55 protein-coding genes (1 of these 55 only partly in view) are annotated in these 55,970 nt (G+C 61.1%); 35 read left to right on the top strand and 20 right to left on the bottom strand.

The genetic code is table 11. The annotated features are described in order from the left end of the window. On the top strand, nt 1-623 hold the 3' portion of the coding sequence (locus CKW21_RS08525; RefSeq protein ID WP_095193534.1) for an FMN-dependent NADH-azoreductase. It extends 10 nt beyond the left edge of the window; the window shows 623 of its 633 coding nt (coding positions 11-633); its start codon lies off the left edge, out of view; it ends in the stop codon at nt 621-623. A gap of 25 nt (nt 624-648) precedes the next feature. Then, nucleotides 649-1,254: a TIGR00730 family Rossman fold protein gene (locus CKW21_RS08520; RefSeq protein ID WP_095193533.1), complete on the top strand. Its 606-nt coding sequence runs from the start codon at nt 649-651 to the stop codon at nt 1,252-1,254. 91 nt (nt 1,255-1,345) lie between these two features. Here the strand turns inward: CKW21_RS08520 and CKW21_RS08515 are convergent, their stop codons facing one another. The 3 genes from CKW21_RS08515 to CKW21_RS08505 all read right to left on the bottom strand — a co-directional run bounded on the left by CKW21_RS08515 (nt 1,346) and on the right by CKW21_RS08505 (nt 4,141). After that, a complete protein-coding gene (locus CKW21_RS08515) occupies nt 1,346-2,002 on the bottom strand; it encodes a hypothetical protein (protein ID WP_095193532.1) in 657 nt (218 codons plus the stop codon). A 722-nt stretch (nt 2,003-2,724) separates the two neighbouring features. Beyond that, nucleotides 2,725-3,141 (bottom strand): organic hydroperoxide resistance protein, encoded by a 417-nt coding sequence (locus CKW21_RS08510; RefSeq protein WP_095193531.1) that lies wholly within the window; start codon nt 3,139-3,141, stop codon nt 2,725-2,727. Nucleotides 3,142-3,811: 670 nt separating this feature from the next. Then, nucleotides 3,812-4,141 carry a hypothetical protein gene (locus CKW21_RS08505; protein ID WP_095193530.1) on the bottom strand — a complete coding sequence of 110 codons (330 nt, stop codon included), beginning with the start codon at nt 4,139-4,141 and terminating at the stop codon, nt 3,812-3,814. A gap of 185 nt (nt 4,142-4,326) precedes the next feature. Here CKW21_RS08505 and potE point away from each other — a divergent pair, with 185 nt between their 5' ends. The 10 genes from potE to CKW21_RS08450 all read left to right on the top strand — a co-directional run bounded on the left by potE (nt 4,327) and on the right by CKW21_RS08450 (nt 16,489). Further along, entirely contained in the window at nt 4,327-5,736 is a 1,410-nt protein-coding gene (potE, locus tag CKW21_RS08500) for a putrescine-ornithine antiporter (protein WP_095193529.1), read from the top strand. Then, nucleotides 5,733-8,018 (top strand): Orn/Lys/Arg decarboxylase N-terminal domain-containing protein, encoded by a 2,286-nt coding sequence (locus CKW21_RS08495; RefSeq protein ID WP_095193528.1) that lies wholly within the window; start codon nt 5,733-5,735, stop codon nt 8,016-8,018. The genes potE and CKW21_RS08495 overlap by 4 nt, the downstream gene beginning before the upstream one ends. 190 nt (nt 8,019-8,208) lie before the next feature. After that, the gene (locus CKW21_RS08490; RefSeq protein WP_095193527.1) at nt 8,209-8,610 is read left to right on the top strand and encodes a hypothetical protein; all 402 of its coding nucleotides are present in this window, start codon (nt 8,209-8,211) and stop codon (nt 8,608-8,610) included. Continuing rightward, nucleotides 8,610-9,149: a phosphohydrolase gene (locus CKW21_RS08485; protein WP_095193526.1), complete on the top strand. Its 540-nt coding sequence runs from the start codon at nt 8,610-8,612 to the stop codon at nt 9,147-9,149. Before CKW21_RS08490 ends, CKW21_RS08485 begins: the two co-directional genes overlap by 1 nt. A gap of 205 nt (nt 9,150-9,354) precedes the next feature. Next, nucleotides 9,355-9,633, top strand: a complete 279-nt coding sequence (locus CKW21_RS08480; RefSeq protein WP_095193525.1) for a DUF3303 domain-containing protein — start codon at nt 9,355-9,357, stop codon at nt 9,631-9,633. A gap of 131 nt (nt 9,634-9,764) precedes the next feature. Continuing rightward, nucleotides 9,765-10,304: an RNA polymerase sigma factor gene (locus CKW21_RS08475; RefSeq protein ID WP_095193524.1), complete on the top strand. Its 540-nt coding sequence runs from the start codon at nt 9,765-9,767 to the stop codon at nt 10,302-10,304. 83 nt (nt 10,305-10,387) lie between these two features. Further along, nucleotides 10,388-11,137 carry a FecR family protein gene (locus tag CKW21_RS08470; RefSeq protein WP_095193698.1) on the top strand — a complete coding sequence of 250 codons (750 nt, stop codon included), beginning with the start codon at nt 10,388-10,390 and terminating at the stop codon, nt 11,135-11,137. Between the two features lie 791 nt (nt 11,138-11,928). After that, the gene (locus CKW21_RS08460; protein ID WP_141232920.1) at nt 11,929-14,268 is read left to right on the top strand and encodes a TonB-dependent receptor; all 2,340 of its coding nucleotides are present in this window, start codon (nt 11,929-11,931) and stop codon (nt 14,266-14,268) included. Between the two features lie 233 nt (nt 14,269-14,501). After that, the gene (locus tag CKW21_RS08455; protein WP_095193523.1) at nt 14,502-15,770 is read left to right on the top strand and encodes an OmpP1/FadL family transporter; all 1,269 of its coding nucleotides are present in this window, start codon (nt 14,502-14,504) and stop codon (nt 15,768-15,770) included. 44 nt (nt 15,771-15,814) lie between these two features. After that, nucleotides 15,815-16,489, top strand: a complete 675-nt coding sequence (locus CKW21_RS08450) for a DUF3313 domain-containing protein (protein ID WP_095193522.1) — start codon at nt 15,815-15,817, stop codon at nt 16,487-16,489. Nucleotides 16,490-16,635: 146 nt separating this feature from the next. Here the strand turns inward: CKW21_RS08450 and ligD are convergent, their stop codons facing one another. Further along, nucleotides 16,636-19,233, bottom strand: a complete 2,598-nt coding sequence (gene ligD, locus CKW21_RS08445; RefSeq protein WP_095193521.1) for a DNA ligase D — start codon at nt 19,231-19,233, stop codon at nt 16,636-16,638. A gap of 182 nt (nt 19,234-19,415) precedes the next feature. On the opposite strand from ligD, the gene CKW21_RS08440 reads away from it, so the two are divergent. Further along, nucleotides 19,416-19,856 carry a cupin domain-containing protein gene (locus CKW21_RS08440; protein ID WP_095193520.1) on the top strand — a complete coding sequence of 147 codons (441 nt, stop codon included), beginning with the start codon at nt 19,416-19,418 and terminating at the stop codon, nt 19,854-19,856. A 302-nt stretch (nt 19,857-20,158) separates the two neighbouring features. Here CKW21_RS08440 and CKW21_RS08435 read toward each other — a convergent pair whose 3' ends face one another. Continuing rightward, entirely contained in the window at nt 20,159-20,908 is a 750-nt protein-coding gene (locus CKW21_RS08435) for a tellurite resistance TerB family protein (protein ID WP_095193519.1), read from the bottom strand. 110 nt (nt 20,909-21,018) lie between these two features. Next, on the bottom strand, nt 21,019-21,756 hold the full coding sequence (locus tag CKW21_RS08430) for a GntR family transcriptional regulator (RefSeq protein ID WP_095193518.1): 738 nt from the start codon (nt 21,754-21,756) through the stop codon (nt 21,019-21,021). Nucleotides 21,757-21,872: 116 nt separating this feature from the next. On the opposite strand from CKW21_RS08430, the gene CKW21_RS08425 reads away from it, so the two are divergent. The 5 genes from CKW21_RS08425 (at nt 21,873) to CKW21_RS08405 (ending at nt 27,055) form a co-directional block, all read left to right on the top strand. Beyond that, nucleotides 21,873-23,228, top strand: coding sequence for an adenylosuccinate lyase family protein (locus tag CKW21_RS08425; protein ID WP_095193517.1), 1,356 nt, complete (start codon nt 21,873-21,875; stop codon nt 23,226-23,228). Between the two features lie 71 nt (nt 23,229-23,299). Further along, nucleotides 23,300-24,601 (top strand): C4-dicarboxylate transporter DctA, encoded by a 1,302-nt coding sequence (dctA, locus tag CKW21_RS08420; RefSeq protein WP_095193516.1) that lies wholly within the window; start codon nt 23,300-23,302, stop codon nt 24,599-24,601. 200 nt (nt 24,602-24,801) lie between these two features. After that, entirely contained in the window at nt 24,802-25,524 is a 723-nt protein-coding gene (gene pcsA / locus CKW21_RS08415; protein ID WP_095193515.1) for a phosphatidylcholine synthase, read from the top strand. Nucleotides 25,525-25,528: 4 nt separating this feature from the next. Continuing rightward, on the top strand, nt 25,529-25,924 hold the full coding sequence (locus CKW21_RS08410) for a DUF488 domain-containing protein (RefSeq protein WP_095193514.1): 396 nt from the start codon (nt 25,529-25,531) through the stop codon (nt 25,922-25,924). 204 nt (nt 25,925-26,128) lie between these two features. Next, nucleotides 26,129-27,055, top strand: coding sequence for a universal stress protein (locus tag CKW21_RS08405; protein WP_095193513.1), 927 nt, complete (start codon nt 26,129-26,131; stop codon nt 27,053-27,055). A gap of 67 nt (nt 27,056-27,122) precedes the next feature. On the opposite strand, the gene CKW21_RS08400 is transcribed toward CKW21_RS08405, so the two are convergent. Together CKW21_RS08400 and CKW21_RS08395 are read right to left on the bottom strand one after the other, a co-directional pair. After that, nucleotides 27,123-27,935, bottom strand: a complete 813-nt coding sequence (locus CKW21_RS08400; RefSeq protein WP_095193512.1) for a class I SAM-dependent methyltransferase — start codon at nt 27,933-27,935, stop codon at nt 27,123-27,125. A 37-nt stretch (nt 27,936-27,972) separates the two neighbouring features. Continuing rightward, entirely contained in the window at nt 27,973-28,242 is a 270-nt protein-coding gene (locus CKW21_RS08395) for a DUF4242 domain-containing protein (RefSeq protein WP_095193511.1), read from the bottom strand. 196 nt (nt 28,243-28,438) lie between these two features. On the opposite strand from CKW21_RS08395, the gene CKW21_RS08390 reads away from it, so the two are divergent. Continuing rightward, nucleotides 28,439-29,428: an AraC family transcriptional regulator gene (locus CKW21_RS08390; protein ID WP_095193510.1), complete on the top strand. Its 990-nt coding sequence runs from the start codon at nt 28,439-28,441 to the stop codon at nt 29,426-29,428. An 11-nt stretch (nt 29,429-29,439) separates the two neighbouring features. Here CKW21_RS08390 and CKW21_RS08385 read toward each other — a convergent pair whose 3' ends face one another. The 3 genes from CKW21_RS08385 to CKW21_RS08375 form a co-directional block, all read right to left on the bottom strand. Further along, nucleotides 29,440-30,666, bottom strand: coding sequence for a cytochrome c biogenesis protein DipZ (locus tag CKW21_RS08385; protein WP_095193509.1), 1,227 nt, complete (start codon nt 30,664-30,666; stop codon nt 29,440-29,442). Nucleotides 30,667-30,821: 155 nt separating this feature from the next. Continuing rightward, nucleotides 30,822-31,076 (bottom strand): hypothetical protein, encoded by a 255-nt coding sequence (locus CKW21_RS08380; protein WP_095193508.1) that lies wholly within the window; start codon nt 31,074-31,076, stop codon nt 30,822-30,824. 48 nt (nt 31,077-31,124) lie between these two features. Continuing rightward, nucleotides 31,125-31,388: a DUF2790 domain-containing protein gene (locus CKW21_RS08375; protein WP_095193507.1), complete on the bottom strand. Its 264-nt coding sequence runs from the start codon at nt 31,386-31,388 to the stop codon at nt 31,125-31,127. A 307-nt stretch (nt 31,389-31,695) separates the two neighbouring features. On the opposite strand from CKW21_RS08375, the gene CKW21_RS08370 reads away from it, so the two are divergent. The 5 genes from CKW21_RS08370 to CKW21_RS08350 all read left to right on the top strand — a co-directional run bounded on the left by CKW21_RS08370 (nt 31,696) and on the right by CKW21_RS08350 (nt 36,108). Then, complete coding sequence (locus CKW21_RS08370) at nt 31,696-32,436, top strand: response regulator (protein WP_095193506.1); 741 nt, start codon at nt 31,696-31,698, stop codon at nt 32,434-32,436. Further along, nucleotides 32,433-33,743: an ATP-binding protein gene (locus CKW21_RS08365; RefSeq protein WP_095193505.1), complete on the top strand. Its 1,311-nt coding sequence runs from the start codon at nt 32,433-32,435 to the stop codon at nt 33,741-33,743. The genes CKW21_RS08370 and CKW21_RS08365 overlap by 4 nt, the downstream gene beginning before the upstream one ends. Nucleotides 33,744-33,948: 205 nt before the next feature. Further along, nucleotides 33,949-34,581 (top strand): CDP-alcohol phosphatidyltransferase family protein, encoded by a 633-nt coding sequence (locus CKW21_RS08360; protein WP_095193504.1) that lies wholly within the window; start codon nt 33,949-33,951, stop codon nt 34,579-34,581. Then, nucleotides 34,568-35,167, top strand: coding sequence for a 1-acyl-sn-glycerol-3-phosphate acyltransferase (locus tag CKW21_RS08355; RefSeq protein WP_095193503.1), 600 nt, complete (start codon nt 34,568-34,570; stop codon nt 35,165-35,167). Before CKW21_RS08360 ends, CKW21_RS08355 begins: the two co-directional genes overlap by 14 nt. Then, nucleotides 35,164-36,108, top strand: a complete 945-nt coding sequence (locus tag CKW21_RS08350; RefSeq protein WP_095193502.1) for a phosphatidate cytidylyltransferase — start codon at nt 35,164-35,166, stop codon at nt 36,106-36,108. The genes CKW21_RS08355 and CKW21_RS08350 overlap by 4 nt, the downstream gene beginning before the upstream one ends. Nucleotides 36,109-36,233: 125 nt before the next feature. Here the strand turns inward: CKW21_RS08350 and CKW21_RS08345 are convergent, their stop codons facing one another. The 3 genes from CKW21_RS08345 to CKW21_RS08335 form a co-directional block, all read right to left on the bottom strand. Then, nucleotides 36,234-36,992, bottom strand: a complete 759-nt coding sequence (locus CKW21_RS08345) for a DUF2063 domain-containing protein (protein WP_095193501.1) — start codon at nt 36,990-36,992, stop codon at nt 36,234-36,236. Continuing rightward, on the bottom strand, nt 36,985-37,824 hold the full coding sequence (locus CKW21_RS08340) for a DUF692 domain-containing protein (RefSeq protein WP_095193500.1): 840 nt from the start codon (nt 37,822-37,824) through the stop codon (nt 36,985-36,987). Before CKW21_RS08340 ends, CKW21_RS08345 begins: the two co-directional genes overlap by 8 nt. Nucleotides 37,825-37,980: 156 nt before the next feature. After that, on the bottom strand, nt 37,981-39,315 hold the full coding sequence (locus CKW21_RS08335) for an acetamidase/formamidase family protein (protein WP_095193499.1): 1,335 nt from the start codon (nt 39,313-39,315) through the stop codon (nt 37,981-37,983). A 491-nt stretch (nt 39,316-39,806) separates the two neighbouring features. Between CKW21_RS08335 and CKW21_RS08330 the strand changes: the two genes are divergently transcribed. Continuing rightward, complete coding sequence (locus CKW21_RS08330) at nt 39,807-40,853, top strand: class I SAM-dependent methyltransferase (RefSeq protein ID WP_095193498.1); 1,047 nt, start codon at nt 39,807-39,809, stop codon at nt 40,851-40,853. A gap of 132 nt (nt 40,854-40,985) precedes the next feature. Further along, nucleotides 40,986-41,828, top strand: coding sequence for an NAD-dependent protein deacetylase (locus tag CKW21_RS08325; protein WP_095193497.1), 843 nt, complete (start codon nt 40,986-40,988; stop codon nt 41,826-41,828). 115 nt (nt 41,829-41,943) lie between these two features. Here the strand turns inward: CKW21_RS08325 and CKW21_RS08320 are convergent, their stop codons facing one another. Then, nucleotides 41,944-42,846, bottom strand: coding sequence for a LysR family transcriptional regulator (locus CKW21_RS08320; protein ID WP_095193496.1), 903 nt, complete (start codon nt 42,844-42,846; stop codon nt 41,944-41,946). A 175-nt stretch (nt 42,847-43,021) separates the two neighbouring features. Between CKW21_RS08320 and CKW21_RS08315 the strand changes: the two genes are divergently transcribed. Genes CKW21_RS08315 through CKW21_RS08305 form a run of 3 tightly spaced genes read left to right on the top strand, consistent with a single transcriptional unit; the run spans nt 43,022 to nt 45,615 of the window. Next, complete coding sequence (locus CKW21_RS08315) at nt 43,022-43,720, top strand: CoA transferase subunit A (protein ID WP_095193495.1); 699 nt, start codon at nt 43,022-43,024, stop codon at nt 43,718-43,720. Between the two features lie 36 nt (nt 43,721-43,756). Next, a complete protein-coding gene (locus CKW21_RS08310; protein WP_057399619.1) occupies nt 43,757-44,422 on the top strand; it encodes a CoA transferase subunit B in 666 nt (221 codons plus the stop codon). 11 nt (nt 44,423-44,433) lie between these two features. Continuing rightward, entirely contained in the window at nt 44,434-45,615 is a 1,182-nt protein-coding gene (locus CKW21_RS08305) for an acetyl-CoA C-acetyltransferase (protein ID WP_095193494.1), read from the top strand. A gap of 121 nt (nt 45,616-45,736) precedes the next feature. On the opposite strand, the gene CKW21_RS08300 is transcribed toward CKW21_RS08305, so the two are convergent. Further along, on the bottom strand, nt 45,737-46,486 hold the full coding sequence (locus CKW21_RS08300) for an SDR family NAD(P)-dependent oxidoreductase (RefSeq protein ID WP_095193493.1): 750 nt from the start codon (nt 46,484-46,486) through the stop codon (nt 45,737-45,739). A gap of 110 nt (nt 46,487-46,596) precedes the next feature. On the opposite strand from CKW21_RS08300, the gene CKW21_RS08295 reads away from it, so the two are divergent. Continuing rightward, nucleotides 46,597-47,490 carry a LysR family transcriptional regulator gene (locus CKW21_RS08295; protein WP_095193492.1) on the top strand — a complete coding sequence of 298 codons (894 nt, stop codon included), beginning with the start codon at nt 46,597-46,599 and terminating at the stop codon, nt 47,488-47,490. An 87-nt stretch (nt 47,491-47,577) separates the two neighbouring features. On the opposite strand, the gene CKW21_RS08290 is transcribed toward CKW21_RS08295, so the two are convergent. Beyond that, complete coding sequence (locus CKW21_RS08290) at nt 47,578-48,897, bottom strand: Nramp family divalent metal transporter (RefSeq protein ID WP_095193491.1); 1,320 nt, start codon at nt 48,895-48,897, stop codon at nt 47,578-47,580. Nucleotides 48,898-49,137: 240 nt separating this feature from the next. Between CKW21_RS08290 and CKW21_RS08285 the strand changes: the two genes are divergently transcribed. The 4 genes from CKW21_RS08285 (at nt 49,138) to CKW21_RS08265 (ending at nt 52,127) form a co-directional block, all read left to right on the top strand. Continuing rightward, nucleotides 49,138-49,935, top strand: a complete 798-nt coding sequence (locus CKW21_RS08285) for a hypothetical protein (RefSeq protein ID WP_095193490.1) — start codon at nt 49,138-49,140, stop codon at nt 49,933-49,935. A 56-nt stretch (nt 49,936-49,991) separates the two neighbouring features. Continuing rightward, a complete protein-coding gene (locus tag CKW21_RS08280) occupies nt 49,992-50,909 on the top strand; it encodes a DMT family transporter (protein WP_095193489.1) in 918 nt (305 codons plus the stop codon). A 237-nt stretch (nt 50,910-51,146) separates the two neighbouring features. Next, the gene (locus CKW21_RS08275) at nt 51,147-51,338 is read left to right on the top strand and encodes an antitoxin (protein ID WP_095193488.1); all 192 of its coding nucleotides are present in this window, start codon (nt 51,147-51,149) and stop codon (nt 51,336-51,338) included. A gap of 216 nt (nt 51,339-51,554) precedes the next feature. Next, nucleotides 51,555-52,127 carry a hypothetical protein gene (locus CKW21_RS08265; RefSeq protein ID WP_095193487.1) on the top strand — a complete coding sequence of 191 codons (573 nt, stop codon included), beginning with the start codon at nt 51,555-51,557 and terminating at the stop codon, nt 52,125-52,127. A gap of 3 nt (nt 52,128-52,130) precedes the next feature. Here the strand turns inward: CKW21_RS08265 and CKW21_RS08260 are convergent, their stop codons facing one another. From CKW21_RS08260 to CKW21_RS08250, 3 genes are all read right to left on the bottom strand, one after another. After that, nucleotides 52,131-52,847, bottom strand: coding sequence for an alpha/beta hydrolase (locus CKW21_RS08260; protein WP_095193486.1), 717 nt, complete (start codon nt 52,845-52,847; stop codon nt 52,131-52,133). Between the two features lie 181 nt (nt 52,848-53,028). Beyond that, complete coding sequence (locus CKW21_RS08255; RefSeq protein ID WP_095193485.1) at nt 53,029-54,141, bottom strand: succinylglutamate desuccinylase/aspartoacylase family protein; 1,113 nt, start codon at nt 54,139-54,141, stop codon at nt 53,029-53,031. Between the two features lie 182 nt (nt 54,142-54,323). Then, nucleotides 54,324-55,103, bottom strand: a complete 780-nt coding sequence (locus CKW21_RS08250; RefSeq protein WP_095193484.1) for an ABC transporter substrate-binding protein — start codon at nt 55,101-55,103, stop codon at nt 54,324-54,326. A gap of 213 nt (nt 55,104-55,316) precedes the next feature. On the opposite strand from CKW21_RS08250, the gene CKW21_RS08245 reads away from it, so the two are divergent. Beyond that, on the top strand, nt 55,317-55,958 hold the full coding sequence (locus CKW21_RS08245) for a type 1 glutamine amidotransferase (RefSeq protein WP_095193483.1): 642 nt from the start codon (nt 55,317-55,319) through the stop codon (nt 55,956-55,958). Nucleotides 55,959-55,970 lie beyond the last annotated feature (12 nt).

Genomic DNA, 55,970 nt, shown 5'->3' with positions numbered 1-55,970 from the left:
TGCGCGTGATTTGCAGCCCGCGAGGGACAGCCTCCGAGAGCTATCGGCTCTCGCAAACCCTCATCAAGCACCTGATCGACAGCCATCGCATCAGCGATTTCATGATCACCGAGCGTGGCGTCACCGGGCTTGCGCATATCGATGCCGACTATGCCGAAGCGGTGAGCAAACGCCGCGACCCGTCCAGCACCATGGCCACCCGCGGCGCCCTGTGGCAGTCCGAGCAATTGATTCGCGAGTTGGAAAACGCCGACTGCGTCGTGATTGCCACCCCCATGCACAACCTGATGGTGCCCTCGGCGTTGAAGGCCTGGCTCGACCATGTGATCCAGGCAGACCGAACCTTTCGCATCACCGCTGAAGGCAAGGTCGGCGCCCTGCGCGATCGGCCGGTGTTTATCGCTGTCGCCTCAGGCAGCACGTTCACCGGCGTCGACGCCCAGCAACCGGACTTCTTGCGGCCTTGGCTGACGACCGTACTGGCGAGCATCGGCTTGCGCGACCTGAGGTTTTTCACCGTGGAGGGGACCGGGCAAAAACCGGAAATCTTGAACGCCACCCGGGAAAAAACCGAGCGCGAAGTCGCGCGGCATTTCTCCAGTCCCGCGCCAGTACCGGCCTGAACCCGCCTCCACCAGGAAACATTCGATGACCAACGCTTCTGCCCTGCGCAGCATTGCCGTGTTCTGCGGCTCCAACGACGGCTTCAATCCCGATTATGTCGAAGGCGCCCGCGCCTTGGGCCGGGAGATCGCCCGGCGCAATTTGCGCCTGGTGTATGGCGGCACCCGCAAGGGCTTGATGGGTGTCATCGCCGATAGCGTGCTCGCCGAGGGCGGTCAGGTCATCGGCATCATCACGCGCCTGCTGTTCGAACTCGGGCATGTGCACGAAGGGCTGGCCCGCTTTGAAGTGACACAGGACATGCGCAGCCGCAAGGCGCGCATGAGCGAATGCGCCGATGCCTTTATTGCCTTGCCGGGCGGGCTGGGAACCTTTGAGGAATTGTTTGAAGCGGCGACGCTAACGCAACTGGGTGAACACCGAAAAGCTGTTGCGTGCCTGAACATCGGTGGATTTTTCAATCCGGTGCGCAGCCTGCTCGATCACGCGGTGAAGGAAGGCTTCATGAAAGCCGAACACAGCGAGATGCTGATGTTCGACACCGACCCTTCGGCCCTGATCGATGCGCTTGAAAGGTGGCAGGCACCGACCGTCACCAAATGGATCGGACCGGTGCCCGTCAACGATTGATGTGCAGCTTTCAGGTCCTGGCGACGCTGCTCCCGAAAATTGTCGCCAGGGCCTTTTTTACATCAGCGCCCACGAGGCAGGCGCTTGTGTCTTACCTGGCCTGGTGCGCGCCTGCACTTGCCCACTGCGGCGCAATGAACGTGTTATGGCGCTTGGCTCGCTGCGTCAGCGCCAGCATCGTCAGGAAGCCCAGCACGATCAGCAGCGGATACGCCATCAACAGTTCGGAGAGAGAATACTTCCAGGCCAGCGGACGCCCGACACCGAGCAAGGCGGCATACATCCAGGACACCGCCGACAGCGAACCACAAAACAGCGCCAGCATCCGCGCACTGAACCCGAGGTTGAGCAAGGAGCCTGCCTTTTGCAGCGCCGGCAATACCAGGCGGTGCAGCACAATACCGTTGTACGTCAGTAGCAGGACAATAATCACCTTGGCGTGAAGCTTGGGATTCATGAAGTACTCCATGCCTTTGCCCAGGTAATCGATGCCGATGATGGCGGTGCCTGTCACCCATAGACCGATCAATGCCATGACGACAGACCGCTGAAGACTCTCCATGTGGGCATGATCATGTTCAGTGAACGCCTTGCGTTTCAATATATCCCTGACCATCGCAATATCACTGGTCAGCACTAAGCCAATCGCCACACAACAGGCGAGCAAATGAGCGTAAAGGACACCCAACCGCAAAAACTCCATGAATTCTTTATGTTCGATCAGGCTCATAATTGTATTTATCGCCACGGGTATTTTTCTCCACCTTATTCGACAGTACAGATCGGCCAATCAACAGGGAATTTCTTTTGAACAACCCTGAACGACCTTGCTCATACAAGAAAACCAAACAACAGGTTTATTATCGAAATCCTATTGTTCCAGTTAAGGAATGGGTGACAGCTTAGTTAGCGCCTCTCAATTTTTTGGTAAAAAAATCCCCATTTGCATTCACTGCATTTGAGGTTCGGGTTCCACTGCTTTTCTGCGATTTCAAGAGCAGGCCATGGGATGACGTGCTGCAGAATCTGAGGGCCGCAGCCCAGGAATGTTCATTTTTTGATCTTGCCACCGACAAGCGGTCGCAGGCGGGAGGGCCAGTGGCAACGGTATTAACCCATCAACTTCCCCGTCGACGCCCATTCTAACTGAGCTGGTTAACTTACATGACAATCGACATAATTAATTGGATCCGCTAGTTGCTACACAAGCAAAAACGAAGAGCAACTGTCACTACGCCCTTGCCATTAAAACAGTCATACTATTTTTGAAAAGATTGGATCCCCAAGACAGACCGGCACGAGACAAGTGCATGTTTGCCTCACCCGACGAACCAACTTCGCACTTCAATATCTTGCGAAATAGTTTAAATCACAACCGCTCAACACACTTACATCCGTTCGCCATCGAATGTATTCAGGCCCTGGCGACACTGCTGCCGAATGTTGTCGCCAAGACCTTTTTATTTCAACTCAGACGAGCTTGACCACCACGTTGATGTTGTTGCGCGTGGCTTTCGAATACGGGCAGTACTTGTGCCCGGTATCGACGAGTTTCTGCGCGGTTTCACGATCCAGTCCCGGCAGGCTGACATTGAGCCGGGCTTGCAGCAGGTAGCCACCTTCATTGGTGCCCAGGTCAACTTCGGTATCGACGGCCACATCCTTGGGCAGCGCCACCTTCAACTCTTTGGCCGCCACACCCATCGCGCCGATAAAGCAGGCTGACCAACCGGCGGCGAACAGTTGCTCCGGATTGGTCCCCCCGCCATTGGTGCCCGGTGACGACAGTTTCACATCGAGAATGCCGTCGGAGCTCCTGGACGCGCCGTCCCGGCCGCCGGTGGTATGGGTTTTGGCGGTATACAGTACTTTGTCGAGCTGGGTCATGATGATCTCCTGATTGAAATGAGGTTTATGCACTTTCAGGTGAATCAGAAATTCGGTGTTCCGGGCTGATGCCGGTCATTCAATATAGACGTCGCTGGTCAACCGGGTGCTCGATCCGACAAAGATCATCCTGTGGGAGCAAGCCTGCTCGCGAAGGCTTTGTGTCAGGCGACGTGATTTTTGAAGGTGTACATATCCATTTCTTCGGTAACGGCCACTAATGGTTCCGCTCTTACATCTATGCCGGGTTGCCCACTGCGCAGAACCGGAACGAAGCCTCTCAAGGGGGTGAGCACCTCGCAAAGCCAAAACGAGGCGGCCTGACAGCCGACCTGACTTTGGCGGATGTGCAAATTCCACTGTGGGAGCGAGCCTGCTCGCGAAGACGGCCCGACTGCCAACCTGATTTCGCGGATGTATTCATTCTGCTTCAGGAGCGATGCTTGTCTCCGGGCGGCGTTCCGACGATGAACGTCCAGACAACGCAATCATCCAGACAGGGCGCGTTATCGTTGACGTCCTTCGCGAGCAGGCTCGCTCCCACAAGGGATCCGGCGCACCCGTCAACCCTGTGTCCGGTCCGTACAGGCTTTTCCAAAGTAACTCGCCGTAAGGGCGAAACCGCCAGCTGCCATTACCGAAGAAATGGATATATCCCCCACATCCCAAACTACTTACGCGCCAACTTATACCTCACACAATCCTCATAAAAACTCTCCCGAACCGCCGCAGGCTTGATCCTCGTCGGGCTGTCGTAAGTTTGCTCGGTAATCCCCATCGCCATCATCCGCATCCACGATTTGGAAAACTTGTAAGACTGAATTTTCTGCCGCGCCGCATACAAGGAAACCCCGGATAACTTGAGTTCCTGTGCTCTAGCCGCCGTCCCCGCCCCCCAACTGCACATATAACGATCATTGGGCTTCAGTTCTTTGGCCTGGGCAATCACTGCAAAACCCGCGACGCCAACCGAGATCAGCGCGATCCATATATTGCGCATTCACTTTCCACCCTAAGCGCCTGAAATTGCAGCGATTCTGGCGACAAGCGAGCAACCTGGGGGCCAGCATAATGCCTTATCGGGAAAACACTGATCCGGGTCATCAGACAAAAGTCATTTTCTTGCGACATTTCAATCCCTTGCTATAGCTATGAGTCTCTTCTGCCAACTAATGGGGCAATGGAATGTCAGTCGCGAAGAAAATGAGTGTGGGGCAACTGACAATGTTGACTGCCGTCAACATGTTGGGTTCAGGCATAGTGCTACTACCGTCAAAACTGGCGGAAGTCGGCGCCATTTCCATTCTTTCCTGGCTGGTGACAGCCACCGGATCCCTCGCACTGGCCTATGCCTTTGCCCGTTGCGGAATGCTCAGTCACAAAACAGGTGGCATGGGTGGTTATGCGGAGTACACCTTCGGCAAGGCTGGCAACTACCTCACCAACTACACCTATGGCCTATCGCTGTTGATTGCCAACGTGGCGATCAGCATCACGGCGGTCGGCTACATCCAGGAGCTGTTCCATATCGAGCTGGATTCCCTGCAGGTGGGTCTGGCGACTTTCGCGCTGCTGTGGATCACCACTTTTGCCAACTTTGGCGGCGCGCGCATTACCGGGCGGATCGGGTCCGTCACGGTGTGGGGAGTGATTGCGCCGGTGGTGTTGGTGTCCACCGTCGGCTGGTTCTGGTTCGACAGTAGTATCTATGCCGCCGGCTGGAATCCCCACGACAAGAGCTGGTTCGAAGCCGCGGGCGCCTCGGTGGCGATCACCCTGTGGGCGTTCCTTGGCCTGGAATCGGCCTGTGCCAACACCGACGCGGTGGAAAACCCCGAAAAGAACGTGCCGATCGCAGTCCTCGGCGGCACCCTCGGCGCGGCGGTGATCTACATCGTTTCCACCAACGTCATCGCCGGCATCGTCGACAACCCCGAACTCGCCGCCTCCACCGCCCCGTTCGGGCTGGTTTTCGCCAAGATGTTCACCCCGCTGGTCGGTGACATCGTGATGAGCCTGATGGTGCTGGCGTGTATCGGTTCGCTGCTGGGTTGGCAGTTCACCATCGCCCAGGTCTACAAAAGCTCGGCAGATACCGGCTACTTCCTGTCGATCTTTGCCAAGGTCAACAAGTCCGGCACACCGATTATCGGCATGCTGGTGCTGCTGGCCGCGCAGACGGCGTTGGGCCTGCTGACCATCAGCCCGGATCTGAGCAAGCAGTTCGACACCCTGGTCAACCTCGCGGTGGTCACCAATCTGGTGCCGTATATCCTGTCCATGGCCGCCCTGATGACCCTGCAAAAAGTGTCGAACGTGCCCGCCGGCAAAGCGCTGGTCACCAACATCGTGGCCTGGGTCGCGGCGGCCTACAGCTACCTGGCGCTCTACAGCTCCGGGGAGCAGGCGCTGATGCTGGGCGGCCTGGCAACTATCTTCGGCTACACGATATTCGGCTTCGTCAACAACCGCCTGATCCGGCTCGAAGCCATCAATAACAGCGTGCCGACGCAAACTGTCAGCGCACGGCACATCACTGGCGAACCGGTGCCGGTTCACCGCTTGAAAAAAGCAACGCTGGAGATTCAACCATGATGGAACATGCACACACCCTCGGCATGCTCGCGCTGCTGGTCAGCAACCCGGCAGACATTCGCACGGGCTTCGGGCGGGCGCTGAATCAGCTGGTCAATGATGTGGAGGAACGCTCGATCCGGGTACTGACCTCGGACAGCTTGAGTGACGCCACGTCGATCCTGCGCTCGGACCCGGCCATCCAGTGCGTGCTGCTCAGTTGGGAAATGGACAACAGCGAAGGCAATGACGAATGCATCAAACTGCTGACCAGCCTGCGCGAGCGCAATACCCGCGTACCGGTGTTTCTGGTCAGCAACCGTAGTACCGCGTCCGATATACCGCTGCGGGTCATGCAACACGCCGATGACTTCATGTCGCTGCCCGAAGACACCAGCCGTTTCCTCAGCGGCCGTATTCTGGCGGCCATCGAGCGCTATCGCCAAGCCGCGCTGCCACCGATGTTCGGCGCGCTGGTGAAGTTTTCCAACACCTATGAATACTCCTGGCACACCCCCGGCCACGCCGGTGGCACGGCGTTTTTGAAGAGCACCGCCGGGCGCGCGTTTTATGAATTCTTCGGCGAAAACCTGCTGCGCTCCGACCTGTCGATTTCCGTCGGCGAACTCGGTTCGCTGCTCGATCACAGCGGCCCCATCGGCCAGGGTGAGCGTTATGCCGCCAAGGTCTTCGGTGCACATCGCACCTATTACGTGACCAACGGCTCCTCGACTTCCAACCGCGTCATCCTGATGGCCAGCGTCACGCGCAATCAGATCGCCCTGTGCGACCGCAATTGCCACAAGTCCGCCGAACATGCGATGACCCTGTCCGGCGCCATCCCGACCTACCTGGTGCCGACCCGCAACCGCTACGGCATCATCGGCCCGATCCTGCCGCAAACCCTGAGCGCCGAAGGCGTGAAAACGGCTATCGCCAACAACCCGCTGGTCAAGTCCGGCATCGACCCAACGCCCGTGCACGCGATCGTCACCAACTCCACCTACGACGGTTTGACCTACAACGTCACCCGCGTCGAACAGCTGTTGGGCCAGAGCGTCGACCGCCTGCATTTCGATGAAGCCTGGTACGGTTATGCGCGGTTCAACCCGCTGTATCGCGAGCGTTTCGCCATGCATGGCAGCCCGGACGATCACGACGACTCCAGGCCCACCGTGTTTGCCACGCAATCGACCCACAAGCTGCTGGCGGCCCTGTCCCAAGCCTCGATGATTCATGTGCGCAACGGCCGCAATCCGATCAACCATGCACGTTTCAACGAGTCGTTCATGATGCACGCCTCGACCTCGCCGAACTACGCGATCATGGCCTCCTGCGACGTCAGTGCGGCGATGATGGAAGCACCCGGCGGGCAGATCCTGACCAGTGAATCCATCGAAGAAGCCGTCGCCTTTCGTCAGGTCATCTCACGCATGCACAACGAGATGGCGAGCAAGAACGACTGGTTCTTCACCTGCTGGCAGCCGCCCTCGGTGCAGGTGGGCAATGCCTCGGTGCCGTTCCACGAAGTAGACCCGTCGCGGCTGAAAACCGAACCCGATTGCTGGGTGCTGCACCCGAACGAGGTATGGCACGGCTTCGGCAACATCGAGGATGGCTACTGCATGCTGGACCCGATCAAGGTCTCGGTGCTCACCCCTGGCATGGGCGAGGACGGCAACCTGCTCGCCTCGGGTATCCCGGCCTGTGTACTCACGGCATACCTCGGGCGCCAGGGCATCGTTGTCGAGAAAACCACGGACTTCACCATCCTGTTCCTGTTCTCCATCGGCATCACCAAAGGCAAATGGGGCACGCTGGTCAATGCCCTGCTCGACTTCAAACGCGACTATGACGACAACGTTGAACTGGCGTTGAGCCTGCCGGACCTGCTGGCCGGCAACCAGACGCGTTACGCCGGCATGGGCCTCAAGGACCTGGCCGACGAAATCTTTGCCGCCATGAAGAAACACAAGACCACCGCCCACATGGCCCACGCCTTCGGCACACTGCCCAAGGCCGAATTCAGCCCGGTGGAGGCTTACGAGAAACTGGTACGCAACGACATCGAACGGGTTACTTTGGAAGAAGCCGCCGGTCGCATCGCCGCCACCGGCATCGTGCCGTACCCACCGGGCATTCCGTTGCTGATGCCGGGCGAGAACGCCGGGGCCGCAGATGGACCGTTGCTGGCCTATCTCAAGGCGCTGGAAGCCTTCGACAAATCCTTCCCCGGCTTCACCCATGACACTCATGGGATCGAAGTCGAGGCCGGGGTTTATCGGATGCTGGTCTTGAAATAGCGGGTTCACGCCTGCCCCATGTGGGAGCGAGCCTGCTCGCGAAGACGGACTTTCTGACACATCGATTTTGAATGTGCCACCGCCTTCGCGAGCAGGCTCGCTCCCACAAGGGACCTCATCCCACAATAGATTTCCATCAGTCCAAAACCCTATGGGCAAAGTCGATCACAGCGCTCTATGATTGAACCCCATGACCCTCTCTGCTCAGATCCGCCAACCCTGCCCGCCCGGTGCCTGCGATTGCGGGCGTGACCCGTTGCTGGAAACACCGGGGGCGGACGTGCGAATTCTGTTTTTGACCCGCACGGAAGAAAAACGCCTGATCGAGCGCCTGGAAAACCTTTCGAGCTTCCAGGACCTGGAACACCTGCAACGGCGGATGTTCGAGCAACTGGGTATCCGCGTCGACATCGTCCCCAGTTTCAACGAAGTGCGAACCATGCGCGGCATCGGCATCTACGTCGGCGATCTGCCGGGACTGTGCCGCAAAACCCGCGCTTCCATTCCGGCCGCGATCCGCCGCGCCATGGAAAAGCGCCCGGAAATCGCCTACGACGTGCTCAACGCCAACGACCTGTTGCGGGATGCGTGATGAACCCCATTCTCGAATTCCCCATCACCGACGAGATACTCACCTCGTTCGCGCTGGCGATCGGCCCTGACTTGCCGGGCTATCGCAATCACATCTATCGGGTGTTGAATTTCTATTGCGCGCTCAGCGGGACTGAAGGCCCGCCCGGTGACGCGGTGCAGATCGCCGCGGCGTTCCACGACCTGGGCATCTGGACCGACGACACCCTCGACTACCTGCCGCCGTCAGTTGGCCTGGCCATGCATTACCTCGAAACCCGGCACCGCACGGAGCTGGCCGGCGAAGTGAGCGCCTTGATTCTGGAACACCACAAGGTGCGCGCCTATCGGTCCTCCCACACGGCAACCGTCGAGCCTTTCAGGCAAGCCGACCTGATCGATGTGTCCTTGGGACTGGTGCACTTCGGCCTTCCCCGGGCGTTCATCAAAACCGTGCAATCGACGTTTGCTGATCACGGTTTCCACGCCATGCTGATCAGGCTGTCCGCCCGTCAATTCATCCGTTCCCCGCTGCGTCCACTGCCCATGTTTCGCTGGTGAAACAGACAGCTTTTTCCAACCTCGAAAATCCCCTGGAACAGGATCAGCGGTCGTACACGCGATGCGGCGCGCTGCTATGCCTTCACATGGGAGATTTCGCTGCACACCAGCCAGGACGGAACTGGAAACCGAGTGCAAACCTGGCCCCGGCGCCAGCCAGGTGCGCCAAGGAAATCAGGTGCCGATGCGCAACAGGAGGTGGCCGATGTTATTCATAGTCAATTGGACACTGAGTCCGGAAAATCGCAACCGTGCGATCGAGCGTTTCCTCAAGACCGGTGGCGCGCCCCCCGCAGGCGTCAAGCTGATCGGGCGCTGGTACGCCGTCGGCGGCGCGGCGGGCTTTGGCGTGGCCGAGGCCGGTGACCCGGCATTGATCCAGAAGTGGGTACTGGACTGGAGCGACCTCATGAAAATGGAAGTCCAGGTCGCGTTGACCGACGAACAGATGGCGCCGCTGCTGGCAGGCGTTTCCGGAAAATAACCGCCAGGCAGGCGGCGAGCGCCGTTCGCCGCCTCCCTGTTCCTATTCAAGACAGACTGTATTGCGCGGACTATGAATGAAAAGCTTTCTCATTTATATTGCCTGTCGCTCTGCCTCGCCTCAGGTCTGTCATGCCCTTCGATCCTGTCAAACCCTCGCTGATCAGCACCCTGGTGCGTCATTACGACGAACTGGTCGACCATGTTCGTCGGCGCTTCGGTGATCGGGGGTTTGCTCGCGAGGTGGTGCATGACGTTTGCGTGCAGTTGCTGGAGAAACGCGAAAAGGACAACGTCCATACGCCCCTGGCGCTGCTGCGCAAGATTTCCCACGATCAGGCGGTGAGTCGTTATCGCAGCGAGCGGCGCCACCAGGCCTGGGTGGTGGCCATGCCCGAGTTGCCCGAAGCGACTTGCCAGGCGCCGTTGCCCGCCCGGCAGTATGAAGCGGCCCGGGAGTTCGAGCGTCTGGCGCAGGCCATTGGCGAACTGCCGTCACGCTGCCAGATGGTGTTCGTCATGCATAAAATCCACGAATTGCCCCAGGCCGAAGTGGCGGCGCGGATGGGTATTTCCTTGAAGACCGTGGAAAAACACCTGCGTCTGGGCCTGGCCGCCTGTCGCGCCCACCTTGATCGTGCCATACCCGATGACACGGAGCGTGCCCAGTGAGCCAATCGCCAGCCCCAACGCCATTGTCCCGCGAAGAAGAAGCCCTGGCCCGCCACCGAGAAGAGTTGCGCAACCGCTTTCCGATGCCAACGCCTACCCCGCGCAAGCCACGCAAGGCACTCGGCGCAACGGTGTTGCTGGTGCTGCTGGGCGCGGGGTTGGCGTGGTTCGATCCGGCGTATCAGCGTGAGCAGTACCACACCGTGATCGGCGAGCGCCGGGTGGTGAAACTGGTCGACGGCAGCCGCATGACCCTCGACAGCGACAGCCGGGTCACGGTCGCCTGGCACCTGCGCTCACGGCGGGTGCAACTGCAAACCGGACAGGCGCTGTTCGAGGTGTCCAAAACGCTTGTCCGCCCCTTCCAGGTCGATGCCGGTGTCGCACAGGTCAATGTGTTGGGCACGCTGTTCAGCGTCAGCCATTTCGATGACGCGGTGCGGGTGACTCTGGTGCGCGGTGCCGTCAGCGTCAATGACACCACCGAAGCCGGGCACAGCGTGCAGCTAGTGCCAGGTCAGCAGGTCGACGTGCGCCAAAAGCTTCTGCAGTCACCGGTCACCGTCGACACCGACGCGGCCATTGCCTGGAAGGACAGCCGGCTGATCTTCGAGCGCACACCGCTGGCCGAAGCCCTTGCGCAGATCCAGCGTTACCGCAAGCCGGCGATTGTCCTTGATGACCCGAGCCTGGCCAGCCTGCCGATCAGCGGCGTATTCGATAACCGCAACGTCGAGGACCTGCTGAACCTGTTGCCGAGCATATTGCCGCTGAGCCTCAGCACCGAGTTCGATGGCACCCTGCATGTGCGGCGCAAGGCAACGAAGAAATAAACGCCGATAGAGATGTGAGGCTGTTCGCTCGCAAGAAATGGGATTGGGGGCATATCCGTTGCTGCGGTAACGGCTGCTGGCGGTTTCGCCCTTACGGCGAGTCACTTTCGAAAATCCGGAATGCCGGCCCAGACGAAAGTAACCAAAGCGCTCTTGCCCCACCACTCGGTGCCTCGCCCAGGCTCGGCATGCCCTCACTCCAGCATTGCTCCGTGGGCCGCCGCGATGGGCCATCGTGGTTTAACGGGGCGCCTGGATCAAAAGCAAAGCGAGGCGGCCTGACAGCCGACCTGGCTTCGGCAGATGTGCTCATTCCACTGTGGGAGCGAGCCTGCTCGCGAAGGACGTCAACGATAACGCGCCCTGTCTGGAGGATCGCGCTGTCTGGGCGTTCATCGCGAGCAAGCATTGCTCCACACCCGCTAAAATCAGGTTGGCTGCCGGACCGTCTTCGCGAGCAGGCTCGCTCCCACAAGAGGATCGCGGACAAGCATGCAATCAGGTCGGCTACTAGGCCGCCTCGCTTTTTGCTTTTGCGGTGGACGCCACCCCAAGCCCTGAGCCTGTCCGTCAACCTGTGACGACCTCCATCGGCGCTTCTCCAAGTGACTCGCCGTAAGGGCGAAACCCTAAGCGGCCGTTACCGAAGCATTGGATATACACCCGATCCAATCCATCTGCACACCCAAAGCACCCACCACAAGCAAAAAAACTTCAAAGACACAGGTAGGGTTTTCCCGCGCTCGTGGCGGCTAGTCAGTACAGCCCTCACTTTCCAAGGAACACCGTCCATGAAGCACCGCCGGCCTTTGCCACTGTCCGCCCTCGCCGCCAGCCTGTTGCTCGCCCTCGGGGCAACGGCTCACGCGCAGGAAAAGGTTGAACTTGACCTGCCGGGCACCCGCCTGGACAAGGCGCTCAATGCGCTGGCACGGCAATTGTCGGTGCAGATTATCTTTGCCAGCGACATCACGCTTGGCAAAACCACCAAGGCGCTCAAGGGCAGCTACACGCCACAGCAGGCCTTGGCGCGATTGCTCGACCACAGCGGCCTGAAAACCCAGGTGCGCGACGAGCACACCTTCGTCATCGTCCCGGCTCAAACACCGGAGCCCGTCGCCATCAAGCCCGCCGAAGTCGAGTACATCGCCCCCATGGTGATCCGTGGCGATGTGCTCGGCGGCGCGACCGACCCGGAAGTCCTCTCCTACGCCGGCAGCCGTTCGATGGTCAAGGAAGCCGACCTGCATAAAGCCAGCGTGCGTGGCGTGGACGATGCGCTGCAACGGGTACCGAGCGTAAAGATCTTCGATGAAACAGGCACCGGCGCCCTGCCGCAGATTTCCGTGCGCGGCCTGTATGAAAGCCGCAGCGGCCGGGTGCAGGCCTTGTCCGATGGCATTCCCCTGGCCCTGGCGCCTTATGGCCAGACCGGTTTGTCGCTGTTCCCGGTGACCCTGGCCACGGTCGACCGCATCGATGTCGTGCGCGGTGGTGCTGCCGTGCAATACGGCCCGAACAACGTCGGCGGGGTGATCAACTTCATCAGCAAGCCGATCCCCAAGGAGTGGGAAACCACCCTGCAGGAGCGCACCACCTTCAACGCCGGCGGCCACCAGCTGTGGGACACCTACCTCGGCACCGGCGGCTATCTGACCGACAATTTCGGCCTGCAACTGGACCTCAACACCCTCAACGGCGACACCGCCCGCGAACATTCCGACAGCGATATCCAGAACTATCGCCTGCGCGGCCAATGGAACATCGACGATGACCGCGACCTGAGCTTCGGCGTGCAGCGCTACCAGGCCGACATGGACCTGGCCGGTGCGCTGAGCGTCAAGGACTACAAGGACGATCCGCGCCAGTCGACCCGGCCGCTGGACCGTTTCGAAGGCGACACCGACCGGGTCTGGGGCACGTACACGCAACAGCTCGGCGCCATCGGCCCGTTCGACTCGGTGGAGTTCAGCTGGACGAATTTCGCCCACAACAGCTACCGCAATTTCGTGGTCGGCCTGCCCTTCACCCCGGACGGCGCGGCAGTGACCAGGCAGGACGGCCCGCGGGACTTCAAGGTCTGGGGCAGCGAACCGCGCCTGAGCATGAGCATCGACGGCGACCGACTCAGCCAGACCTGGTTGCTGGGGGCGCGTTACGTGCGTGAAGACATCGACTACAAGGTCAACCGGCAAAGCCTGGCCACGGGCAAGACCACGCCGTTCCGCGACTGGACCTTCGACGACGAGGCCAAGGCGTTTTACCTCAGCAACGCCATCGGCCTGTTCGACAACCGCCTGACCATCACCCCGGGCGTGCGTTATGAAAACGCGACCATGAACTACGACGACGGCATCACCGGTTTCCAACACGAGAACAAGTCCGAGGAATGGCTGCCGGGCCTGACCGTTGGCTTCCAGGCCAGCGATGACTGGTTCGTCTATGCCAACGCGCAAAAATCCCTGCGCCCGCCGCAGGTCACGCAGATCGTCAAGGAAGGCGACGTCGGCGCCGAACTGGCCTGGAACTATGAAACGGGCGTGCGTTACACGCCGTGGCAAGGTTTGCGCGTGGACTTCGGTGTGTACCGCATCGATTTCAGCGACCAGATCGTTTACAACGCCACCACCGACCGCTTCGTCAACCTCGGCAGCACCCGTCACCAGGGCATCGAAACCGAAGTGTTCTGGACCCCGTCGGCGCTGCCCGATCTGGACCTGCACGCCAGCTACGCCTACCTCGATGCCAGGCAGCGCAACGGCGATTTCAAGGACAACGAAGTACCGTACGCCTCGCGTAATCAATTCAATATCGATGGCCGTTACCGCTTCGCCGAACACTGGACCTACAGCCTCGACGGCCTGTTCGTCAGCAGCGCCTACACCGATGCCGCCAATTCCGGTGACGAAGACGCGACCGCATCCGTGGGCAAGCTCCCGGCCTATTGGGTGTGGAATACCGCGATAGAACGGGAATTCAAGCTGCAGGACCACAGCACCCTGACCGCCTCGGCCGGGGTCAGCAACCTGTTCAACCGCGAGTATTACTTCCGTGGCATCGACACCAGCCCATGGGGTCGCCAACCGGCGCCGGAACGCTCGTTGACCCTGGGCCTGAACTATCGGTTTTAATCACTCGACTGACAACATCCAACTGTGGGAGCGAGCCGGCTCCGGGCGGCGTTCCGACGAAAGCGGTGGGTCAGTCAACATGAATGCTGGATGGGATGACCTCTTCGCGAGCAGGCTCGCTCCCACAGGATGCACGGTGCTTACTGGCTTTTTATCGATTTGAACCTACGCTCTTTTCGCGGGGACACCACTTTTGCGGAGCCGTCGGGGGACGGTTTCCGGGTACCGACACCATGCAGAAAAAAGTATCTGCTCTGCCCGTCGTAGCCCTTCTCGCCTTGTGCTGTCAGCACGCCTGGGCTGGCGGCATCATGCTCTACGAAATCGGCACCGATAACGCCGGCCTGGCGAACGCCGGTGCCGCAGCACGCGCCCAGGGTCCATCCACCATTGCCAGCAATCCGGCCGGTATGAGTTACCTGGCGGGTACGCAGATCACTGGTGGCTTGCAGGTGCTCTACGGCAACCTCAAATTCGATCGCGACGATGACACCAACGTCGCGGGCAGCGGCAGTGGCAATGCCCTCGACCCGATGCCTGGCGGCAGTTTTTTCATCAGCCATGAACTGGATGATCACTGGAGCGTGGGCTTCGGCCAATACGGCGATTTCGGCCTGGCGGTCAATTACGACAACGAATGGTCCGGGCGTTACTTCGCGCAGAATTCCAGCCTGCTCGGACTGTCGTTGGTGCCGAGCGTGGCTTACCGCTTCAACGAGCAATGGTCGGTAGGCGTCGGCGTCAAGGCCATGTACGGCATGCTGCAAGCCCAGACCGCCATTGACCGCTCACCGTTCGGCTTCACCGACCGCAGCGACGGCCAGTTCAAATACAAGGACAAGGATTGGGGCTTCGGCGCGAACGTGGGGGTGATTTATGCCCCGCAGCCTGGCACCCGCATTGGCCTGGCCTACACCAGCAAGCTCGATCTGGAGTTCGAGGACGGTCTCGACGTCAAGGGCGACGGCCCGTTGTTACGACGCCTGGACGGCACCCAGACCCAACTCGACATGACAGTCCCGCAGACCCTCACCTTGAGCCTGTTCCAGCAACTGGACCAGCAATGGGCCTTGCTCGCCTCGGTCAACTGGCAGGACTGGTCAGAATTCGGCGAGATCGCCGTCCAGGTCGACACGTCGGCCAACGATGCCCGCTCGACCACCGTCGACGCCAACTACAAAGACACCTGGCACCTGTCGCTCGGTGCGCAATTGCAGGCCACCCCGCAATTGTTGTGGAACTTCGGCGTGGCTTACGACAGCAGTGCCGTGTCGGACGGCGACCGCACCTTCACCGTGCCCATGGCCGAATCCTGGCGGCTGGCGACAGGCGCCACCTATGCACTGAACAAGGACACTGACGTCAACGTCAGTTGGGCCATGGTCTGGCTCGGCGACATGCCGGTGGACCAGACCAAGTCTGCATCGGGCAATCGAACTTCCGGTCAGTTCGACAATGCCTGGATTCAAGCCGTGACCGGGAACATGACCTGGCGTTTCTGATAGCCCGCTAACGAAAACGACTGATCCAAGGAGCACACCGCATCATGAACCTGTCCCGAAATTTGCTCGTCGGCGCCGCACTGACCGGACTGCTGCTCAGTGGTTGTACCTCGAAAGTCACCGAACGGGAGCAGTACTCCGGCTTCCTGCCCAACTACAACAACCTGCAAGAAGTCACGACCCCCAGCGGCGGAACGGCGATGCGCTGGGTGAGCCCGTCGTGGAACCCCAATGCCTATGACACCGTGGTGTTCAACCGGCTGGAACTCTATCCGGCGCCCAAGCCCGATGAGCGCGTCAACCGGCAGACGCTCACGGATATTCAGAACTACATGACCAACAAGGCCAAAGCCACGCTGGGGCAGAAATACCGCGTGGTCACCAGCGCAAGCGCCGCACCGGCCGGTTCGAAAACCTTGATCATGCGCGCGGCCATCACCGGCGTCAGCGCCTCGAACGAAGGCATGAAATGGTATGAAGTGGTGCCCATCGCCGCCGTGGTCGGGGCGACACAAGCAGCCACCGGTCACCGGGACCAGGACACCGAGCTGTTCATCGAAGCCGAGTTCATCGACACGAAAAACAACCAGACCGTGGCCAAGGTCGTGCGCAAGGTATTCGGAAAGCAGCTCTCGAACGAAAGCCAGAAAATCACCGCGCAGGATTTCAAGGCAGCCATCGACAAGCTGGGGACTGACTTCCAGGCGTTTATCCACTAACACTGGCCGTAGATTGATGTGGCGAGCGAGCTTGCTCGCGTTGGGCTGCGCAGCAGCCCCAAAAAAACGGTTCGCAATGACCGGTTTTGGCGACTGCTACGCAGTCGAACGCGAGCAAGCTCGCTCGCCACGTTGGGGGTGTGTAATCAGGTCTTTTTCATCCCGACCCGCCGTCGCATCTCGGCGGTGATCGTCTGCCTCGTTTTCTTCATGTCCGCCCAAGGTCCGTCGCCCACTTCCGCCAGGCGTTCGTGCACGTTGTGCACGTTCCACTGGTTACCGCCCTTGAGCTCGGTCACCTCTTCACGAAAGATCGGCACCGACACCGGCAGTCCCTCCCGGGTGCGCACGGCGTAGGCGCAGATGGTGGTGGCGCCCAGCCCGTTGCGCAGGTAATCGATGAAGATCCGCCCGACCCGGTTCTTCGGCCCCGATACGGCGGAAAAGCGCTCCGGCAGCATCTTCGCCATATGGCTGACAATCCCGTGGCTGAAGTCCTTGACCTCATCCCAGCCGAGTTTGCGGGTCAGCGGCACCACCAGGTGAATGCCTTTGCCGCCGCTGGTCTTGAGAAACGCCTTGAGCCCCAGTTCATCGAGTACCGACAAGGTCAATTGGGTGGCCTCGATCATGCGCTTCCACGGCAGCGCCGGGTCCGGGTCCAGGTCAAGGACGAAGCGGTCGGGTTTGTCGAGCTTGTCCGAAGTAGCGTTCCAGGTGTGCAACTCCACGGTACTCATCTGGACCGCGCCAACCAGGGCTTCGGCATTGTTGATGACCATCATCGGCTGGCCCGTGAGCGCCTGGTCCAGGGTAGTGATGCCGGGGATGGCCAGGCGCTCGGCGTTTTTCTGGAAAAACAGCTCGCCGGCAATGCCATCCGGTGCACGCACCAATGCCACCGGTCGATCCTTGAGCTGCGGAAGAATCCACTCGGCGACGCTGGCGTAATATTCCGCCAGTTGCACTTTGGTGGTGCCGCTGCTGGCGTCGATGACCCGGTCCGGGTGAGTGATGCGTACCTTGCCTGCGGCCAGGCCGAGTTGCGACGGTGCAGGTTCGGCTTTCTTTTGCGTTGCGACAGGTGTGGATGCGGCGCGTTTTTTTGCAGGGGGAGTTTTCACGGCGGTCGGACGCTCCTCGGTAATATCTTTGGCAGGTTTGTCTTCGCGCAGGCCATGGAACACCGCATGACGCACCGAGCCCTCCTTGGTCATTTCGGCAAAGGCCACTTCCGCCAGCAGGCTGGGCTTGAGCCAATGCACACCTCTGACTTCAGCACCGTCGGGGGGATTGGCGACCGCCGGTTTCTTCGTCTGCAACGGTTTGAGTTGCTCATGAATGCTGCCCAGAGTGGCCTCGGTGAAGCCGGTGCCGACCTTGCCCGCGTAACGCAACTCGCCGCTGTCACGGTCGTGCAAGCCCAGCAGTAAGGCCCCGAAGGCACTGCGCGAGCCCTTGGGATCGGTGAAGCCGACGATGACGAATTCCTGCCGATGCTTGCACTTGAGCTTGATCCAGTCGCCGCTGCGCCGGGACACATAAGGCGAACCCAGGCGCTTGCCAATCAGCCCTTCCATGCGCATCTGGCAGGCACTGTTGAGCAAGGCCTGCGGGTCTTCGCCGAAGCTGTCGGAGAAGCGCAGCAACGGATCCTGACTGGCTTTAAGCACTGTCGCCAACGCCGCCCGGCGCTCTTCGACCGGAACCTCGCGCAGGTCCACGCCGTTGAGGTAGGGCAAGTCGAAGAGGTAATAGAGGATGCTGCCGCTGCGACCGGCATCGAAGGCATTTTGCAGTGCCTGGAAGTCGGGCACGCCCTGCTCGTCGGCCACCACCATTTCGCCGTCGAGCCAGCCCGACTCCAGCCCCAGCCCTGCCAGCGCCTTGGCCTGGCCGGGCAATTTGTGGGTCCAGTCGTGGCCGTTGCGGGTGAAGAGTCTGACCTCGTCGTGGTCGATGCGCGCCATGATCCGGTAGCCGTCGAACTTGACCTCATAACTCCACTGGCCGTCCGGGGCCTTTTCCACCAATGTCGCCAGTTCCGGCTTGATCTGAACCGGCAATCTGGCCTTGTGTGCACCCGTGAGTGGTGCAGACTTTTCGTTGCGTGCCGGGGCAACCGGCTTCTTCACCGCCTTGGGTCGGGTGGACTTGCCGGCCTTCGGTGCCTTGGCCACGATAGAACGATCGCTGAGCACGCTGTTCGGCTCGGCGGCGACCACGTCGTAGTCCTCTTCGGGTCGGGCGGCGCCGTCCTGATGCTTGATCAGGAACCATTGTTCCTGCTTGCCCGGCATGTGCGTGCGCACCAGATTCCACAAGCCGGCAAGTTTTTCGCCTTGCAGTTCGAACTTGAGCCGGCCTTTGGCGTAGGCCTTGGCCGGGTCGTCCTGGGGGATCCACACGCCACGGTCCCAGACAATTACGTCGCCGGCGCCGTAATGTCCTTCGGGAATGCTGCCTTCGAACGTGGCGTAGTCCATCGGATGGTCTTCGACATGCACCGCCAGGCGCTTGACCTTGGGGTCCAGCGACGGCCCCTTGGGCACCGCCCAGCTCTTGAGCGCGCCATCGAGTTCCAGGCGAAAGTCATAATGCAGGCGCGAAGCGTCGTGCTTCTGGATGCAAAATTGCAAGGCATGATCCTTGGCGTTTTTCCTGCCTGAGCGTTTGACGGCGGCCGGCTCTGACGTCGCCGAAAAATCGCGCATGCGGTTGTAGTCGTCCAGGTCCTTGTTCATGGCTCACCCTGATCGCTGCAGGACGCGCAATCAGCGCGTCTCTCCCTCAGCAGAGCGAGCCGTGTGCGTAAAAATTCCATTGACGGTGAAACCGCCCGGACAGACGGCCCCGGCGTGCGGCTTCCGGCGGACCTTCAAGGGCATACAATCAGCGGGTGCCGCTTCATCCCCGGAGAGCAATCATGCGCACGACTCACGTCATCGAAGTCCCCCCGGAACCCTATAGCGTCGTCGGCGAGGCAATTACGGTCCTGGCCGGCGGGGATCTGAGCAAACCCTTTGAAATGCATATTCAGGAAGGCGTGCAAGGGGGCGGCCCGCCACCGCACTTTCATCCGTGGGATGAAGCGTTTTACGTGGTGGACGGCCAGGTTCAAGTAACGGTCGAGGGCAAATCCACCACCGTCTCGGCCGGGGGTTATGTGCATATCCCTGCCGGGGCGATCCATGCCTACAAGAACATCAGCACCACCGCGAAGATGATCGGCGTGGTCTCCGATCCGCGTGGCGGGCAGTTTTTTGCGGCGATGGACCGGTTCAAGGTGCCTGAGGATCTGCCGAGGATATTCGAGGTCGCCGAGCGCTATGGCGTTACCTTCCTGGTACCGAAACCAGCAGGTTGACCGCGTTGTGGGAGCGGGCTTGCCCGCGATAGCGGACTGACCGTCGGCATTGATACCGGATGTGCCGGCCTCTTCGCGAGCAGGCTCGCTCCCACAGGGTTTTGCTCACACCACAGCCCCATTGTGGGAGCGGGCTTCCCGCGATAGCGGACTGACCGTCGGCATTGATACCGGATGTGCCGGCCTCTTCGCGAGCAGGCTCGCTCCCACAGGGTTTTGCTCACACCACAGCCCCATTGTGGGAGCGAGCCTGCTCGCGAAGGCGTCCTGTCAGCCGACCTGAATCCGGCGGTTTCACACCATCAGACAGCCCCACCCCTCGCCTGCTGCTCCAGATGCACTTGCAAATCCGGATCAATCTGCAACGCCGCCGCCAGCTCATCCAGATAATTGCGCTCGGCATCCTGCTGATCGTCCACCAGCATCACGCTGGCCAGGTACATCTCGGCGGCCATGCCGGGGTCGGTGGCCGATTGTGCCACCTCGGCAGGGTCCAGCGGCTTGGCGACTTCATCGTCGAGCCACTGCTGCAATTGCGGATCATCGGTATGACGGCCGATTTCGGTGCTGATCATCTGCTTCTCGGCCGGGTCGATCCGGCCGTCGGCCTTGGCTGCCGCGATCAGTGCCCGCAGGATCGCATGGCTATGCTCCTCGACTTCCGGGCCGGCCAACAGATCCACCGTGCGCAGCGCCTGTTGCGGTGCCTGTTGCTGCTGTGCGGCCTGGCTGCGCTGCCAGGCCTGATACGCCTGGAACGCCATCATCCCCAGCGAAGCCAGCGCGGCATAGTTGGTGCCACCGCCGGAACGGCCCTGAGGGGAACCGCCCATCGGCGAGCCACCGCCCAGCAGGCCACCGAGCAGTCCGCCCAGCCCGCCCATTCCACCCGCGCCGGCGCCGGCACCACCGCCACCGCCGCCACCCAGCAGGCCGCCGAGCAATCCGCCCAGGTCACCCAAACCGCCTTGAGCAGATGCCCCACCACCCTGTCGCGGCATCGCGCCCTGGCCGCCGCGCAGTAATTGTTCGAGCAGATCGCTGGTGTTCATGACGACATCCTCATCGAAGGGAGTGATCCGTCAGGCAACAATAGTCCTCGCCGGCAATTGTGCCAGCACCGTTCAGCCGACCCCCAACATCATGCCGGCTAGCGTTCGCGCTAGGCCGATGTGCGCTCGCGCCTCATCTGAGTGACCAGGGTAAAACGGTCCTCGGGATGGGTGGTTTCGGACACCACCATCAACCCGCCGTCCTCGTCGCGATATTGGCGAATGATGTTCAAACCGGGGGAGCCCGGCTCTGCATTCAGGCTCTTGGCGATTTCGGGCGTCAGCAGGACCGCTCGCACTTGTTGATCCACCACATCGATGGTTCGGGCGAAATGCTGCTCAATCAGCGCGGCAATCAGTTCGTCCGGGTGTTGCTCGGCCAACTCGATCACCTCAGCGTAAATGTCCTGAGCGTAGACGTCGGTCCAGCACAGCGGTGCCCGGGCGTTTTGCTGATCGACCCGGATGCTCGAGACGCAAAAATAATGCTCGCCGGGCTCCAGCCCCAGACGCCGGGCCTGGGCGATGTCGGCGACAAAGTGGTGCACATGCTGAATGCTGCGAATCTGGGTTTCGGCCAGGTGAACCAGGTCCGACACCGAGGCCAGCGATTGCGAGTATCCCCCTTGAGGTGACGACGCTTCGACCCGCGTACCGACTCTTTTGCGCCGGGACACCAGCCCCTGGTTTTGTAATTGCGTGATGGCCGCCCGCACCGTATGTCGGCTCACGTCATACAGCTCGCACAGCTCGAATTCCGTCGGCAGCAGCGTCCCGACCGGGTAGCGCCCGCTGGAAATGCCCTCCATCAAGTCTTTTGCAACGACCGCATAGCGCGTCTGGCTCATACCTTTCATCAGTCCCGAACGTTCACCGAGTTGACAGTGTATCAGTGAGCACGTAAGAATTATGTACGGACATATTAGATATGTCCGATCAATAACAAACATATCAGGATTAACTCATGTCCAGCACCGTCTTCGACTCCGCCCTCTTTCGCGACATGTTCGGCACCGCCGAGATGCGCGGCGTGTTTTCCGACAAAGCCTTGATCGAACGCTATATCGAAGTGGAAGTGGCGCTGGCGCGCGCCGAAGCCCGCTGCGGCGTGATTCCGCATGAGGCTGCCGAGCAGATCGCCGAACGGGCCACCTACGCGTCCCTCGACCTGGCATTGATGCAGCACGAAACCGAAATCGTCGGCTACCCGATCCTGCCGCTGGTGGAACAGCTGTCGAAAACCTGTGGCGAGGCTGGACGCTACGTGCACTGGGGCGCCACTACCCAGGACATCATGGACACCGCCGTGGTCCTGCAAGTCCGTGCGGCGCTGGCGATTGTCGAACGCGACATCCAGGCCGTGCGCGGCCTGCTTGCCGGGTTGGCCAAGCGTTACCGCGATACCCCGATGGCCGGGCGTACCCACCTGCAACACGCGCTGCCGATCACCTTCGGCTACAAATGTGCGGTGTGGTTGAGCATGTTCGACCGCCATGCCGAACGCCTTGTGGAGCTGCGTCCACGGGTGGAAATCGGCCAGTTCGCCGGTGCGGCGGGCACCTTGGCGTCCCTGGGCGACAAAGGCCTGGAAGTGCAGGAAGCACTGATGGCCGAACTCGGCCTGGGCGTGCCGCAAGCCACCTGGCACGTGGCCCGCGACGGTCTGGCCGAAACCTTGAATTTCCTCGGACTGGTCACCGGTTCGCTGGGCAAGATTGCCCTGGACGTCATGATGATGATGACCAGCGAGTTGGGCGAAGTGTACGAACCGTTCGTCAAGGGCCGTGGCGCCAGCAGCACCATGCCGCAGAAACGCAATCCGATTTCCTGCGAATTGATGTACGCCGCCGCCAAAGGTGTGCGCCAGCAAGCCGGCCTGATGCTCGACGCGATGATCCAGGATTTCGAACGCTCCACCGGCCCATGGCAGGCCGAATGGATCGCCATTCCTGAAGCCTTCGCCTTGAGCGCGGCGTCCCTGGGTCAGGCGAAATTCATGCTGGCCGGGCTGGAAGTGCGCACCGAGCGCATGCGCAAGAACCTCGACATGACCCAGGGCCTGATCGTCGCCGAAGCGGTGATGATGGGACTGGCTCCGGCGCTGGGCCGTCAGGTCGCCCACGATGTGGTGTATGCCGCGTGCCGCTTGGCCAACGACGAAGGCACCAGCCTGCTCGACGCCCTGCTCGCTCAGGGTGAAGCCACCGCGCAACTGGATATCGAGGAACTCAAGCGCCTCACCGACCCGTCCAATTATCTGGGTCTTGCGCCGCAGATGGTCGATATCGCCCTGGCTCGCGAGGGTCGCGTCAAGCGCTGATCGTTGCGGGGCTCGCCATGAGCGAGCCCTTCTGCCTACCGCTCGCCAATAACAACAACGAGATCGCAGACATGACCACCCTCAACAAAAAACCGTTCTACAAGGACCTGACCTTCCAGGTCATCGCCGCCATGATTCTGGGCATTGCCTTCGGTTTTCTCGCGCCGGAACTCGCCGCCAAATTCAAGATTCTGGGCGATATTTTTCTCAAACTGATCAAGACTGCCGTCGCGCCGCTGGTGTTTTTCACCGTGGTCCATGGCATCGCCTCGGCAGGTGATATCAAGCGGGTCGGCAAGGTCGGCCTGCGCGCGCTGATCTACTTCGAAATCGTCTCCACCCTGGCCCTGGCTATCGGTCTGCTGTGGGGCAACCTGTTGAACATCGGCTCCGGCATGCACGACGCTCATCCGAGCAGCGCCACCGCCGCAGCCGCCAGTGCGGCGGTCGCCAAGGGTCACGCGCCGGCGTCGACCATGGACTTCATCTACGGGATCTTCCCGGACAACTTCGTCGGTGCGTTCGCCGGTGGCCAACTGTTGCAAGTGCTGGTGATCTCGGTGTTGTTCGGCTTTGCCCTGCTGGCCCTCAAGCCCGAGCGGCGCAGTGTCATCGAGGATGGCTTGAACCGGGTATCGGAATGCTTCTTCGAGTTCATCAACCTGATCATGAAGTTCGCCCCGCTCGGCGCCTTCGGTTCCGTGGCCTACGCCGTGGGTGCCAATGGCACCGCCGTGCTGATGTCGCTGGCCAACCTGGTGCTGATGTTCTACGTCTGTGTCGCGTTCTTCATCTTCGTGGTGCTGGGGGTCGTCTGCCGGATTTCCGGGTTCAGCCTGTGGCGCTTCCTGAAGTACATCAAGGATGAGATTTTCATCGTGCTGGGTACGGCATCGTCGGAAAGCGCCCTGCCGCGCCTGCTGCAAAAACTCGAGAAATTCGGTTGTTCCAAGCAGAGCGTCGGCCTGGTCTTGCCTACCGGTTATGCCTTCAACCTCGATGGCACCTCCATCTACATGTCGCTGTGCGTGCTGTTCATCGCCAACGCCTATGGCGTACCGATGAGTTGGGAACAGCAACTGGGCACCATTGCCATCATGCTGGTGACATCCAAAGGCGCGGCAGCGGTGTCGGGCGGCAGCTTTGTAGTGTTTGCCGCGACGGTGACCGCGATCGGCGTGCTGCCGGTCGAAGGCTTGGCCTTGCTGTTCGGGGTGTACCGCTTCATGTCGATGGCCATCGCCACCTGCAACACCATCGGTAACAGCGTGGCGACAGTGGTGGTATCCAAGTGGTCGGGCGAATTTACCGAGCAGACCGCGAAGGCTGAATATAACCGGGTATTTGGTCGCAATCCGGAGGCGGCGCTGTGAATCGTCAGACGGATCGATTCAGATAACCCACCTTGACCCCGGATTTATCCGGGGTCTTTTTTTGCGGCGCAGCTAAGATTCATAGGTGGTGAACCTTATTCCCGGATACCCGGTCGATACCTGCAACCCGACCCGGTTTGCCGCCGCCCTCGATACTGAAGGCGATGACTGGCTTGCTTCACTTTCTGGAGAACGCCCCCGTGATATCGACTCTACACATCGCCAGGCTCAAAGCGTGGGGAGCCCATGGTTTTACCGCCACCGGCGTGGTCACCGCCTTCCTCGCGACCCTTGCCCTGCTCGATAACCAGCCGACCAATTGCCTGCTGTGGCTGGGCGTGGCGCTGATCGTCGATGGCCTGGACGGCGCACTGGCGCGCAAGGTCAATGTGCAGTCGGTGCTGCCGAGTTTCGACGGCTCGATCCTCGATCTGGTCATCGATTACCTGACGTATGTGTTCATCCCGGCGCTGTTCATCTATCGCTACATCCCGCTGCCGGACTACACGCTGCTGCTGACCGTGTCGCTGATTCTGGTGTCGTCGCTGTTCTGTTTCTGCAACGTCAATATGAAAAGCAAGGACAACTACTTCCAGGGCTTCCCCGCCGCGTGGAACGTGGTCGCCCTGTGCCTGTACATCATCGCGCCGTCGCCGTGGATCACCTTCCTGACGGTAATCGGCCTGGCCTTGCTGACCCTGACCCGCATGAAATTCCTGCACCCGTTCCGTGTGCGCCGCTTCATGCCGATCAACATTGCCGTGACGGCGATCTGGCTGTTGTGCAGCCTGTCGCTGGTGATCAACCATCCGGTGATCAACCCGCTGGTGATGGGGCTCTGGCTATTGATGTCGGCCTATTTTCTGGGGATCTGCTTCTGGCGCACCGCGCTGGAGTGGTTCGACGGATCGCGGCTCAAGTAACGCCATGCCTATCCATATCGTGCGACTCGGTTCGCCGCGAAAACCCGACGAAGGTCTGCGCCTGGGCACCGTGCGCCGCCCTCCCCGTGGCGTACCGAAGGCCGAGTTCGCCACGCGGGATTTCTATGATGTGTGGCAGCCGTTGCTGTCGCCCAGCGCGGAACTGGTTGCCGAAGCATTGGCGGCACGAGATGCCAAGGCCTGGGCGGCGTTCGTGCGCAAGTTCAAGGCAGAAATGAAGCAGCCGGCCGCCAGCCAGATGCTGGATCTGCTGGCCGCCCTGTCCCATCACACCTCCCTGGCCGTGGGTTGTTACTGCGAGGATGAGGCGCACTGTCATCGCTCGGTGTTGCGTGAGCTGCTGGAAGCCAGAGGGGCAAAGGTTGTTATAGCGCTCTAGTAATTACACACACCCTGTGGGAGCGGGCTTGCCCGCGATGATGGCGTATCAGCCAATATTAATATCGACTGACACTCCGCTATCGCGGGCAAGCCCGCTCCCACAGGGTCTTGTGTAATTACCTGGGACTACCGATGACCGGCCTCTATAGCCGCCAATCATGGTCAATACTTAACAAGCCGAACGCCCCCCGGGAGGTTTGTCATGTCCGAGCAATCACGTTTCATGCTGGTGACTTCGCCACTGATGGAACACAGCCCCGCCTTCGATCGGGCGGCGGCGCTGGCCAAGGCTGAAGACGCGGCGCTGCACATCGTGGCGTTCGATTATCTGGAAGGCCTGGCCACGGCCAGTCTGGTCAATGAAAAGGCGCTGGAACAGATGCGTTTGGGCTATGTCGATCGCCACCGCCAGTGGCTCGAAGACCAGGCCCGGCCCTTGCGCAAAATCGGCGTGCACGTCACCACCGAAGTGGCGTGGGTAGAAAAACCGCTGGAAGAGATTCTGATCCACCTCAAGGAACAGCCGATGGACGTGCTGATCAAGGCACTGGAGCACCAGTCGCTGCTGTCGCGGCTGATCTTCACCCCGCTGGATATTCACCTGTTGCGCGAGTGTCCGGTGCCTTTACACTTCGTCAGCCACGCGGTTAATGCCCTGCCCCGCAAGGTGGTGGCCGCGGTCGACCCCTTCCACCGCGATGACCACTACAAAAGTTTCAACGACCGGATCCTGCACGAAGCCTCGAAACTGGCCAGTGCCTGCAATGCCGAGCTTGACGTGGTCTACGCCTACGATCTTTCGTCCATCAGCTCCGACGAATTCGGCTTCGACAACGGCTCGGCGTTCTTCTCCTCGACCAAGAACAAGACCCTGTATGACGCCCAGCTGGAAGCCTTCAACGAACTGGCCGAACGCAACGGCATCGCAGGCCCCCAGCGACACATGATCATGGGCAGCCCGGCCAAGGTCCTGACTCGTTACGCCGATGCCTATGACGTCGACGTGATCGTCATGGGCCGCCTCGGCCATCGCGGCATGGGGCGATTGATCGGCAGCACGGTGGAACACCTGCTGTACAAAATGCCGTGCAGTGTGTGGGTGGTGTACACCGAGCGGCTGGATGAGTGATTAATCTGGGTTAGACACAAACCCTGTGGGAGCGGGCTTGCCCGCTCCCACAGGGATTTCCGTCGGCTTAACGCCTTGTGATCACCACCTCCAGGTACTCACTCGGCACCACCAGCGACTTCTCCCCCGCCCGGTTCAGGCGGTTCAGCAGTTCGGTCATGTCGTTTTCCAGGGCCTTGGCGCCGTCCGGGGGCAGCGCCGCGAACGCCTTGTGCACCGGGCCGTACCAGCTGCGGAAGGTGTCGATGAAATGCCCGGCGTTGCGATAGCGGAAGTTGAAAGTCTTGCGCGTCACCTGGACCAGGAAGTTGCGCTCGTCGAAGTGCGTGTGCAACCAGGCTTCGGTGCCCCACTGCGAGGGCGGTTGCGCGCCCGGTGGTGGCGGCATGTGCTTGCCCAGGGTCTTGAACATCTGGCCGACGAAACCTTCCGGCGTCCAGTTGGCCAGGCCGATCCGCCCTCCGGGCCGACAGACCCGCGCCAGTTCCGCAGCCGCCTTGGGCTGGTCCGGCGTAAACATCACGCCGAAGGTGGAAAGCACGGCATCGAAACTGGCGTCTTCAAAAGGCAGCGCTTCGGCATCGGCCACTTGAAAGGTGACATTGAGGCGTTCAGCCCTCGCCCGGTCCTCGCCGCGTTCGAGCAGCGCGGCCACGTAGTCGGTCGAGGTCACAAGGCAACCCCGGCGCGCAGCGGCCAACGTGGCGTTGCCATTGCCGGCGGCGACATCCAGCACTTGTTCATCGCACAGCAGGTCGCAGGCTTCGGCCAGTTGCTCACCGACAATCTGCAGGGTGGTGCCGATCACGGCATAGTCGCCACTGGCCCAGGCGGCCATTTGACGGTTCTTCAAGGCAGTAAGATCAATGGGTGTACTCATGAATTCCGCTCCGTTGCGGGTTGGCACGCAGCCCGGCCTATTCTGCCGTGGTCGGATCGATGATGGACGTGACTTGGGAAATGCGATTGGCCGGGAAACCGCTCTGCCTGGCGTGCTCCATGATCTGCTCTTCGCTCGGCGCGATGTACACGCAGTACAGCTTGTCACCGGTGACATAACTTTGCAGCCACTGCACCTGCGGCATATCGCGCAAGGTCCTGCAGGACTTTTGCGAAGCGGCCTTCAAATCCCTTTCTGACAGTGTTCCAGCGCCTGGTATCTCGCGTTCTATGACGAACTTCGGCATGGCAACCTCTCATTCTTGTTATTGATGACAGGGTCGGCAGTGACCCTGTAGGCGAACTATCGCTCCGGCGCGCGCCGGCGTCCTGCCCGATCGTCGGCCAACCTTGTCCGATCGTCCGGAGATTCCATGCCTGGCAACGACAGGCTCACAATCAAGCTCATCACTCACAACCGTCTGCCCACACGGGAATACCCCCATGGATGCCCTGTCACAGACCCTGCGCGTCGTCCGCCTGGTCGGCGCCATTTTCATCAACGCCAGGTTCACAGCGCCCTGGTGCTACCAATCGCCGACGGCCGACACCGCCGCACCGTTTCTGGAGCCGAATGCCGAACGGGTGGTGATCTTTCACCTGATCACCGAGGGCGAGTGTTACGTCGAACTGGGGGACGATCCGCCCCTGCTGCTGACCGCCGGCGACGTCGTGGTTTTCCCTCAGGGCGATGCCCACCGCATGAGCTCCAGCCCCGGATTGACGCCGGCCAGTGGCGGGCGTCTGGATAAAGTCCTGGCGCGGCGACCACGGCAACTGAGCTATGGCGGTGGCGGCGCGGTGACGCGACTGGTGTGCGGTTATCTGGCCTGCGATACGCGGCTGGCGGGGATGCTGCTGACGGGACTGCCGCCAGTGGTGCGAGTCAATGTGCGCGGCTCGAATGCCGGCATCTGGCTGGAATCTTCCGTGCGTTACGCCCTGGCCGAAGCCCGCTCGCCAAGACCTGGCGACGAAGGCGTGCTGGCGAAGCTGGCCGAGGTGTTGTTCATCGAAGTGCTGCGCCTGTACATGCACGAACACGGCAAGGGCCGCACCGGTTGGCTGGCCGGTGTCAGCGACCGGATCGTCGGCGCCGCCCTCAACGCCATGCACAAAAAACCCTGCCAGACCTGGACCCTGGATGAGCTGGCACGCACTGCCGGCACCTCAAGGTCGGTATTGGCCGAACGCTTTCAGCAATTGGTCGGGGTTTCGCCGATGCAGTACCTGACGCAATGGCGCATGTTGTTGGCGGCCAACCTGTTACGCAGCAGCAACAGTTCCTTGATCCGCATCGCCGAAGAAGTGGGCTATCAGACCGACACGGCGTTCAGTCGGGCCTTTCGACGGGAGTATGGCGCGCCGCCGGCGGCGTGGCGGCGAAGTCAGGATAAAAAAATGGCTCACAGTGCAGTGCCTGTGAGCCATTGATCGTTGCGGGGTTACACAGCTGGAACGGGGGTCTTGGCGTCAGCCTTGGCCTCTTCCAGCAACTGCTGGATCATCTTCTCCTGATCATCGTAGCGACCTTCACCGAAGTGGGTGAAACGCACTTGCCCCTTGGCGTCGATCAGGTAGTGCGCGGGCCAGTACTGGTTGTCGAAGTTGCGCCAGATCGCGTAGTTGTTATCGATCGCCACCGGGTAGGTGATGCCGTACTCCTTCACCTTGTCCTTGACGTTGTCGATGATGCGTTCAAACCCGTACTCAGGGGTGTGTACGCCAACCACCACCAGGCCGTCCTTCTCGTATTTCTTCACCCAGTCCTTCACGTAAGGCAGAGTGCGTTTGCAGTTGATGCAGTCGAAGGTCCAGAAGTCCACCAGCACCACTTTGCCCTTGAGCGATTCGTTGGTCAGTGGCGGCGAGTTGATCCACTCCACGGCGCCGGACAGCGACGGCATCGCGCCCTGGGCGTTGTCCATGGAATCGGCCTTGACCTTGCTGACGAAGTAATCGACGACTTTCGGCACGGTTTCCAGCACGCCTTTCTCGACCTTGCCGATGCCTTCCGAGGACGTGTTGGCCAGCAGCACGTTGTCGGCACCGGTGGAGATCACCGCTGCACCGGCCAGCACCGCGACACCGGCGCCACGACGCAGCCAGCCCGTCACCGGGATCGACGGTTTCAAGCGATTGACCAGGCCGCGACCGGCGAAGATCAGGACGCCCAGGGACAAAGCGCTGCCCAGACCGTAGGCCACCAGCAACAGGCTGGTGTTGGCATTGGCGCCTTGCAGCATGGCACTGGTGAGGATCACCCCGAGGATCGGTCCGGCACATGGCGCCCAGAGCAGGCCGGTGGCGACGCCGATCATCAGCGACCCCAAGGGACCTGAGACTTTGCGACTGTTCGGGTCAAGGCGATTGCCCAGCAGTACGAACGGACGTGCCAGCCAGTCACCGACCCGGGCGGAGATCAGCGACAGGGCAAACAGCACCATCACGATCAGGGCCACATGGCGGCCGGCGTTGCTGGCCTGTATCACCCATTCGCTGCTGACCACGGCCAGGCTGGAGACCAGGGCAAAGGTCAAGGCCATGCCGCCGAGGGTCAGCAGGATCGACGAACGCTTGCGGTCGGCGCCGGCGAACAGGAACGGCACGACCGGCAGGATACAAGGACTGAGGACGGTCAATATGCCGCCCAGGAAAGCGATTAGGAACATGGGATCACCTTGAATAAAGAGGGTGGCAACTCACACCCGTCCCCTGTGGGAGCGAGCCTGCTCGCGAAAGCGATCTGACTGTCACATTGATATTGAATGTGCTGCCGCCTTCGCGAGCAGGCTCGCTCCCACAGTGGATCGGTGGTGTTCTGGACTCACGCGGATTGCTCTTCCAGCCATTTGCCCTGGGTCGTGCGGCTGGAGCCGTTTTCGGCCACCACCTGCCCCTGAGGCGTGCGGTTATAGCCGTCCTCGGCGAGAAGGGCATCAGCGCTCTGCTTTTCCACCGGCGTCAGTTGGAAGCAGGTGCTGCTGCCGCAAGCGCTTTGCTCTACAGCGGCATTGGCGTGTGCCGCGGCACCGGCGACGGAGAAGGCAATGGCGGTCAGGAATCGGCTGACGTTGTTCATGATTGTTTCCTCGCTTGAAATGGCATCAGTAACGGGTGATCGCAGGACTCAGTTGTCCGCGTTGCAGCTGTCGGAAATCTTGCGGTAGTCCAGGACCTGGGTTTTGTTGTGCGAATCCAGGTAAGTCAGCTGCGCATCGACCACCCCGCAGGAAGCCGAAGTGTCCTGTTTCAGCGACACCACTTTCTTGATGTCCAGTTGCGTGCCGTAGGTGTAGGTTTGAGCGCCCATATCGGCTTCGGCACGGGCCGAGAAGGTGCAGATGTTCAGGGCGGCAAACAGGCAAGCGGCGAAGATGGCTTTGTTGTTCATGGCGGATTCCTCAAGGTTTCAATAGGTAGTTCGTAAGTTGGGCCGAGGCGGTTTGGGTTTGCCTCGATGGAACCTATTAAAAGCGTGCGAGGTATCCCGTATGTGTCGGGAAATGGCGTCTGTAAATCGGTACGTATCTGAACCGCGCCGGGATACAGAGCGATACAAACCGGGGGGAAATTCGCGTTTTTTTGTCCGTGTGTATCCATCGACAAGACAGATACACTCCAATACAAACGCCTGAAGGCGAGCGGGCCAAGGCTCGATAGACTGAGCGACATCCCCCATTTGATAGAGGCAAGCCCCCATGGAACACGTCGATCACATTCTCATCGTTGACGATGACCGCGAGATCCGGGAACTGGTGGGCAACTATCTGAAGAAGAACGGCTTGCGTACCACGGTCGTGGCGGATGGTCGCCAGATGCGTACCTTCCTCGAATCCACCCCGGTGGACCTGATCGTGATGGACATCATGATGCCGGGGGACGACGGCCTGATGCTCTGCCGCGAGCTGCGCGCCGGTAAACACAAAGCCACCCCGATACTGATGCTCACCGCCCGCAACGATGAAACCGACCGCATCATCGGTCTGGAAATGGGCGCCGACGATTACCTGGTCAAGCCGTTCGCCGCCCGCGAACTGCTGGCCCGCATCAATGCCGTACTGCGCCGCACGCGGATGCTGCCTCCGAACCTGGTGGTGACTGAAACCAGTCGCCTGCTGGCCTTCGGGCGCTGGCGCCTGGACACCTCGGCCCGCCACCTGCTCGACGGCGATGGCACCATGGTCGCCCTCAGCGGCGCCGAATACCGCTTGCTGCGAGTGTTCCTCGACCACCCGCAACGGGTACTCAACCGCGACCAGTTGCTCAACCTGACCCAGGGCCGCGACGCCGACCTGTTCGATCGTTCCATCGACCTGCTGGTGAGCCGCCTGCGTCAGCGCCTGCTGGACGACGCCCGCGAACCGGCCTACATCAAGACGGTTCGCAGCGAGGGCTATGTGTTTTCCCTGCCGGTGGAAATCGTGGGAGCACCCGCATGAATCTCTCGATGCGCTGGCCTCGCACCCTGGCCTCTCGGTTGTCGCTGATTTTCCTGATCGGCCTGATCCTCGCCCAGGCGCTGTCCTTCGGCGCGCAGTACTACGAGCGCTACGAAAGCGCGAAAAACACCATGCTCGGCAACCTCGAAACCGACGTCTCGACGTCCATCGCCATCCTTGACCGCTTACCGGCCGAAGAGCGCGCAGGCTGGCTGAAACAACTGGACCGGCGCAATTACCGCTATCTGCTCGATGACGGCTCGCCGGGTACCTCCATGGACATGGACATGCCCGAGGCGCCCATCGCCGTGACCTCGATCAAGGACGCCATCGGCATGGAATACCCCATGACCGTGACCGACGTTCCCGGCCCGCAGAAACGCTTTCAGGTCCATCTGAAACTGGCCGACGGCAGTCCGGTGACCATCGATGTGCGCCCTTCGATGCAGCCGCTGTCGCCCTGGCTGCCCTTCGTATTGCTCGGTCAACTGGCGCTGATGATCGCCTGCACCTGGCTGGCCGTGCGAATTGCCATTCGCCCCCTCACCCGCCTCGCCGAGGCCGTGGACACCCTCGACCCCAACACCCACCCGGTGCTGCTGGACGAAAAAGGCCCCACCGAAGTGGCCCACGCGGCCAAGGCCTTCAACGCCATGCAGGCGCGCATCGCCGCCTACCTCAAGGAACGCATGCAACTGCTGGCGGCGATCTCCCACGACCTGCAAACGCCGATCACCCGGATGAAACTGCGCGCCGAGTTCATGGACGATTGCGTGGAAAAAGACAAACTGTGGAACGACCTGGGCGAGATGGAACATCTGGTGCGTGAAGGCGTGGCCTATGCCCGCAGCGTCCATGGCGCCACCGAAGAAAGTCGCCGTACCGATCTGGACTCGTTCCTCGACAGCCTGGTGTTCGACTATCAGGACGTGGGCAAGGACGTTCAGTTGAGCGGCAAGAGCGCCGCCGTCATCGACACCCGCCCCCACGCCTTGCGCCGGGTGCTGGTGAACCTGACGGACAACGCCCTGAAATTCGCCGGCGCCGCCGAATTGCTGGTAGAAAAAAAGGCTGACGGCAGCGTGTCGGTCAAAGTCATGGACCGGGGTCCCGGCATTGCCGAAGCGGAACTGGCCCAGGTCATGGAGCCGTTCTATCGCGTGGAGAACTCACGTAACCGCAGCACCGGTGGCACCGGCCTGGGCCTGGCGATTGCACAGCAGCTGGCGTTGGCGATCGGGGGATCGCTGACCCTGAGCAATCGTGAAGGTGGGGGTTTGTGCGCCGAGCTCAAGCTGAAGGGGTAAAAAATCTCCGTTACCGCTGGTGCAGCTTCTAACTGTGGGAGCGAGCCTGCTCGCGAAGAGGGAGTGTCAGTTACCATTGATGAACCTTACACACCCTCTTCGCGAGCAGGCTCGCTCCCACAGATGTAGGGTTCGCAGGAAAAACCTGTGCCACTGCTGATTGCATATACGCTTAGTAAAAATCCAGCGACCGGAATACTAAGCGATGGACGACAACAGAAGGCCAATCAAGGCGCGCTCTGCGGGCTGGGCCAAGCGCATCACCGACCTGCTGGTCAAACGCGACATTTCGCCCAATCAGATCTCCGTCGCCAGCGTGCTCTTTGCCCTCGCGGGTGCGGTTGCGCTGAATATCGATAACGGTGTCATCGGCTCGATCTGCTGCGCCGTCGCCATTCAGCTACGCCTGCTGTGCAATCTCTTCGACGGCATGGTGGCCATCGAAGGCGGAAAACAATCCGACATCGGCAGCCTCTACAACGAATTCCCCGACCGTATCGCCGACAGCCTGCTGGTTGTCGGGCTCGGCTACGCCATTGCGCAGCCGGAGCTCGGCTGGTTTGCCGCCCTGGCCGCCGCGCTGACGGCCTATGTCCGGGTGTTCGGTGGTTCCATCGGCCTGAAGCAGAACTTCATGGGTCCTATGGCCAAACAGCACCGGATGGCTGTAATGACCGTCGGCCTGGTGCTCAATGCCATCGAAACCAAGGTGTATGACACGCACTATGTGCTGTTGTTGACGCTGGTCATCATCGCCATCGGTGCAGCCGCCACCTGCGTTACCCGAACCCTGGCGATCTCCAGGCAACTGAAGGAGGCCGGCCATGTGGATCAGTAATGCCCTGATCGCGGTGCTTCGACTGCTGATCGGCGTCACCGCCCGTTGGGAAAGCCCGCCGGATCTTACGCGCCAGCGCATCTACTTCGCCAACCACACCAGCCACATGGACACCCTGGCGATCATCGCGGCCCTGCCCCCTGAAGCCAGGGTCAATGTGAAGCCGGTCGCCGCTGCCGATTACTGGGGCAAGAACCGGTTTCTCTCGTACATCTCCCAGCGGGGGCTCAATGCGGTCCTGATCGAACGCAATCCGGCACCGGGCACCAATGTGCTGGAGCCAATCTTCGATGTGGTGCGGGCCGGCCATTCGATCATCATTTTCCCGGAAGGCACTCGCTCGACCCAGGCATTGCCGGGGGCGTTCAAATCCGGGTTGTACCGGTTGAGCGAGTCCTTTCCCGATGTCGACCTGGTGCCCATCTACCTGGAAAACCTCCATCGCTCCATGCCCAAAGGCAAACACGTACCGTTGCCGATCATCTGCACGATCCGCATCGGCAACCCGCTGCCACGAATCGCAGGCGAAGAAAAACAGGTGTTCCTGGAGCGGGCGCGTGACGCCATCGTGAGGCTGTCGAAATGAGTCTTGAAGAAAAATTCCTGTGGTTCTTTGCCGCCATCGCCTGTTTGTTGGCGGTGGCGTCCGTCATTGGTCAAGTCCTGGCCAAACGGGCCACGACCGAAAGCGCGATCTCCACCATCGAAAACCTGAACCAGCGGGTGAATGCCTGGTGGGGGATGGTGATCATCTTCTTCGTGTCCTGGTTGCTGGGGCCGAATGCAACGGTGGTCCTGTTTGGTTTCATATCGCTGTTTGCGCTCAGGGAATTCATCACCCTGACCCCGACGACACTGGGTGACCATAACGCACTGTTTTCGGCATTTTTCATCCTGATCCCGCTGCAGTATCTGCTGATCGGCACCCACTGGTACTCGATGTTCACCTTGTTGATTCCGGTGTATGCCTTCCTGCTGCTGCCGGCGATTGCGGTGCTGAGCCAGGACACGGATGCCTTTCTGGAAAGAACGGCGAAGATCCAGTGGGGGGTGATGATCTGCATTTATTGCATCAGCCACGCGCCGGCGCTTTTGCTTCTGGATCTGCGGGGTTTCACCGGGCAGAACGCATTGCTGCTGTTCTACCTGGTGTTCGTCGTTCAGCTGAGCGATGTGTTGCAGTACGTCTTCGGCAAGCTTTTCGGCAAACGCAAGGTCGCGCCACTGGTGAGCCCGTCAAAAACCGTGGAAGGCCTGGTGGGTGGCGGGCTGTCCGCCACGCTGATCGGCGGTTGCATGTACTGGATGACACCCTTCAGTTTCTGGCAGTCGTTGTTGATGTCCCTGGTGATCGTGGTGATGGGGTTCCTCGGTGGACTGGTCATGTCGGCGATCAAACGCAGCCTCAGCGCCAAGGACTGGGGCACCATGATCAAGGGGCATGGCGGTATGCTCGACCGGATGGACTCGATCTGCTTTGCGGCGCCGATCTTCTTTCATCTGACGCGGTATTTCTTCTCCGCTTGACCTGCAGACAACTTACCCTGTGGGAGCGAGCCTGCTCGCGAAGAGGTCGGCACATTCAATATTGATGTGATCTGACCCTCCGCCTTCGCGAGCAGGCTCGCTCCCACAAGGGATACTGTGTTGTGTCAGGCAACTACGCCGACAACCCCTTCCCCATGCATCTGCCGCAGCAACACCAGGCCATTATCGAAGAACTCTGGCGACCCAGTCATCCCCGCCTCCTCCGCCAACCCTTGCAACTGCGCACGCCCATTCAACTCGGGAAACTCGCCGATGCGCTGCAACAACCGCCACGCCAACGGGGTCAACGCGGAGAACTTCACACTCCAGTCTTCGGCCCGGCGCACCAGCAGTAGCGTCGGTTGCTCCGGCACGGTATCCGGCTGGTAACCGGGTCCCACCAACTGCACCGGCCAGGCATACGCCAGCGGCCAGGCCAGTGGCGAAACCTGCAACGGGCGATCCAGCAACGCCTCAGCATCGCCGGAGGGCAACGGCTCGGCCTCGGATTGTTGCAGAGCCATTTCCACCCATTCGTAGTGCGCCAGCTCCACCATGAATGGCGGCCACGAACCGTCGTTCAGCGCCGCCGGTTCAGCGGCGAGAAACTCGACGAACTCCTCGGCAATTTCACCGAATTTCGGTGTATGGGCGCGGTAATCCCGCAGGAACATTCGGACCAGTTCCCGCCAGCGTTTTTCACCGAGAATCTTCACCAGCACCGGAAAGGTGCCGCTGATCAGCGACGACAAATTGTTGAACACCAGTTCGCGGTATACCCGGGCCCGCGCCGGGTCCATTTCCGGGGGTGGCGCACAGTGGTCGGGATCGCGCAAGTACTGGCCCATGCTGCTTTGCTGATCAAACAACGAGCGCTTAGCCACGGTTCACCTCCCGGGTCAGCAACCGGCGAATGGTCTGCAATTCAGCGACCAGCTCGGAAAACGCAGGAAAGTTGAAATCCCGCTCCAGCAAGGTCGGTTGCGCGCCGAACCGGGTATAGGCCTCGGACAATAACGACCACACCGCCGGTTTGACCGATGCGCCATGGGTGTCGATTTTCAAGGTGTCGGATTCATCGAAGTGCCCGGCGATGTGCATGGCCACCACACGGTCCGCATCGATGCCGGCCAGGAAGGAACGTGGATCGAAGCCGTGGTTGATCGAATTGACGTAGACGTTGTTGACGTCCAGCAACAGGTCGCAATCAGCTTCGCGCAGCACGGCGTTAGTGAAGGTCACCTCGTCCATGTCCTGCTGTGGCGCGGCGTAGTAGGAGACGTTTTCCACTGCCAGGCGTCGACCGAGAATGTCCTGGGCCTGACGGATGCGCGCGGCGACGTGATGCACCGCTTCTTCGGTAAAGGGCAGCGGCAACAGGTCGTAGAGGTGACCGTCATCGCTGCAGTAACTCAGGTGCTCGCTGTACAGCGGCACATTGTAGTGATCGAGAAACACCCGCACCTCTTGCAAAAACCCGACGTCCAGCGGCGATGGCCCGCCCAGGGACAGCGACAAACCGTGGCACGACAACGGATAACGCTCGGCCAGGGCCCGCAGCGCCGCGCCATGGGCGCCGCCGATGCCGATCCAGTTCTCCGGCGCGACTTCCAGAAAATCGAAATGGCCGGCCGGAGCCGCCTGGAGGTCTTTCATTAAACCGCGCCGCAAGCCGAGCCCGGCGCTGGCCTTGGCTGATGTGATGGGGGTCTGCATGGTGTCGATCTCAAGGTTGTCAGAACGTAATCACAGTTAACCGAAGCGGTGTATCGGCTCTGTGTTGCGCGCCGACGGAAAACGGCAGGACTTGTATCTTCGGGGGGCCTGTACACACTGCGATACACTTTCCCAAGAGCCCCCCTCCGTTCGGCTTTACGCCAGGTCGTACTTCTCACGCACCAGATGGCCGATGCCCATGCGATCCAGCACAGGCATCGGGCACAGGAAGGTCACGCGCACGGTGCCCGGCAAGCGACTGATATCGATGGAGCCGGTGATGGTCGCGCGGTTGAGCACTTCGTCGTAAGGCAGGCCGGTGACGTCAGCCGCACGCTGCAAGCCGTTCTCCACCGCCAGGTTGAGGTTTTCGCCGCTGCCGATAAAGGTGATCGGGCCGCTCTGCTCGATCTCGTGCTGGCCCCAACGCTCGCCCAGTGCGCGGACGCTGGCCCGTTGTTCGGCGTTCATGGGGCGCGCCATTGGCGGCAAGTCATCGAGGTTTTGCAGGAGGATCGGGCCTTCCAGCGTCAGGTTTTTCACCACCTGCACCACCACTTCGGTTTCCCCGGAGCAATCGGTGGCATGCCCGGCGATCTCGCCATTGCCCTGCTGGGCATGCATGTCGCCCATGTACACCCCGGCCCCCGGCACTTTTACCGGGCAGATCAACACGCAACCTTCGCGGATCGAGTTAGTGTCCATGTGGCCGTCGGTCTTGGCCGCGTGCAGCTCTTCGCGGGTCATGCCGAAACGGTGCGGTGCGTTGATCAGGTATTGGCCGAAATCGGCGCAGTTGTGCGAGTCGGGCAAATCGCGGGACGGCAGGGTGCCGATGTTGCCGAGGAACGGGCGCATGTGCGCGGCGACCCCGGGGATATCGGCGCGGGCCAGGGACAGGATCGAATGTTGCGCGGCGAATTCCGGCAGTGCCGACATTTCGCAGGCATCGCCGGCCAGTCGGTTGGCGATGTCCTGGTTGACCGTCAGGCTGACCTGGTTCTGCGCATCGAACACGATCACATAGCCGTGGCTGAAGCGAAACGCGCTGACCTCGGCACCACAGTTGTTGCAGCGAATCGCGTCTTCGCCAATGCCTTCGACATGGCTGGCCGGATGCTCGGTGCCGCACTTGGAGCAGAATTTGGAGACGAACGGATCGCCGTTGTAGCGCCCTTCGACGAAGCTCATGACTCCTGACGAGGTCGCCAGCGAGGTAACGCGCATGCTTTTGATCTTGATCGCCACCGCGTCGCCGATTTGCGCACCGACGATAGCCACCGGTTGCGTCACTTCATGGCCGCCTTCAAACGCTGGCGTGATCATCGGTCCCCAACAGCCTGGCGGCGTCCCGGTGATCAGGGTGCCGCCGTCGGCCAGCGGACCGAGCATCGGCTGACTCGGGCCGATGATGCCGTTGGTGTAACGATCGACCCGCAGGCGATCGACTGGCGGGGTGTCGAGATTGGATTCAGGCACAGGCGTTGTCATTGTGGTCCCCTTGGCCGCATCAGGCGCGGCACAGAGTCGAAAGCGAACGGCCGCCGACGCAGGCGGCCAGGGAAAAGGTCTTGGCCGCCACGGTTCAACGGCGCCAAAACAACCTGAACAGTTCATCGCAGGTTTGTATCTGGTCTGTGTTCGGTGGTGGCTTTGAGTTCGGGCGGACTGTATCGGGAGGCCGGTTTGATACATTTGGATACATTCGATCCTCGATGTCACTGCCGAGCCCTGTGGGAGCGAGCCTGCTCGCGAAAGCTGCCTTTGAGTCGAAAGGGAATTGCCTGACCCACCGCCTTCGCGAGCAGGCTCGCTCCCACAAAGGACCCTCGTCGCCTGAGATAGCGCCCTTCTCTCCCCGAACTAAACTTAACCCACGCAGGACGTGCCTTTGTCCTGTTCATTCTCACGACCACCGCCCAGGGCGAACGTGTCGACCACCAACGCCTCTGGACCGTGATCCTCCCGAAGGAGCACACGTGATGGACGAGGCCAGACTCAACGATTTCATGGGCAAACTGGTTAACGACATGGGCGGCGCAGCGATGCTCGCCAATGTCATCCTCGGCGAAGAACTCGGTCTGTACCGGGCCATGGCCGACAGCCAGCCGATCAGCCCCGAAGCACTTGCCGCCAAGACAGGTTGCAACCCCCGCCTGGTGCGCGAATGGCTCAGCGCCCATGCCGCCTCGGGGTATATGGAACACACCGACGGAAAATTCCGCCTCCCTGAAGAACAAGCCCTGGCCCTGGCCATCGAAGACTCGCCGGTCTACATCGCAGGCGGTGTCGGGGTGGTCGCGTCGTTCTTCCATGACAAGGACAAACTGGTCAAGGCCATGCGCGGCGATGGCGCCCTGCCCTGGGGCGATCACCATCCGTGCATGTTCAGCGGCACGGAACGGTTCTTCCGGCCCGGCTACAAGGCGCACCTGATCGCCGAATGGCTGCCGGCCCTCGACGGCGTGATGGCCAAACTGGAGGCCGGTGCCAAAGTGGCGGACATCGGCTGCGGCCATGGCGCATCGACGGTGATCATGGCCCAGGCCTTCCCCAATTCGCGGTTCGTCGGTTTCGACTACCACGCGCCCTCCGTCACCGTCGCGACCCAGCGTGCCGAGGAAGGCGGCGTGTCCGGCCGGGCACGGTTCTTCCAAGGCACGGCGAAAAGCTACCCCGGCGACGACTATGACCTGGTCTGCTATTTTGACTGCCTGCACGACATGGGCGATCCGGTGGGCGCGGCCAAGCATGCCTACGAGTCGTTGAAGCCGGACGGCACGGTGTTGCTGGTGGAGCCGTTCGCCCACGATTCGCTGGATGACAACATCACCCCGGTCGGCCGGTTGTTCTACGCCGCTTCGACCTTCATCTGCACGCCGAACTCGCTGTCCCAGGAAGTCGGCCTCGGGCTCGGTGCCCAGGCAGGCGAGGCGCGGTTGCGCAAAGTCTTCACCGAGGCGGGATTCAGCACATTCCGGCGGGCCACGGAGACGCCGTTCAACCTGATACTTGAAGCCCGCAAGTAACACGTTCCCCTGTAGGAGCGAGCATGCTCGCGATGGAAGACAAAACACCGCGGGGCCTCAGGTCGCCAGTGTTATCGTTGACGTCCATCGCGAGCATGCTCGCTCCTACAGTGTGTATTGAGGTGACCCGGAGTGTTGGACAGCCAGACCCACAACCAGCTCGACCGTCTCCAGCAACTCATGGCCGACAACCCGTTCGTGGTCCTGACCGGTGCCGGTATCAGCACCCCGTCGGGCATTCCGGACTATCGCGACAACCAGGGTGTGCGGCGCGGCCGGCAGCCAATGATGTATCAGGAATTCCTCTCGGCGCCCGAATCCCGGCGACGTTATTGGGCCAGGGCGATGCTCGGCTGGCCGCGCGTGCGCCAGGCTCAGCCGAACGTGGCCCACGACACACTGGCCCGCTTGCAAAGCAATCGGCAAATCAGCGGGCTGATCACCCAGAACGTCGACACCCTGCATGACCAGGCCGGCAGCCATGACGTGATCGAACTCCACGGCAGCCTGCACCGGGTGTTGTGCCTGGACTGCGGAAAACGCAGCGAGCGCGACTCGATCCAGCACCTGATGGAAGCGCAAAACCCTTATTTGGCCGGCGTGGACGCCGTGCAGGCCCCGGATGGCGACACCCTGCTGGACCCTGCTTTCGAATCGCGTTTCCAGGTCCCGCAATGCCCCCATTGCGCGGGTGAACGGATGAAGCCGGACGTGGTGTTTTTTGGCGAGAATGTCGCCCAGGAAACGGCGGCAAAAGCCATGGCCGCGGTGGAAAAGGCGGCGGGGTTACTGGTGGTGGGCTCGTCGCTGATGGCGTACTCGGCGTTTCGCCTGTGCCGGGCGGTGGTGGATCAGGGCAAGCCATTGCTGGCGATCAACCTGGGCAAGACGCGGGCGGATGAGATTCTGGATTTGAAGATCGAAGGGTCGTGCGAGCAACTGTTGCCGCTATTGGCACAACGCCTGCACCTCTGACGAAACCGAATCCCTGTGGGAGCGAGCCTGCTCGCGAAGAGGCCGACACATTCAGCCTCTATGTCGACGGGCACACCGCCTTCGCGAGCAGGCTCGCTCCCACAGTGGATTGTGATCAATGCATGGAAAGTTGTTGGCCGAAGTTCTCTTCTTTGAACACATCAAACAACGCCTGCGCCGCCGCCGACAGCTCTCCCCCCGGCAAGGTCAGCACGCCGATCGCCCGCTCCACCACCGGGTCGCGCAGGGTGATGCAACGCGCGCCCAGTTCGCGCATTTGCCCGGCGCACAAGGCCGGCACGGCGCTGACGCCCAACCCGCTGGCGACCATGCGCCCGACGGTCGCCAGTTGATGGCTTTCAAACTCCACCGGCAGCTTCATGCCCCGAACCTGCAAATGCTCTTCCAGCATCACCCGCACCGTCGACGGCCGTTGCAAGGTGATGAACGGTTCCTTGAGCAAGGTTTGCCAGTCGATTTGATCCAGCTCGACCAGTGGCGAGTCATGGGGCACCACCGCCACGAACCGGTCGATGTACAGCGGGGTGAATTGCAGCGAGGAACTCATGGTCGGCTCGAACGCCACCCCCAGTTCCACCTGGCGGTCACGGACCATTTCCAGTACCTGCTCGTTGATCACATCGTTGACCGTGACGTTGACATTCGGGTACCGGGCGCGGAATGTCTTGAGGATCGGTGGCAGCAGGTTACCTGCGAAAGAAGGCATGGCCGCCAGGGTTACGCGGCCGCGCTGCAGAGTGAAACGCTGGCGCAGTTCATCCTCGGCATTGTCCCAGTCGGCGATCAAGCGACGCGCCAAAGGCACCAGAGCTTCGCCCTCGGCGGTCAGTGCCACGTTGCGGGTATTGCGGGTAAACAGCCGTCCACCAAGGCCCTCTTCCAGCGCCTTGATGGTCAGGCTCAGGGCCGATTGCGACAGGTGCAGGCGATCGCAAGCCACGGCGAAACTCAGGCTCTGGGCCACGGCCAGAAAGGCGCGGATCTGCTTGACGGTCATCACGCTTCGCTCAAGTTGTAAGCTACTGGCTTCAAGCTGCAAGTTTAAGGCAGCGGTTTATTGAGTTTTATCTATCAATCAACCTTAAAAATCAACTTAACAAATAAATATTCCGGCGAGACACTCAACCCCCATACGGCTAGCCAGCCGCCCACAAAGAATAAAAGAGGTGCATATGGCAGGTTTCGACAAGCGCGTGAGTTCCTACGAGGAAGCCCTGGCAGGTCTTGAAGACGGCATGACCGTGATCGCTGGCGGCTTCGGCCTGTGCGGCATCCCGGAAAACCTGATCGCCGAGATCAAGCGCAAAGGCACCCGCGACCTCACCGTCGTGTCCAACAACTGCGGCGTCGACGGTTTCGGTCTCGGCGTGCTGCTGGTAGACCGGCAGATCAGCAAAGTGGTGGCCTCCTACGTCGGCGAGAACAAGCTGTTCGAAGAGCAACTGCTCAAAGGCGAAATCGAAGTCATCCTGACTCCCCAAGGCACCCTCGCCGAAAAAATGCGTGCGGGTGGCGCCGGCATCCCGGCCTTCTTCACCGCCACCGGCGTCGGCACCCCGGTCGCTGAAGGCAAGGAAGTGCGCGAATTCCATGGCCGCAAGTACCTGATGGAAGAATCCATCACCGGTGACTTCGCCATCGTCAAAGGCTGGAAAGCCGACCATTTCGGTAACGTGATCTATCGCCACACCGCCCAGAACTTCAACCCGCTGGCCGCCACCGCTGGCAAGATCACCGTGGTTGAAGTCGAAGAAATCGTCGAACCCGGCGAGCTGGACCCGTCGCAGATCCACACCCCTGGCATCTACGTCGATCGGGTCATTTGCGGCACGTTCGAGAAGCGCATCGAACAGCGCACCGTGCGTAAGTGATCCCCTGCCCCCGGACCGAATGAAGGAATAACAACAATGGCACTTTCCCGCGAACAAATGGCTCAACGCGTCGCCCGCGAAATGCAGGACGGCTTCTACGTGAACCTGGGCATCGGCATCCCGACCCTGGTCGCCAACTACATCCCCGAAGGCATGGAAGTCATGCTGCAGTCGGAAAACGGCTTGCTGGGCATGGGTCCTTTTCCTACTGAAGAAACCATCGATGCCGACATGATCAACGCCGGCAAACAAACCGTGACCGCGCGCATCGGCGCTTCGATCTTTTCCTCGGCCGAGTCCTTCGCGATGATTCGCGGCGGTCATGTCGACCTGACCGTGCTCGGCGCCTTTGAAGTCGACGTGCAAGGCAACATCGCCTCGTGGATGATCCCCGGCAAGCTGGTCAAGGGCATGGGTGGCGCCATGGACCTGGTGGCGGGTGCAGACAACATCATCGTGATCATGACCCACGCGTCCAAGGACGGTGAATCCAAGCTCCTGTCTCAATGCAGCCTGCCCCTGACCGGCGCCGGGTGCATCAAGCGTGTGCTGACCGACCTGGCCTACCTGGAAATCGAAAACGGCGCGTTCATTCTCAAAGAGCGTGCACCGGGTGTCAGCGTCGAAGAGATCGTCGCCAAAACCGCCGGTAAACTGATCGTGCCGGACCACGTTCCGGAAATGCAGTTCGCCGCCCAGTGAGGAATCATTCCATGCAAGAAGTCGTCATTGTTGCCGCCACGCGCACCGCGATCGGCAGTTTCCAGGGTGCCCTGGCCAATGTTTCCGCGGTTGACCTGGGTGCTGCGGTGATCCGTCAACTGCTGGTGCAAACCGGCCTGGATCCCGCGCAAGTCGATGAAGTGATCATGGGCCAGGTGTTGACCGCCGGCGCCGGGCAAAACCCTGCGCGTCAGGCCTCGATCAAGGCCGGCCTGCCCTTCGCCGTACCCGCCATGACCTTGAACAAGGTCTGCGGCTCGGGCTTGAAAGCCCTGCACTTGGCTACCCAGGCCATTCGCTGTGGCGACGCCGATGTGATCATCGCCGGCGGCCAGGAAAGCATGAGCCTGGCCAACTACGTCATGCCTGGTGCTCGCACCGGCCTGCGCATGGGGCACGCGCAAATCGTCGACACCATGATCAGCGACGGCCTGTGGGACGCGTTCAACGATTACCACATGGGCATCACCGCCGAAAACCTGGCCGAGAAGTACAGCCTGACCCGCGAGCAGCAGGATGCCTTCGCCGCCGCCTCGCAGCAGAAAGCCACGGCCGCCATCGAAGCCGGGCGTTTTGTCGATGAGATCACGCCGATCCTGATCCCGCAGCGCAAGGGTGATCCGCTGTCCTTCGCCACCGACGAACAGCCACGGGCCGGCACCACCGCCGAATCCCTGGGCAAGCTGAAAGCGGCCTTTAAAAAGGACGGTTCGGTCACCGCCGGCAACGCTTCGTCGCTGAACGACGGGGCCGCCGCCGTGATCCTGATGAGCGCGGAAAAAGCCAAGGCCCTGGGTCTGCCGGTGCTGGCGAGAATCGCTGCCTACGCCAACGCCGGCGTGGACCCGGCGATCATGGGCATCGGCCCGGTATCGGCCACTCGCCGCTGCCTGGACAAGGCCGGTTGGTCCATCGATCAACTAGACCTGATCGAAGCCAACGAAGCCTTTGCCGCGCAATCGCTGGCCGTGGCCAAGGACCTGGAATGGGACCTGGACAAGGTCAACGTCAACGGCGGTGCCATCGCCCTCGGCCACCCGATCGGTGCCTCGGGCTGCCGCGTGCTGGTGACCCTGCTGCATGAAATGATCAAGCGTGACGCCAAGAAAGGCCTCGCCACCCTGTGCATCGGTGGTGGTCAAGGCGTGGCATTGGCGATCGAGCGGGCTTAAGCCAGGCAAGCTCCAACAGTGGCGAGGGAGCTTGCTCCCGTTGGAGTGCGCAGCACTCCCCTGCATTTGGGGGCCGCTGCGCAGCCCAGCGGGAGCAAGCTCCCTCGCCACAGTTTTTGTGTCAGGCGGTGAAGCCACCGTCGGCAATAATGTCGGCGGCGGTGACGAACGCCGCTCCGGGGCTGGCCAGGAAAGCCACGACGCTGGCGATATCTTCGGGTTTGCCGTAACGGCCGATGGCGATGCCGGGGCTGACAATCTGGCTGACCGGGCCGCCGTCCGGGTTCATGTCAGTGTCGGTCGGGCCTGGGTGGACGGTGTTGACGGTAATGCCCTTGGGTCCGAGATCACGGGCCAGGCTGCGGTTGAAACCGGCGATGGCGCCTTTGGTCAGGGTGTACAGCGAAGCGGTGGGGAACGCGGCGTAATGGGTCATCGACGAACCGATGTGGATAATCCGACCGCCCGTCTTCATGTTGCGCGCCGCTTCCTGGGTGGCAACAAACACTCCGGTGACGTTGACCGCGATCATGCGTTGATAGTCGTCGAAGCTGATGTCTTCAATCGGCCCGCCCAAGGCGATGCCGGCGTTATTGACCAGAATGTCCAGGCTGCCAAACGCTTCGAGGGTGCGCGTCACCGCCCCACGCACCGCCACCGGATCACCGGCATCGGCGGCAATCGCCAGGGCACGGCCGCCCGCGGCTTCGATGGCCTGCACCACCTCAAAAGCTTTGGTCGGGGATGCGCTGAAGGTCAGCACGACGTTGGCACCGTCGGCCGCCAGGCGCTTGGCGATGGCCGCGCCGATGGAACGGGAACCGCCAGTGACCAGTGCGGTTTTGCCGGCAAGAGGAAGTTGAGACGTCATTTATTTCACTCCGTGGGTTGGGGATGGAGTAAATACTGCGCTTGCCATTGGTACCTGATTAGCGGGTAATGACTTGAATGATTTTCAAGCCTTGCTAACAGGTGTCCACCGTGGAAACCCTCGCCAACCTCGAATCCTTTGTGCGCAGCGCCGAAACCGGCAGCTTTTCCGCGGCCGCCCGTTTGCTCGCACTGACCCCGGCCGCCGTCAGCCGCAATGTGGCGATACTCGAGCGCAACATCGGTGTGCGCCTGTTCCAGCGCTCCACCCGCAAGCTGTCGCTGACCGAGGCTGGTGAGCGTTTCCTGGCCAACATCGGCGGGAACCTGGAAGCGTTGCAAGCGGCGATCGACGCAGTCACTACCGACCGGGGCACGCCTGCGGGCGTACTCAAGGTCAGCCTGGCGCCGACCTTCGGCATCGGCCATATCCTGCCGCTGCTGCCGGAATTCCTTGCGCGCTACCCGCTGATCCGCCCGCAATGGCATTTCGAAAACCGCGCCGTGGACCTGATTGCCGAAGGTTACGACGCAGCCATCGGCGGTGGCTTCGAATTGACGCCGGGGGTCGTCTCGCGAACGTTGGCGCCGGCGCAGGTGGTGGCCGTTGCATCACCGGCTTATCTGGCTGCATGCACTGCACCCGCCAGCCCGGCGGATCTGTCCCGGTATCAGGGCATCGTGATGCGCGGCACCCGCACCGGGCGCATTCGCCAGTGGGTCATGCGCGATGCCGCGGGAAATGAGGAACTGGCCAGCCTGAACGAAAACATCGTGCTCAACGATCCTGCCGCCATGCGTGAAGCCGCGATCCTCGGTCTGGGCGTGACGTTGCTGGTGTTGTCCGATGTGTTGCCGAACATCCAGCGTGGTGAACTGGTGCGGCTGTTGCCGGACTGGCATGGCGATGCAGGGGTGATTTCGCTGTACTACCCGAGCCGGACATTGATGCCGGCCAAGACCCGGGTGTTTATTGATTTTGTAGTGAAAGCATTTCAGCCATAGACCGTTCTTCGCGAGCAGGCTCGCTCCCACAGTTTGAAATGCATACCAACTGTGGGAACGAGCCTGCTCGCGAAGGGGCCGGCCCCGTCACCCGAAAAACTGAAGGATCAACCAGCTGTTAGCCCCACTGATCACGACAAAAAGCCCCCAAGCCAGCACCCGCGTCGGCCAGCGATTCACAAACGGCCCCATCAACGCCTGATCATTGGTCATGCGTATCAGCGGATACAGCGCAAACGGCAATTGCAGGCTCAGCACCACCTGGCTCAACACCAACAGCTTGCCCACCGCATCATCCCCCATCAGCCACACGCCAATGAACGCCGGGATCAGCGCCAGCCCGCGGGTGATCAGGCGCCGCTGCCAGCACGGCAGCCGCAGGTTCAGGAAGCCTTCCATGATCACCTGGCCGGCGATGGTGCCGGTGAAGGTGGAGCTCTGCCCCGATGCCAACAAGGCGACGCCGAACAGCACACTGGCCAGCGCCCCGCCCACCAGCGGGTCAAGCAAGTGATAGGAGTCTTGAATGTCGACGACATCGGTATGCCCGGTCTTGTGGAACGCGGCGGCGGCGAGGATCAGGATCGCCGCGTTGACCATGAGCGCCAGGGCCAGGGAGCCGATGGTGTCGATGCGCGCCAGCTTCACCGCGTCCTGCTTGCTGGCCTGGTCCTTGCCGATCAGCCGCGTTTGCACGATCGAGGTGTGCAGGTACAGGTTATGCGGCATCACCGTGGCCCCGAGAATGCCGATGGCCAGGTACAGCGGCGCAGCATCGGCGAGCGCGGACAGTGATGGCGTGAAGCCCTGGGCGACATCCGGCCAGTAAGGCTTGATCAACAGCAGCTCGACAAAGAAACACGCGCCAATGGTGCCCACCAGCACCAGCATGATCGCTTCCAGACGACGGAAGCCACGGTTCTGCAGGGCCAGCACCAGCAAGGTGTCGAACGCCGTGAGAGCGATACCGAACGTCAGCGAACAGCCCAGCAACAGATGAAACGCCAACGCGCAGCCGAGCACTTCGGCGAGGTCGGTGGCGATAATCGAGATTTCCGCCAGCACCCACTGCGTGCGCGCCGTCCGTTTGCTATAGCGCTCCCGGCACAGCTGCGCCAGATCACGCCCGGTGGCGATGCCCAGCCGCGAACACAGGCACTGCACCACCATCCCCGCCAGACTCGCCAGCAGCACCACGAACAACAGGCTGTAGCCAAACCGCGACCCCGCCTCAATGGCGGTCGCCCAGTTGCCCGGATCCATATAGCCGATGGACACCAGCAAACCGGGACCGGCAAAGCGCAGGACACGTTTGAAAAATGACGCGCCGGGATCAACGGCAACGGAGCCCGCCACTTCCGGCGGACAAAACGGCGCGGTACCGACCTTGGGCAAACTGAATTTCACGCGATGGTCCATCAACAGGTGGGAAGGCACCCAGATTAGACGGTTCGGCGCACACACAAAACCCTGTGTAGGAGCGAGCTCTGCTCGCGATGGATTCCAACGATCACGTGTGCTGTCTGGATGACCGCAGTGCCTGAGCGTTTTTCGCGAGCAAGCTCGCTCCTACAGGAATGGTTTTTGTATACACAAATTGTGTACACCTGATAGTGTTGACGCCTGACACAGGTTGGAGACGTACGCGTGCTGATGCTCAAACTGCTGGTGATTCCAGGTTTCCTGCTGCTGATTTCCCTCGCCGGCAAACGCTGGGGGCCGAGCGTGGCGGGTTGGTTGTCCGGGTTGCCGGTGGTGGTCGGGCCGATTCTGTTCTTCCTGGCCATCGAACAGGGCGAACTGTTCGCCGCACAATCGGCCCTGGCGGCGCTGTCGGCCATGTTCGCGATGATCGCCTTCTGCGTCACCTATGCGCAGGTCGCCCAGAGAGCGCAATGGCCGCTGGCGCTGACGATTTCGCTGTCAGTCTGGGCGGTGGTCGCCGTGGTGCTGTCGTTGATCCCGCCGTCACTGCTGGTATCCGTGCTTGCCGCCGCCTCTGCCCTTTTGGCCGCGCCCTACCTGTTCCCCTCGGTGCAACCGATCGTTTCCGGCCCGGCGCCGAAGTCCGACAAACTGCTGCTGCGCATGGTCGCCGGCGCGCTGCTGACCCTGGCCGTTACCCTGCTCGCCAGCACCGTCGGCGACCGCTGGAGCGGGCTGCTTGCGGTGTTCCCGGTATTGGGCAGCGTAATGGCAGTGTTCTCCCAGCAAACCCGTGGCCCGGCGTTTACCGCTGCCCTGCTGCGCGCAACGGCGACCGGTATGTATTCATTCTCGGCGTTCTGCCTGGTATTGGCGCTGGCGTTACCCGACATGGGGATGAGCGCGTTTGCCCTCGGCATGGCCGTGTCGGTGGCGATGCTGGGCGTGACCAAGCGCCTGCTGGCGCGGCCTGTCGGCCCGGTGACGGCGGACGCTGGACGAACCGCGATCAAGCGCTAAGCTGCATCAGGTCATCGGGCAAGGAAGGCGCCCGTTCAACGACTGAAGGAACAGACATGGCCACGTCTCGCGTCCGTAGTGCCCACTCCGCCACCGCGGTCGGCGTGATCGCGATCTTTCTCTGGTCCTGCCTGGCGTTACTGACCACCCTCACCGAAGGCCTGCCGCCGTTTGAAGTGTTGACCCTGAGCTTCGGCGTGGCGTTTATCGCCAGCCTGCTCATCCTGGGACGCCACGGTATCAGCGGGTTCAACAGCTGGCGCCAACCCTGGGCGGTATGGGCGACGGGCTTTGTCGGCATCTTCGTTTATCACGCGCTGTACTTTTTCGCCCTCAAGGCCGCGCCGGCGGCCGAAGCCAGCCTGATCAATTACCTGTGGCCGCTGTTATTGGTGCTGCTGTCGGCCTTCGCCGCCGCGGAGAAGCTGCACAAGCGCCAGGTACTCGGCGCCCTGCTGGGCCTGGCGGGCACGGCGTTCATCATGCAGCAACGCGGGTCGGACTCCGCCGCCGCGATGCCGATCCCCGGATACCTCGCGGCGTTCGGCTGTGCCTTGATCTGGGCCGGTTATTCGGTGTTCAACCGTCGCTTCAAGGAAGTGCCGAGCAGCATCATCGGGGGCATCTGCGGCATGTCTGCGGTGGGCGGCCTGGTCTGTCACCTGGCTTTCGAGACCACGGTGTGGCCCGACGCGCGTCAGTGGGCAGCGCTTGTCGTTCTCGGGCTGGGACCGGCGGGACTGGCGTTTTTTGCCTGGGACCACGCCACCAAACATGGCAACCTGGCCACTTTGGGCGCGCTGTCCTACCTGGCCCCGCTGATTTCCACCCTGCTGCTGATCGTTGTCGGGCGCAGCCACGCCAGCCCGCTCCTGATGATCCCCGCATTACTGATTATTGCCGGTGCGGTCATCGCCACTTCGCAATCGACGATCAAAACGCCTGCAACACCCTCGATCGTTTCGCACGAGTAGCCCAACAACTGCGTACACCCAGCAACTCCGGCAGTCTTCCTACAACGGATACTTCGTAAAAGGATCGCGGAAATATCCGACGTCTTTTGAAGGTTGGCGGTCGGAAATGTGCAGCTTAGGATTTGAATCGGGTGGAGTAAGCGCTCCCGCGCTTGGGCAGGGAGTACTTCATCGAGACAGCGACGACAACACTTCACATTCCGAATAGACTGCTTTCCATTGATCCTGGAGATCACCATGAGCACCGAACTTTCCCCCATCGTTTCAGAGTTTGAAACCGAAGAGCAGGCCGCCAGTTATGATCGCTGGTTCCGCGCCAAGGTACAGGCTTCGCTGGATGATCCGCGGCCGAGCATCCCCCATGATCAGGTGATGGCAGAAATGCGCGCCCTTCTGGAGTCAAAGCGCAACAAGCGCGATGCAGGTTGAGTGGAGGCCCGAAGCGCGGGCGGAACTCCGGCAAATCCTGATTTACATTGGTGACCGCAACCTGAATGCAGCTAATGAGCTTCAGAACGCTATTGAGGTTGCTACATCAGCCCTTCCTGAGCACCAATGACCGTCCGTTACCCCACACTGGAATGCCCGCCAACCTCCATGGGATGATCGCCGCCCCACTGCGCGACCATCCCTGGAGATTCACCCATGTCACTGTTGAGTAAAAAAGCCGTTGTCCTGTTGCTGGCGGCGGTCGCCACATTGGGGGCTTTGAATGCGCAGGCGGCCAAGGCCCCGGCCAAAGAAGCGGCATCGACACAGAAAGTCTCGATGCTCGGCGGCAAGTTCACGTTCACCCTGCCAAAGGGCTTCGTTGCCAACGCGCTGCCAAGCAGCCCTACCGGTGCAAGCGGAACCATGTATGCCAACGAAACGACCAAGACCGTGGTGATCGCGGCTGAAAACAGCCTGCCGGATGGCACCAAGGTCAAGGACAACGACGGTGCGTTTCTCGACGGCACCGTGGCCGACTTCGACGCGGCGCAACGCAAGGCGCTGCCGGACTACAACAAGCTCAGCGAAAAAAGCCTGACTCTGAAAAGTACCGGGTTGGGTGTGCGTCAGGTCGACAGCACCGCCAGCCAGGGTGGCGGCATGACCCTCAACACCACGCTGATGGCGGCGTCCGGCAACCGCATGATCGTGATCCAGGTCATTTCCCGCCCCGGCGACATGGCAGCCCATGAGACGCTGATCAAGCAGATCGTCAGCGGCAAATAAACATCAAGGGTTGAGGCGCTGCAACCAGGCACTCAAATCCTGTATCTCTTCGGCGCTGATGCTATGGCCAACACCTTGATACGCGTGAAACTCGGGCTCGAGTGAGATGCTCTGCAACAGGCTGTTGGCCTCGGTGCCGTCGCTGTACGGCAGGCGTTTGTCCGCGGTGCCATGACCGATGAAAATCGCCAGTGACTGGCGTTTTTCATCCGGTTTCAATTCGGACCTGAGCACCGGCAGAATCCGCCCGCTCAACGCGGCGATCCCGCCCACGGCCTCGGGATGCCGCAGGGCGACTTCGTAAGACATGATCGCGCCCTGGCTGAATCCCACCAGAAACACCCTGTTCGGTTCGGTGTGATACTTGCGCGCCGCTTGTACGACGAAATCCAGCAGTAACTGGCCGCTGGACTTCAGATCGTCGGTCTCACCGTTGTAGGCACCTTCACCCTTCTTGCGAAACCACTGGTAGCGGCCCTCTTCCATCACCATCGGCGCCCGCACCGACAGGTAGTTGAATTGTGCGGGCAGCTCATCCTTGATGCCGAACAGGTCCTGCTCGTTACTGCCGTACCCGTGGAGGAAAATCACCAGGGGCTGATCGCGGGATTCGGGGTTGGCCTGTTCCAGGTATTTGAGCGGCAGGTCGGTTTGCAGCGGGGTTTGAGCGTGGACAGCGGCGGATGCCAGCAGCGTGAGCAGAGCGAGAATCTTCAACATAAGCCTTCCTTCACAGTGCGCAGGATTCGGGGCAGAGCCTAACACTGTGAGACAGGCAGGGACATTTCAGGTGAAGCCGAGTGCCTCATCGCGGGCAAGCCCGCTCCCACAGGTTTTGCACGCCTCTGTGGGAGCGGGCTTGCCCGCGATGAGGTCGAATGAAACAGCGTCAATCTCCGGATCAGTCGTTAATCAGTTTGCCCACCCGAATCGGCTCACGCCCCGCCACCTTCGCCTGCCAGGTCCCCGGTTGCGTATAGCGCCCGCGATCGATAGCAAACAACACGCCACTGGTGCCCGCCCGCACGGTAGTGACCTTGTCGTTCAACGGGTCGACCACTTCAAACAGTGCATCGCCCTTCTCCACCCATTCACCGGCCTCGCGCAGAAAACTGACCACCCCGTGATGGGGTGCGAACAGGTATTGGGTGCCTTCGAACGGCATGCCCTCGCAGCATTCATCCGGCGCCGCCGGCCAGGTGCCCTTGATGAAACCCTGCCCAGCGAGAAAGCCCAGAATCGCCTCGCAATTGGCTTGTGCCTGGTCGACCCGAGTGTCGCCCATGCTGCCCAGTTCCAGGGTGGTCGCCAGGTTGGCCGGTGGAATCGCCGCGTCGGGGAAGGCCCTGGCCAGGCGCAACCATGGCGAGGAACAGGACTCATCGAAAGAGCTGCCGCCGGAGTCTTCACACAGCAGCGCCACGCCGGCTTTCAAACGCGCCGCCAGGGATCGCCACTGCGGCCAGTGTTGCGGCAAGGCGTAAATATGAATCGCCGCGTCGAAGTCGCAATGCAGGTCGAGGGTGATGTCGGCGTCGCAGGCATGACGCAGCAACAAACGATGCATCGCCTCCAGTTCTGAAGCCGGAGCCGGCAAGCCGTCGAGCACTTGGCCCATGGTCTGGCGGATCAGTGCGATATTGGCCTCGGCATCACTGCCCAGACGATCACCAATCAACTGCGCCACCGGGGCACTGAGTTCGACGAATGCGCGATTGAAGTTCTTGCCACTGCCGAGTTCGAAACGCCCCATGTGGCTGCCTTGCAAGTGCTGATCGAGACCGATGGGGTTGGCCACCGGCACCAGCTCGATCACCCCTTGCAACTGCCCCTGGCTTTCCAGCTCGGTCAGGCGCTTCTTCAATTCCCAGGCCGTGCGCATGCCCGGCAACTCATCGGCGTGCAGACTGGCCTGGATGTAGACCTTGCGCGTGCCGGTGCCATAACGAAAGACGCTGAGGGTGCGCTCGGTTCCGAGGTGGCTCCAGGGCAGTGGGTGGTCGATGCGTTGCATTTTGGCTCCTCAGATAACCTGTGGGAGCGGGCTTGCCCGCGATGGGGCCAGATCAGGCATAACATCAACGCCAGTTACACCGCCATCGCGGGCAAGCCCGCTCCCACAGGTTTCTCTTCTGAAATAGAAATCATAAAAAAAGTGGCCACCGCATCAACGGGGCCACTTTTTTCTACGGCGTATTAATGGCCGTAAACGTCAAAATCGAAATACTTGTCCTGCACTTGCTTGTACTTGCCGTTGGCGCGGATTTCGGTGATGGCGGTGTTGAATTTGTCCGCCAGTTCCTTATCGCCTTTGCGCACAGCAATACCGGCGCCGCCGCCGAAGTATTTGGCATCTTCATAGGTCGGGCCTACGAAAGCGAAGCCTTTACCGGCGTCGGTCTTCAGGAAACCGTCGTCGAGGTTGACCGAGTCGGCCAGCAGCGCGTCGACACGACCGGAAACCATGTCCAGGTTGGCTTCCTGCTGGGAGCCGTAACGAACCAGCTCGATACCGGCCGGCACCAGCACTTCAGTGGCGAAGCGGTCGTGGGTACTGGCGCGCAGCACACCGACCTTCTTGCCTTTGAGTTCGGTCAGCGGATCCTTGATGTCGGTACCTGCCTTCATCACGAAACGCGCTGGGGTGTGATAATACTTGATGGTGAAATCGACGTTTTTCTTGCGGTCATCGGTGATGGTCATGGACGACAGAATGGCGTCGATTTTCTTGACCTTCAGTGCCGGGATCAGGCCGTCGAACTCTTGCTCGACCCAGGTGCACTTCACTTTCATCTGCTCGCACAGCGCGTCGCCGATATCGACGTCGAAACCGGTGAGTTTGCCGTCAGGGGTTTTCATCGAGAATGGCGGGTAACCGGCTTCGATACCGATGCGGATCGGCTTGGCGTCTTCGGCCACGGCGGTCAGGGACAACATCGACAGTGCCAGGGCACCGAACATCACTAGCTTCTTCATTTATAACTCCTGTGTGCGGAGGCTATTATTGGCAGCTTTTATAGGCAGCTTTCGGTCGTTCGCTTGTGGCGGACAGGGACCGAAGAGGCCGGCAGTCTAGAGTGGCTTGGGCGGTGGCACAAGATTTCGGCGGCGTTGCGCCTGAAGAGCCGTGCTGGCGACGAGCCCTTTTTTGCGGCACATTGAGTGCCAATCTGCCTTGAGAAAAGCGTGATGTCCGAGTTGAACCTGATCCAGCACCACCCCGTCGAGGGGCCTGGCGCCATCGCGGCGTGGGCCGACGCCCGTGGCGTGAAGCTGAACGTCTTTCGCGCCGACCTCGGTCAACTGCCCTCAGCGAGCGCGGCGCCAGTGATTCTGTTGGGCGGGCCCTATGAATCCAATGCCGGGCCTGCATGGCTGGAAGCCGAACGCCAGTGGCTGGCACAGAGTCTGGAGCTAGGTGCGGCCGTATTCGCCATTTGCCTGGGGGCACAGTTACTGGCCCTCGGCCTAGGGGGTAATGTGCGGCGCATGGAGCGAACTGAAGCGGGTTGGACATGCGTTACCTTTATCGATGGTCAGCGTCTGAAGGTGCTGGAATGGCACGAAGACGCCATCGACCTGCCGCCGGATGCTCAGTTGCTGGCCAGCAGCGAACAGTGTTTACAGCAGATGTACCGCGTAGGCCCGACGCGGGTGGGCTTGCAGTTTCATCCGGAGTGGAATGCCGAGTCGGTGGCGCTGCTGAACCGGCATTTTGCGGAGGAGTCACCATTGCCTCGGGATCCGCAGGACAGCGCCGCCCATGCCGCAGTCGTTGACTGGTTGCAGGTGACGCTGGATGAGTGGTGGGCGGTATCTACCAAGCGTTGAACACTGCCGCGA

Source organism: Pseudomonas sp. Irchel 3A7 (genome assembly GCF_900187565.1).
Taxonomy (GTDB): domain Bacteria; phylum Pseudomonadota; class Gammaproteobacteria; order Pseudomonadales; family Pseudomonadaceae; genus Aquipseudomonas.
The sequence above is the reverse complement of the archived record's forward strand: the minus strand, read 5'-3'. Positions and strand labels throughout refer to the sequence as shown.

What these genes read in the sequence shown, in the direction of transcription:
- CKW21_RS08280 (WP_095193489.1), top strand. Translation starts at nt 49,992, where the DNA reads ATGGCCACGTCTCGCGTCCGTAGTGCCCACTCCGCCACCGCGGTCGGC.
- CKW21_RS08330 (WP_095193498.1), top strand. Translation starts at nt 39,807, where the DNA reads ATGGACGAGGCCAGACTCAACGATTTCATGGGCAAACTGGTTAACGAC.
- CKW21_RS08255 (WP_095193485.1), bottom strand. Translation starts at nt 54,141, where the DNA reads ATGCAACGCATCGACCACCCACTGCCCTGGAGCCACCTCGGAACCGAG.
- CKW21_RS08360 (WP_095193504.1), top strand. Translation starts at nt 33,949, where the DNA reads ATGGACGACAACAGAAGGCCAATCAAGGCGCGCTCTGCGGGCTGGGCC.
- CKW21_RS08410 (WP_095193514.1), top strand. Translation starts at nt 25,529, where the DNA reads ATGCCTATCCATATCGTGCGACTCGGTTCGCCGCGAAAACCCGACGAA.
- CKW21_RS08370 (WP_095193506.1), top strand. Translation starts at nt 31,696, where the DNA reads ATGGAACACGTCGATCACATTCTCATCGTTGACGATGACCGCGAGATC.
- dctA (WP_095193516.1), top strand. Translation starts at nt 23,300, where the DNA reads ATGACCACCCTCAACAAAAAACCGTTCTACAAGGACCTGACCTTCCAG.
- CKW21_RS08300 (WP_095193493.1), bottom strand. Translation starts at nt 46,486, where the DNA reads ATGACGTCTCAACTTCCTCTTGCCGGCAAAACCGCACTGGTCACTGGC.
- CKW21_RS08265 (WP_095193487.1), top strand. Translation starts at nt 51,555, where the DNA reads ATGTCACTGTTGAGTAAAAAAGCCGTTGTCCTGTTGCTGGCGGCGGTC.
- CKW21_RS08350 (WP_095193502.1), top strand. Translation starts at nt 35,164, where the DNA reads ATGAGTCTTGAAGAAAAATTCCTGTGGTTCTTTGCCGCCATCGCCTGT.
- CKW21_RS08520 (WP_095193533.1), top strand. Translation starts at nt 649, where the DNA reads ATGACCAACGCTTCTGCCCTGCGCAGCATTGCCGTGTTCTGCGGCTCC.
- CKW21_RS08490 (WP_095193527.1), top strand. Translation starts at nt 8,209, where the DNA reads ATGACCCTCTCTGCTCAGATCCGCCAACCCTGCCCGCCCGGTGCCTGC.
- CKW21_RS08305 (WP_095193494.1), top strand. Translation starts at nt 44,434, where the DNA reads ATGCAAGAAGTCGTCATTGTTGCCGCCACGCGCACCGCGATCGGCAGT.
- CKW21_RS08485 (WP_095193526.1), top strand. Translation starts at nt 8,610, where the DNA reads ATGAACCCCATTCTCGAATTCCCCATCACCGACGAGATACTCACCTCG.
- CKW21_RS08395 (WP_095193511.1), bottom strand. Translation starts at nt 28,242, where the DNA reads ATGCCGAAGTTCGTCATAGAACGCGAGATACCAGGCGCTGGAACACTG.
- CKW21_RS08505 (WP_095193530.1), bottom strand. Translation starts at nt 4,141, where the DNA reads ATGCGCAATATATGGATCGCGCTGATCTCGGTTGGCGTCGCGGGTTTT.
- CKW21_RS08275 (WP_095193488.1), top strand. Translation starts at nt 51,147, where the DNA reads ATGAGCACCGAACTTTCCCCCATCGTTTCAGAGTTTGAAACCGAAGAG.
- CKW21_RS08480 (WP_095193525.1), top strand. Translation starts at nt 9,355, where the DNA reads ATGTTATTCATAGTCAATTGGACACTGAGTCCGGAAAATCGCAACCGT.
- CKW21_RS08335 (WP_095193499.1), bottom strand. Translation starts at nt 39,315, where the DNA reads ATGACAACGCCTGTGCCTGAATCCAATCTCGACACCCCGCCAGTCGAT.
- CKW21_RS08425 (WP_095193517.1), top strand. Translation starts at nt 21,873, where the DNA reads ATGTCCAGCACCGTCTTCGACTCCGCCCTCTTTCGCGACATGTTCGGC.
- CKW21_RS08315 (WP_095193495.1), top strand. Translation starts at nt 43,022, where the DNA reads ATGGCAGGTTTCGACAAGCGCGTGAGTTCCTACGAGGAAGCCCTGGCA.
- CKW21_RS08260 (WP_095193486.1), bottom strand. Translation starts at nt 52,847, where the DNA reads ATGTTGAAGATTCTCGCTCTGCTCACGCTGCTGGCATCCGCCGCTGTC.
- CKW21_RS08380 (WP_095193508.1), bottom strand. Translation starts at nt 31,076, where the DNA reads ATGAACAACGTCAGCCGATTCCTGACCGCCATTGCCTTCTCCGTCGCC.
- CKW21_RS08310 (WP_057399619.1), top strand. Translation starts at nt 43,757, where the DNA reads ATGGCACTTTCCCGCGAACAAATGGCTCAACGCGTCGCCCGCGAAATG.
- CKW21_RS08510 (WP_095193531.1), bottom strand. Translation starts at nt 3,141, where the DNA reads ATGACCCAGCTCGACAAAGTACTGTATACCGCCAAAACCCATACCACC.
- CKW21_RS08435 (WP_095193519.1), bottom strand. Translation starts at nt 20,908, where the DNA reads ATGAACACCAGCGATCTGCTCGAACAATTACTGCGCGGCGGCCAGGGC.
- CKW21_RS08450 (WP_095193522.1), top strand. Translation starts at nt 15,815, where the DNA reads ATGAACCTGTCCCGAAATTTGCTCGTCGGCGCCGCACTGACCGGACTG.
- CKW21_RS08470 (WP_095193698.1), top strand. Translation starts at nt 10,388, where the DNA reads ATGCCAACGCCTACCCCGCGCAAGCCACGCAAGGCACTCGGCGCAACG.
- ligD (WP_095193521.1), bottom strand. Translation starts at nt 19,233, where the DNA reads ATGAACAAGGACCTGGACGACTACAACCGCATGCGCGATTTTTCGGCG.
- CKW21_RS08440 (WP_095193520.1), top strand. Translation starts at nt 19,416, where the DNA reads ATGCGCACGACTCACGTCATCGAAGTCCCCCCGGAACCCTATAGCGTC.
- CKW21_RS08355 (WP_095193503.1), top strand. Translation starts at nt 34,568, where the DNA reads ATGTGGATCAGTAATGCCCTGATCGCGGTGCTTCGACTGCTGATCGGC.
- CKW21_RS08245 (WP_095193483.1), top strand. Translation starts at nt 55,317, where the DNA reads ATGTCCGAGTTGAACCTGATCCAGCACCACCCCGTCGAGGGGCCTGGC.
- CKW21_RS08385 (WP_095193509.1), bottom strand. Translation starts at nt 30,666, where the DNA reads ATGTTCCTAATCGCTTTCCTGGGCGGCATATTGACCGTCCTCAGTCCT.
- CKW21_RS08460 (WP_141232920.1), top strand. Translation starts at nt 11,929, where the DNA reads ATGAAGCACCGCCGGCCTTTGCCACTGTCCGCCCTCGCCGCCAGCCTG.
- CKW21_RS08340 (WP_095193500.1), bottom strand. Translation starts at nt 37,824, where the DNA reads ATGCAGACCCCCATCACATCAGCCAAGGCCAGCGCCGGGCTCGGCTTG.
- CKW21_RS08495 (WP_095193528.1), top strand. Translation starts at nt 5,733, where the DNA reads ATGATGGAACATGCACACACCCTCGGCATGCTCGCGCTGCTGGTCAGC.
- CKW21_RS08390 (WP_095193510.1), top strand. Translation starts at nt 28,439, where the DNA reads ATGGATGCCCTGTCACAGACCCTGCGCGTCGTCCGCCTGGTCGGCGCC.
- CKW21_RS08475 (WP_095193524.1), top strand. Translation starts at nt 9,765, where the DNA reads ATGCCCTTCGATCCTGTCAAACCCTCGCTGATCAGCACCCTGGTGCGT.
- potE (WP_095193529.1), top strand. Translation starts at nt 4,327, where the DNA reads ATGTCAGTCGCGAAGAAAATGAGTGTGGGGCAACTGACAATGTTGACT.
- CKW21_RS08375 (WP_095193507.1), bottom strand. Translation starts at nt 31,388, where the DNA reads ATGAACAACAAAGCCATCTTCGCCGCTTGCCTGTTTGCCGCCCTGAAC.
- CKW21_RS08400 (WP_095193512.1), bottom strand. Translation starts at nt 27,935, where the DNA reads ATGAGTACACCCATTGATCTTACTGCCTTGAAGAACCGTCAAATGGCC.
- CKW21_RS08365 (WP_095193505.1), top strand. Translation starts at nt 32,433, where the DNA reads ATGAATCTCTCGATGCGCTGGCCTCGCACCCTGGCCTCTCGGTTGTCG.
- CKW21_RS08250 (WP_095193484.1), bottom strand. Translation starts at nt 55,103, where the DNA reads ATGAAGAAGCTAGTGATGTTCGGTGCCCTGGCACTGTCGATGTTGTCC.
- CKW21_RS08455 (WP_095193523.1), top strand. Translation starts at nt 14,502, where the DNA reads ATGCAGAAAAAAGTATCTGCTCTGCCCGTCGTAGCCCTTCTCGCCTTG.
- CKW21_RS08405 (WP_095193513.1), top strand. Translation starts at nt 26,129, where the DNA reads ATGTCCGAGCAATCACGTTTCATGCTGGTGACTTCGCCACTGATGGAA.
- CKW21_RS08320 (WP_095193496.1), bottom strand. Translation starts at nt 42,846, where the DNA reads ATGACCGTCAAGCAGATCCGCGCCTTTCTGGCCGTGGCCCAGAGCCTG.
- CKW21_RS08430 (WP_095193518.1), bottom strand. Translation starts at nt 21,756, where the DNA reads ATGAGCCAGACGCGCTATGCGGTCGTTGCAAAAGACTTGATGGAGGGC.